General features: G+C 40.5%; 52 protein-coding genes and 1 pseudogene (1 of these 53 running past the window's edge). 51 read left to right on the top strand and 2 right to left on the bottom strand.

From position 1 onward, the window contains the following. Window positions 1-81: 81 nt before the first annotated feature. From flgJ to PTUN_RS13200, 22 genes and pseudogenes are all read left to right on the top strand, one after another. On the top strand, window positions 82-1128 hold the full coding sequence (gene flgJ, locus PTUN_RS13305; protein WP_009837442.1) for a flagellar assembly peptidoglycan hydrolase FlgJ: 1047 nt from the start codon (window positions 82-84) through the stop codon (window positions 1126-1128). Between the two features lie 6 nt (window positions 1129-1134). After that, window positions 1135-3180, top strand: a complete 2046-nt coding sequence (gene flgK, locus PTUN_RS13300) for a flagellar hook-associated protein FlgK (protein WP_009837441.1) — start codon at window positions 1135-1137, stop codon at window positions 3178-3180. A gap of 9 nt (window positions 3181-3189) precedes the next feature. Then, entirely contained in the window at window positions 3190-4749 is a 1560-nt protein-coding gene (gene flgL / locus PTUN_RS13295; protein WP_009837440.1) for a flagellar hook-associated protein FlgL, read from the top strand. 62 nt (window positions 4750-4811) lie between these two features. After that, window positions 4812-6575, top strand: a complete 1764-nt coding sequence (locus PTUN_RS22475) for a flagellin (protein ID WP_009837439.1) — start codon at window positions 4812-4814, stop codon at window positions 6573-6575. 331 nt (window positions 6576-6906) lie between these two features. Next, window positions 6907-8022, top strand: a pseudogene (locus PTUN_RS22600) (flagellin N-terminal helical domain-containing protein); the annotation flags it as partial. A gap of 42 nt (window positions 8023-8064) precedes the next feature. Next, window positions 8065-8667, top strand: coding sequence for a flagellin (locus PTUN_RS22595; RefSeq protein WP_370301742.1), 603 nt, complete (start codon window positions 8065-8067; stop codon window positions 8665-8667). An 82-nt stretch (window positions 8668-8749) separates the two neighbouring features. Beyond that, window positions 8750-9151: a flagellar protein FlaG gene (locus PTUN_RS13275; protein ID WP_040643656.1), complete on the top strand. Its 402-nt coding sequence runs from the start codon at window positions 8750-8752 to the stop codon at window positions 9149-9151. Window positions 9152-9166: 15 nt separating this feature from the next. Continuing rightward, complete coding sequence (gene fliD / locus PTUN_RS13270) at window positions 9167-10852, top strand: flagellar filament capping protein FliD (RefSeq protein WP_009837435.1); 1686 nt, start codon at window positions 9167-9169, stop codon at window positions 10850-10852. Window positions 10853-10925: 73 nt separating this feature from the next. Then, entirely contained in the window at window positions 10926-12959 is a 2034-nt protein-coding gene (locus tag PTUN_RS13265) for a motility associated factor glycosyltransferase family protein (RefSeq protein WP_009837434.1), read from the top strand. A gap of 102 nt (window positions 12960-13061) precedes the next feature. Next, window positions 13062-14411 (top strand): NAD(P)-binding protein, encoded by a 1350-nt coding sequence (locus tag PTUN_RS13260; protein WP_009837433.1) that lies wholly within the window; start codon window positions 13062-13064, stop codon window positions 14409-14411. Window positions 14412-14423: 12 nt separating this feature from the next. Beyond that, entirely contained in the window at window positions 14424-15401 is a 978-nt protein-coding gene (locus tag PTUN_RS13255; RefSeq protein WP_040643655.1) for an NAD-dependent 4,6-dehydratase LegB, read from the top strand. Then, window positions 15398-16561 (top strand): LegC family aminotransferase, encoded by a 1164-nt coding sequence (locus tag PTUN_RS13250; RefSeq protein WP_009837431.1) that lies wholly within the window; start codon window positions 15398-15400, stop codon window positions 16559-16561. The genes PTUN_RS13255 and PTUN_RS13250 overlap by 4 nt, the downstream gene beginning before the upstream one ends. Further along, window positions 16555-17715 carry a UDP-N-acetylglucosamine 2-epimerase gene (neuC, locus tag PTUN_RS13245; protein WP_009837430.1) on the top strand — a complete coding sequence of 387 codons (1161 nt, stop codon included), beginning with the start codon at window positions 16555-16557 and terminating at the stop codon, window positions 17713-17715. The genes PTUN_RS13250 and neuC overlap by 7 nt, the downstream gene beginning before the upstream one ends. After that, window positions 17712-18737 (top strand): N-acetylneuraminate synthase, encoded by a 1026-nt coding sequence (gene neuB / locus PTUN_RS13240; protein ID WP_009837429.1) that lies wholly within the window; start codon window positions 17712-17714, stop codon window positions 18735-18737. Before neuC ends, neuB begins: the two co-directional genes overlap by 4 nt. After that, the gene (locus tag PTUN_RS13235; RefSeq protein WP_009837428.1) at window positions 18738-19697 is read left to right on the top strand and encodes a hypothetical protein; all 960 of its coding nucleotides are present in this window, start codon (window positions 18738-18740) and stop codon (window positions 19695-19697) included. Then, window positions 19687-20673, top strand: coding sequence for a GNAT family N-acetyltransferase (locus PTUN_RS13230; RefSeq protein ID WP_009837427.1), 987 nt, complete (start codon window positions 19687-19689; stop codon window positions 20671-20673). Before PTUN_RS13235 ends, PTUN_RS13230 begins: the two co-directional genes overlap by 11 nt. A gap of 17 nt (window positions 20674-20690) precedes the next feature. Further along, a complete protein-coding gene (locus PTUN_RS13225; protein WP_009837426.1) occupies window positions 20691-21353 on the top strand; it encodes a class I SAM-dependent methyltransferase in 663 nt (220 codons plus the stop codon). Window positions 21354-21362: 9 nt separating this feature from the next. Next, window positions 21363-22409, top strand: coding sequence for a nucleotidyltransferase family protein (locus PTUN_RS13220; protein ID WP_040643653.1), 1047 nt, complete (start codon window positions 21363-21365; stop codon window positions 22407-22409). Between the two features lie 8 nt (window positions 22410-22417). After that, window positions 22418-23425: a Gfo/Idh/MocA family protein gene (locus tag PTUN_RS13215; RefSeq protein ID WP_009837424.1), complete on the top strand. Its 1008-nt coding sequence runs from the start codon at window positions 22418-22420 to the stop codon at window positions 23423-23425. After that, window positions 23422-24138: an acylneuraminate cytidylyltransferase family protein gene (locus PTUN_RS13210; protein ID WP_009837423.1), complete on the top strand. Its 717-nt coding sequence runs from the start codon at window positions 23422-23424 to the stop codon at window positions 24136-24138. Before PTUN_RS13215 ends, PTUN_RS13210 begins: the two co-directional genes overlap by 4 nt. Continuing rightward, window positions 24125-24937 carry an SDR family oxidoreductase gene (locus PTUN_RS13205; RefSeq protein ID WP_009837422.1) on the top strand — a complete coding sequence of 271 codons (813 nt, stop codon included), beginning with the start codon at window positions 24125-24127 and terminating at the stop codon, window positions 24935-24937. The genes PTUN_RS13210 and PTUN_RS13205 overlap by 14 nt, the downstream gene beginning before the upstream one ends. A gap of 17 nt (window positions 24938-24954) precedes the next feature. After that, window positions 24955-25902 (top strand): sulfotransferase family 2 domain-containing protein, encoded by a 948-nt coding sequence (locus PTUN_RS13200; RefSeq protein WP_009837421.1) that lies wholly within the window; start codon window positions 24955-24957, stop codon window positions 25900-25902. Window positions 25903-26036: 134 nt separating this feature from the next. Here PTUN_RS13200 and PTUN_RS13195 read toward each other — a convergent pair whose 3' ends face one another. Continuing rightward, window positions 26037-26345: a hypothetical protein gene (locus PTUN_RS13195; RefSeq protein ID WP_009837420.1), complete on the bottom strand. Its 309-nt coding sequence runs from the start codon at window positions 26343-26345 to the stop codon at window positions 26037-26039. Continuing rightward, window positions 26345-26764 (bottom strand): flagellar export chaperone FliS, encoded by a 420-nt coding sequence (gene fliS / locus PTUN_RS13190; RefSeq protein WP_009837419.1) that lies wholly within the window; start codon window positions 26762-26764, stop codon window positions 26345-26347. Before fliS ends, PTUN_RS13195 begins: the two co-directional genes overlap by 1 nt. Before the next feature lie 208 nt (window positions 26765-26972). Between fliS and PTUN_RS22235 the strand changes: the two genes are divergently transcribed. The 29 genes from PTUN_RS22235 to PTUN_RS13040 form a co-directional block, all read left to right on the top strand. Next, window positions 26973-28790, top strand: coding sequence for a flagellinolysin (locus PTUN_RS22235; protein ID WP_009837418.1), 1818 nt, complete (start codon window positions 26973-26975; stop codon window positions 28788-28790). Between the two features lie 60 nt (window positions 28791-28850). After that, window positions 28851-29606, top strand: a complete 756-nt coding sequence (locus PTUN_RS13175) for a flagellin (RefSeq protein ID WP_009837417.1) — start codon at window positions 28851-28853, stop codon at window positions 29604-29606. 197 nt (window positions 29607-29803) lie between these two features. Beyond that, window positions 29804-31261 (top strand): sigma-54 dependent transcriptional regulator, encoded by a 1458-nt coding sequence (locus PTUN_RS13170; protein WP_009837416.1) that lies wholly within the window; start codon window positions 29804-29806, stop codon window positions 31259-31261. A gap of 179 nt (window positions 31262-31440) precedes the next feature. Further along, window positions 31441-32550, top strand: coding sequence for a sensor histidine kinase (locus PTUN_RS13165; protein WP_009837415.1), 1110 nt, complete (start codon window positions 31441-31443; stop codon window positions 32548-32550). After that, complete coding sequence (locus PTUN_RS13160) at window positions 32547-33899, top strand: sigma-54-dependent transcriptional regulator (RefSeq protein ID WP_009837414.1); 1353 nt, start codon at window positions 32547-32549, stop codon at window positions 33897-33899. The genes PTUN_RS13165 and PTUN_RS13160 overlap by 4 nt, the downstream gene beginning before the upstream one ends. 188 nt (window positions 33900-34087) lie before the next feature. Further along, window positions 34088-34411: a flagellar hook-basal body complex protein FliE gene (gene fliE / locus PTUN_RS13155; RefSeq protein ID WP_009837413.1), complete on the top strand. Its 324-nt coding sequence runs from the start codon at window positions 34088-34090 to the stop codon at window positions 34409-34411. Window positions 34412-34429: 18 nt separating this feature from the next. Further along, entirely contained in the window at window positions 34430-36154 is a 1725-nt protein-coding gene (gene fliF / locus PTUN_RS13150) for a flagellar basal-body MS-ring/collar protein FliF (protein ID WP_009837412.1), read from the top strand. Beyond that, window positions 36147-37178 carry a flagellar motor switch protein FliG gene (fliG, locus tag PTUN_RS13145; RefSeq protein ID WP_009837411.1) on the top strand — a complete coding sequence of 344 codons (1032 nt, stop codon included), beginning with the start codon at window positions 36147-36149 and terminating at the stop codon, window positions 37176-37178. The genes fliF and fliG overlap by 8 nt, the downstream gene beginning before the upstream one ends. 37 nt (window positions 37179-37215) lie before the next feature. Then, complete coding sequence (fliH, locus tag PTUN_RS13140) at window positions 37216-38052, top strand: flagellar assembly protein FliH (protein ID WP_009837410.1); 837 nt, start codon at window positions 37216-37218, stop codon at window positions 38050-38052. A gap of 2 nt (window positions 38053-38054) precedes the next feature. Beyond that, on the top strand, window positions 38055-39383 hold the full coding sequence (gene fliI / locus PTUN_RS13135) for a flagellar protein export ATPase FliI (protein WP_009837409.1): 1329 nt from the start codon (window positions 38055-38057) through the stop codon (window positions 39381-39383). A 12-nt stretch (window positions 39384-39395) separates the two neighbouring features. Continuing rightward, window positions 39396-39848 carry a flagellar export protein FliJ gene (gene fliJ / locus PTUN_RS13130; protein WP_009837408.1) on the top strand — a complete coding sequence of 151 codons (453 nt, stop codon included), beginning with the start codon at window positions 39396-39398 and terminating at the stop codon, window positions 39846-39848. A gap of 84 nt (window positions 39849-39932) precedes the next feature. Next, complete coding sequence (locus PTUN_RS13125) at window positions 39933-42341, top strand: flagellar hook-length control protein FliK (protein WP_009837407.1); 2409 nt, start codon at window positions 39933-39935, stop codon at window positions 42339-42341. Between the two features lie 65 nt (window positions 42342-42406). Beyond that, window positions 42407-42946: a flagellar basal body-associated protein FliL gene (fliL, locus tag PTUN_RS13120; RefSeq protein ID WP_009837406.1), complete on the top strand. Its 540-nt coding sequence runs from the start codon at window positions 42407-42409 to the stop codon at window positions 42944-42946. A 12-nt stretch (window positions 42947-42958) separates the two neighbouring features. Continuing rightward, window positions 42959-44053: a flagellar motor switch protein FliM gene (gene fliM, locus PTUN_RS13115; protein ID WP_009837405.1), complete on the top strand. Its 1095-nt coding sequence runs from the start codon at window positions 42959-42961 to the stop codon at window positions 44051-44053. 39 nt (window positions 44054-44092) lie between these two features. Continuing rightward, the gene (fliN, locus tag PTUN_RS13110) at window positions 44093-44488 is read left to right on the top strand and encodes a flagellar motor switch protein FliN (protein WP_009837404.1); all 396 of its coding nucleotides are present in this window, start codon (window positions 44093-44095) and stop codon (window positions 44486-44488) included. Continuing rightward, a complete protein-coding gene (gene fliO, locus PTUN_RS13105; RefSeq protein WP_009837403.1) occupies window positions 44485-44865 on the top strand; it encodes a flagellar biosynthetic protein FliO in 381 nt (126 codons plus the stop codon). The genes fliN and fliO overlap by 4 nt, the downstream gene beginning before the upstream one ends. Window position 44866: 1 nt before the next feature. Next, entirely contained in the window at window positions 44867-45610 is a 744-nt protein-coding gene (fliP, locus tag PTUN_RS13100; protein WP_009837402.1) for a flagellar type III secretion system pore protein FliP, read from the top strand. A 2-nt stretch (window positions 45611-45612) separates the two neighbouring features. Next, window positions 45613-45882: a flagellar biosynthesis protein FliQ gene (gene fliQ, locus PTUN_RS13095; protein WP_009837401.1), complete on the top strand. Its 270-nt coding sequence runs from the start codon at window positions 45613-45615 to the stop codon at window positions 45880-45882. Between the two features lie 3 nt (window positions 45883-45885). Further along, window positions 45886-46665: a flagellar biosynthetic protein FliR gene (gene fliR, locus PTUN_RS13090; RefSeq protein WP_009837400.1), complete on the top strand. Its 780-nt coding sequence runs from the start codon at window positions 45886-45888 to the stop codon at window positions 46663-46665. 16 nt (window positions 46666-46681) lie between these two features. Next, window positions 46682-47812, top strand: a complete 1131-nt coding sequence (flhB, locus tag PTUN_RS13085; protein WP_009837399.1) for a flagellar biosynthesis protein FlhB — start codon at window positions 46682-46684, stop codon at window positions 47810-47812. Window positions 47813-47903: 91 nt separating this feature from the next. Continuing rightward, on the top strand, window positions 47904-50015 hold the full coding sequence (gene flhA / locus PTUN_RS13080; protein WP_009837398.1) for a flagellar biosynthesis protein FlhA: 2112 nt from the start codon (window positions 47904-47906) through the stop codon (window positions 50013-50015). Window positions 50016-50034: 19 nt separating this feature from the next. Beyond that, window positions 50035-51450, top strand: coding sequence for a flagellar biosynthesis protein FlhF (gene flhF, locus PTUN_RS13075; protein ID WP_009837397.1), 1416 nt, complete (start codon window positions 50035-50037; stop codon window positions 51448-51450). Beyond that, window positions 51443-52300 (top strand): MinD/ParA family ATP-binding protein, encoded by an 858-nt coding sequence (locus PTUN_RS13070; protein ID WP_009837396.1) that lies wholly within the window; start codon window positions 51443-51445, stop codon window positions 52298-52300. The genes flhF and PTUN_RS13070 overlap by 8 nt, the downstream gene beginning before the upstream one ends. Window positions 52301-52346: 46 nt before the next feature. Beyond that, window positions 52347-53030: an RNA polymerase sigma factor FliA gene (locus tag PTUN_RS13065; protein ID WP_009837395.1), complete on the top strand. Its 684-nt coding sequence runs from the start codon at window positions 52347-52349 to the stop codon at window positions 53028-53030. A 45-nt stretch (window positions 53031-53075) separates the two neighbouring features. Continuing rightward, window positions 53076-53459, top strand: a complete 384-nt coding sequence (cheY, locus tag PTUN_RS13060) for a chemotaxis response regulator CheY (protein WP_040643650.1) — start codon at window positions 53076-53078, stop codon at window positions 53457-53459. 17 nt (window positions 53460-53476) lie between these two features. Next, window positions 53477-54247: a protein phosphatase CheZ gene (locus PTUN_RS13055; RefSeq protein ID WP_009837393.1), complete on the top strand. Its 771-nt coding sequence runs from the start codon at window positions 53477-53479 to the stop codon at window positions 54245-54247. A gap of 16 nt (window positions 54248-54263) precedes the next feature. Beyond that, complete coding sequence (locus PTUN_RS13050) at window positions 54264-56444, top strand: chemotaxis protein CheA (RefSeq protein ID WP_009837392.1); 2181 nt, start codon at window positions 54264-54266, stop codon at window positions 56442-56444. Window positions 56445-56464: 20 nt separating this feature from the next. Continuing rightward, a complete protein-coding gene (locus PTUN_RS13045; protein ID WP_009837391.1) occupies window positions 56465-57595 on the top strand; it encodes a protein-glutamate methylesterase/protein-glutamine glutaminase in 1131 nt (376 codons plus the stop codon). Beyond that, a protein-coding gene (locus PTUN_RS13040; RefSeq protein ID WP_009837390.1) for a flagellar motor protein crosses the window boundary here: on the top strand, window positions 57588-57671 show its 5' end (the start). 684 nt of this gene lie beyond the right edge of the window; only the first 84 of its 768 coding nucleotides appear in the window; its start codon is at window positions 57588-57590; its stop codon lies beyond the right edge, outside the window. Before PTUN_RS13045 ends, PTUN_RS13040 begins: the two co-directional genes overlap by 8 nt.

The raw sequence follows: 57671 nt of genomic DNA, 5'->3' as shown, positions 1-57671 counted from the left end.
AAATCAGTCTATAACCTCGCTTTTAACTTGGCATTTCAATTGCATTGACCTTGTTATGTTCCCTTGTGTCAACAAACCGTTATGAATGAAATAAATCACGCTTCGCCCAGTAGTTATTTTGACCTCAATAGTCTTAATGATCTGCGACATGACGCTAAAAGTGGTCAAGGAAATGAAAAAGAAGCACTGCGAAAAGCGGCGCAACATTTTGAATCTATTTTCATGAATATGCTGCTCAAAAGTATGCGTAAAGCCAATGAGGCGTTTGAATCAGACAGCCCTTTTAATAGTGAATCGACCAAATTCTACCAAGACATGCACGATCAACAGCTAACGATGGAGCTTTCTTCTAATGGCTCGTTAGGGTTAGCGGATTTAATTGTTGAGCAATTAAGCCCAGATTATAAGAATTATCGCCCAGCATCTACTTTGCGCGCTGATGCCACATTGAATAATCCTGTTGCGTCGTTAGCTGAAGGTGAATCAATCAAACGTACCACGAATACGGCACTACCGACTTGGATTAATCAGCAATTTTTAGCAGCGCAAAAAGCGCAAGCAAAACTTGATGAGCAAACGAGTGAAGTCAGCGCTGCGAGTAATTCAGCTCGTCCCGAGTTTGACTCCCAAGAATCGTTTATCGAATCGCTGTGGCATAAGGCTAAATCGGCTGCTGAAAAACTCAATCTTAATCCTGCGGTAATGATTGCACAGGCAGCGCTCGAAACTGGCTGGGGTAAACATATTATCAATACGCCAAATGGTGAATCGAGTAACAACCTTTTTAACATCAAAGCCGGTGGCAACTGGCAAGGTGACTCTGTAAAAAAAGTAACGTTGGAGTATGAGGACGGCATTGCGGTGAAGAAAAATGCCGCATTTCGCGCTTATCAAAATATCGAAGAAAGCTTTGATGACTTTGTTAATTTTTTATCGTCAGGAGGCCGTTATCAAGAGGCATTAAAAGAATCTAATAACATGGAGCGCTTTTTGCATAAGTTACAAGAAGCAGGTTACGCCACAGACCCAAATTACGCGAAGAAAATCATCGGGATCCTAAATAGTGATGGTTTACAGCAGGGGGTGAAGCGAATGTTAAGTAACGAAGTAGCAAAGTTTACGGAGTAAATTTAGATGAGTTTTGGGATTCTTGGAACGGGTGTTTCTGGCTTAGCGGCCGCACAAAAAGGGCTCGATACCACGGGCCATAATATTGCCAACGTGAATACCACTGGTTATAACCGCCAAACGGTAGAACAAATATCGACCGTTGGTATTCCATTTGGTGGCGTATTTCTTGGTAATGGTACTCAAGTTTCTTCCATTTCTCGGGCTTTTAATGAGTTTTCGTATACTGAAGTAATTTATAACAAAAGCCAATTTAACTATAACAATACCCAAACAACGAATGCCAGCCGACTCGATAATTTTTTAGCCAATACTGACACAGGGATCACTAAAAGCATTGAAGAGTCATTTAATGCCATCAACGGTATTACAGAAGACCCAACTATTATTTCTGCGCGAAATGTGTTTTTAAGTTCAGCTGAGTCTACGGCTAAACGGTTTAACAACATGTTTAGTGAAGTAGAGCAGCAGCATTTAGGTAATATTAATCAAGAAATTAAAACCACTGTTGCCGCAATTAACGAAATCACAGCTCGAATTGGCCAGTTAAATGGGGAAATAGCGGTTGCTAATTCGGTCGCTGAAAATGGTTTTCCTGCCAATGATTTACTCGATAAACGCGATTTATTGGTTAGTCAGCTCAGTGAGAAAGTACAGGTAAACATTATCGATTTACCTGATGGCACCATTAATTTAACTGTTGGCACCGGTTTAACGCTAGTGGCGGGCACATTTGCGGTGCCGCTATCGGTTGAACGTAATGAATTTGATAGCAACAAACTTGAAGTAGGCATAGCTCCAACGCCTGGCGCACCGAATAAAGCCATTGTTACCAACCAACTTGATGGTGGTTCACTTGGCGGCTTATTTAAAATTCGTGAAGAGTTATTACTACCTGCTATTCGTGACATGGGCAAAATTGCCATAGCTTACGCTGATGCATTTAATCGTCAGCAATCACTTGGTCGTGATTTAAATGGCGATGAGGGAACTAATTTATTTAAAGATATTAATGACCCTCAAGTTGCGCTTACTCGAACGCTTAATTCAAAACAAAATCCAACAGCCAGTGATTTTTCAGTCAATATCACCAATGCCTCTTTGCTTACTGGCGAGGAATATTTGATGGAGGTTGATCAAACCGGTAATTTGGTTGTTTCTGACAAAGACAAAAATGTATTAGCAACTTATACCCCAGCTGATATTGCCGCGATGTCTCCACCGACCAATGATAGGTTAGAAATTCCAGATACTGGTTTAAATATTAACATAGCTAAAAATAATTTAGCTGTGGGAGATCGTTTTTTAATTCGTGCAACATATTCGGGTTCACGTGAAATAGAACGTACCTTAGAAGACCCTAATTTAGTCGCTGCAGCGGGCAATGCTCTTGATGTCAGTGCGCCAACTAATCCAAATAATGTTGAATTATCCTTGTATGAAATTACAGATACAAGCAATGCCAACTTTCCAAACCAAGCTAATTTTCCACCTCCTCTGGACCCTCAAATTAGAGTTGTGGTTGATGCTACAGGCACACAATACAGCATTCAAGATTCTGCTGGCAATCCATTAGCTGCACCAGCTGGTGGCCCGTTTAATATTCCTTCAGATCAAGTCATTGATTTGCCAGGTATGCGCCTAGAACTCAAAGGGCAGCTGGCAGGTAATGAAGTTTTTAATATCACTAATCAAGGTGGCACTGCGCCATTTGACGAGAAAAAATTTGGCCCAGGTGATAACTCTAATGCATTGATAATGCTCGAGTATCAGAATAAAAAAACCTTAGATGGTGGCACCAATACTTTCTCTGAGTCTTATGCCGAATTGGTTACTTTTGTTGGGGTTAAAACCCAGAGTGGGAAAATAAATGCCGACTCATTTGCTGTATTACTCGCGGGTGCTGAGCAGCGTATGGCGGCGATTTCAGGCGTTAATCTTGATGAAGAGGCGGCAAATTTGATCCGATACCAACAAGCTTATTCTGCCGCAGCGCGGATCATCTCGATTGCCAATGAAACATTTGACAGCTTGCTGCAAGCCGTACGATAGGAGTCAGATATGAGAATTGGTACCGCAAACTTTTATCAGCGTTCTTTAGCGAGTTTACAATCGCGTCAAGTAAGCTTAGATCGCGCTCAAGAAGAACTTTCGTCAGGTAAAAAAGTAATTCGTCCATCTGACGATCCGGTTGCGTCAAATAGCATTATTAAGCTTAAAAAAGAGCTTGATGTTTCAAGCCGTTACCTAGATGCACAATCGACCGCCAATCGTTACAACCGTGAAGCTGAAACTTCTTTAACATCAATGAATAACATTTTATTGCGTCTACAAGAAAGCTTAAGTGGCGCAATTAATGGTGCGCTCGATAACGATGGATTAATTGCTTATCGTGAACAAATTGCATCACGTTATGAAGAATATGAAGGGATTGTAAATCAGAAAAATGCTAACGGTGATTATATGTTTTCTGGTTTTCAAACTCGTACTAAACCTTATCAATCTGATTCTTTTGGATATTTTGATTATCAAGGTGATAGCGGTCAGCGCCAAGTATTGATTGCGCCAAGTTTTGATGTTGCGGTTACTGAGCCTGGTAATTCATTTGCTTCGAATGTTGCGTCAAAATTTAGTCATTATCGACCAGCTAGCGCAGCAGCAAGTGGTGCACAAGTTTCTCTTGGTTTTGTAACTGATGGCGCAGAATATCGCGCGCCAACAGCACCGGCTAATACATATCAAATTCAGTTTTCAGGTGCGGTGCCGCCGCAAGCAGATACATGGCAAGTTGTTGATGTATCGCTGCCTGCGCCAAATGTTGTAAATGGTCCATATGGTTACAGCCCTGGGGATGAAATTGAGTTTCAGGGTATTTCGGTCAAAACCGATGTCAACAATCCACCTCAAGCAGGTGATGTTTTTGATATGCAGCCAGATAAAAAAGCGGATGAAACCAGTGTACTTTGGATGTTTCAGCAAGCCATTGATGCAATGTCTATTACTGGTACAGGTTATACGGCAAAACCCCTTGCCGCCTCTACGGTAAGTATTGCCGGAGGAAATATTAAGTTTCCGGATGAACATAAGTTTGCTGATTTTGAAGTGGTCTTTCCATCGGCTGGACAAGTGGAAGTGCGAGAAGTTGACCGCAGTACCACTCCGCCAACGGTGCTTGCCACGCCAGTTTCTGCACAAGCTTATAACCCTGCTGGGACGCTGCTTGAATTTAATGGGATTGAAATCACAGTGGCTGGTGCTGCTGGTAATCAAACCACAATTCCGCCTGCGCCAGCACCAAACTTTCCTGAAACAATTCGCCTAGATCGCCCTGAGAATAACCGCCGTGCGGACGTACTCGGCGCCTTACTCGAAGAAGTCACCAACGCTCAAACCAACATTGATAATACGCGCTCACAAATTGGCGCGCGGATGAATTCGATTAGTAATGAAGGTGATGCTCAGTTGCTATTTAAAGAAGCAACAAAAATAACGCTGGCTGATTTAGAAGAAATAGATGTGTACGAAGCTGTTACAAACCTTGAGAACTCTCGGGTGGGATTGCAAGCAGCACAGCAAGCATTTGCAAGAGTGCAAAATTTATCACTGTTTGATTATATCTAGTTGGCACGGTTAATGCTTTCAGTATAGATGAAAACAAATTCCATCATTGAGGAGATACTAAGATGGGTATGTATATAAACACAAACGTTGCCTCTATTAACGGCCAACGTAATCTAAATAAATCGACTGAGGGTCTCACTACCTCAATGCAGCGCTTATCATCAGGTCTGAGAATTAACTCAGCCAAAGATGATGCGGCTGGTATGCAAATCTCCAATAAACTGACATCGCAAATTAACGGTCTTAACGTTGCTACTCGTAACGCTAATGATGGTATTTCGATGGCACAAGTTGCTGAAGGTGCATTACAAGAAAGTACTAATATCCTACAACGTATGCGTGACCTTGCCATTCAAGCGGCAAATGGTACGTATTCAGACGGTGACCGTGCTTCGTTACAAGAAGAGGTTGTACAGTTACAACGCGAATTAGACCGTATTGCTTCAACGACAACGTTTGGTGGTCGTAAGTTGATGGATGGTTCGTTTGGTACTGAGCAGTTCCAAGTAGGTTCTAAATCATTCGAAACAATTAGCGTAAGTGTTGGCTCTTTCTTCGGTGAAGATATGGGCGCTGAGACTTATGAGCTTAAAAATCAAACCGCTGCTAATGAAGCTGCTGGTTTGCAAAATAATGTAGTAACCTCGACAGCAATGACGGGATTAATAGCAGCAAATTCAAGTACCACATTAGTTGGTATGGGTAATTTTATTACTACAGGTAGTTTAGGTGCATCACAATCGACTTATTCTGCTAATCGAAATAAATTATCGACTATCGCTACTACGACGACAGTATCGTTAGGTGTCAAAGGTTCTTTAGGTAGCGCCAGTGCAACGATCACAGGTTTAGGTGGTTCAGCATATGATGCCGAAAGAGCGATAGATCAAATTACGTCTAAAACTGGTGCAGAGGCTGATGCTCGTACCGTGGTTACACTCGATTTCTATGGCAGTGTTGGCACGGTTGCCGGGGGGCAAGATACTGCCTTATTAACCGGTGATGCGACCTTTACGCTTGAGCTTCGTGGTGAAAATACTGATGCCACTAAAGAAGGTGCTCGAATTAAATTCACTATCAGCAATACAGAAGAGTTAAGCGGTGTAGTGAATGCCTTTAATGAAGCTTCGGGTGAAACAGGTATTTCAGCGAGTCTAACTGGTGATGGTCGTATTAAGTTAGTCAGTGAACGTGGTGACAACATTGTATTTGAGAATATGCAGGTTGATTACAATGGCGTAGGCTCTCGGATGACAATTCAAGCGGCTAGTTATGATTTTGATGGTAACGCAGCTGATACAACAACCGCAATTGCAACTGGTCGTATCTTTGGTACGGCAACCAATGGTGCTGGCGGTGTAGGTAATGGTGATGCTAATGCTTCAACCACCACCTTTGTTGGGACTGTGCGCATGACGGGCAGTGATGACTTTAAGCTGCAAGATACCACAGGTGCCGGCAGTATGCTCCATGGTAATACCATTGGTGAATCCGCTATTTCGGGTAAAGAAACAGTTGATGAAATTAATATTGGTACAGCACTAGGCGCACAAAAAGCAATTGATGTTATTGATGGTGCGTTATCGTATATCGATAGTCAACGAGCCAATATGGGTGCAGTGCAAAATCGTTTATCGAGTACGATTTCGAATTTAGAAAACGTAGTTGAAAATGCCTCAGCGTCAAGAAGCCGTATTCGTGATACAGATTTTGCATTAGAAACAGCGCAAATGACCAAGAATCAAATCTTACAGCAAGCAGGTACTTCGATTTTAGCGCAAGCAAACCAATTACCGCAAAGCGCTCTATCACTGCTTGGTGGTTAATTCTTTACTCTATTTTGCAATTATCTCCTCATGCCCCTTGCTTCCAAGGGGCAATTTGGAGGATGTTTAAGCCGCATATGAATGTTTACCCTCCCGCGTTTGTCATAAGATTTTTGCTTCTTTAGTTTATATACCAAAACTTTTTTATTTGTTAGTATCTTCATTAAATACGCTAAATAGCTGCTATTATTGTAGTTTCTCCATACCCCCTTCAAAAACTGTTGTACATTTTTTAAATAATTTGCAATTTTTATTAAAGTTAGGTCAAACGCTGCCGTTATCATAAATAACTTGATATGAAACTAGTAACATTCCTCTAAGGAGAGTTCAAATGGCTCTAACAGTACAAACAAATCCTACGTCGTTGAACGCTCAACGCAACTTAAGTAAAGCAAGTTCCGGCATGGAAACTTCGATGCAACGTTTGTCCTCTGGTTTAAGAATAAACAGTGCAAAAGATGATGCTGCTGGTATGCAGATTTCAAACAAATTAACGTCTCAAATTAATGGTCTAAATGTAGCGACCCGAAATGCGAACGATGGTATTTCGATGGCGCAAACAGCAGAGGGCGCTCTGCAAGAAAGCTCAAACATTCTTCAACGTATGCGAGATCTTTCTGTTCAAGCATCAAATGGTACGTATTCAGATGCTGACCGTGGCGCATTACAAGAAGAGGTTACTCAGTTAAAACGTGAGCTTGACCGTATCGCCAGCTCAACATCATTTGGTGATCGTAAATTATTAGATGGTTCATTCGGTACTGAGCAATTCCAAGTAGGTGCTAAATCATTTGAAACTATCAACGTAAGCGTTGGCTCGTTCTTCGGTGAAGACATGGGTGCAGAAACGTATGAGTTGAAAAACTATACTGATGCAAACGCAGCAGTGATTGCAGGCTCTGTAAACGTAGGTGTAACTTCATCTGGTTTAACCGGTGGTGTGTTAACTGCAGCGACAGGTTTAGTTGGTTTTGGTAACTTTATCTCTTCAGGTACAGCGGGTGCCGCGCAATCAACCTACTCTGCAAACCGTGGCAGTATTTCAACAATTGCAAGTAGCGCGACTATCAGCATAGGTGTTAAAGGTTCACTAGGTAGTGCATCAGCGACTATCAAAGGAACAAATGGTTCAGCATACGATGCAGAGCGTGCTCTTGATCAAATCTCAGCCAAAACAGGTGTTGAAGCAGATGCAAGAACAGTTGTAACACTTGATTTTTACGGTTCAGTCGGCACTGCGGCTACTGCTGTTGATACAGCTGTAATGACAGGCGATGCGATTTTCACCTTAGAGTTACGTGGTGAAAACACGGATTACTCTAAAGAAGGTACCCGTATTAAGTTCTCTGTATCAAATACTGAAAATCTATCTTCAGTGGTTAATGCATTTAACGAAGCGGCAGGCGAAACTGGTGTCTCTGCAAGCTTAACGGGTGATGGCCGTGTACAACTTGTGAGTGAGCGTGGTGATAATATTACGTTTGAAAACATGCAAGTTGAATACAACGGTGTTGGTTCTCGAGTAACGATCCAAGCTGCAACATACGGATTTGATGGTAATACTTCAGATACCACAACAGCGATTGCTGCAGGGCGTTTATACGGTGTTGCATCAGGTGCGGCAGGGATTGGCGCTTCAGATGGTACAGCTGCTTATGCAAGCTTTGTTGGAACTGTACGTTTAGTAGGCAAAGATGACTTTAAACTAACAGATACAGCAGGTACAGCGGGTGTATTACATGGTAATACAGCAGCAGATTCATCAATCTCTGGCACTGAAACAGTAAATGATATTAATATCGGTACTGCACTAGGCGCACAAAAAGCAATTGAAGTTATCGACGGTGCACTTTCGTACATCGATACTCAAAGAGCCAACATGGGTGCGGTGCAAAACCGTTTATCTACTACGGTAAGCAACTTATCAAACGTTGTTGAGAATGCGTCAGCATCAAGAAGCCGTATTAGAGATACAGACTTTGCAACAGAGACTGCTGAATTGACTAAAAACCAAATCTTGCAACAAGCTGGTACATCAATCCTAGCTCAGGCAAATCAGTTACCTCAAACAGCTCTTAGCTTACTAGGTTAATTGGATTTTACGACTCAAAAAGGAATCTAGTCACTAGATTCCTTTTGTTCATTTTTAAATCATAATGATTGAGGTAGATCTTATGAATATCGAAATTGGTAAAGATGTTAATCAATTAACGTCAATGATTAAAAGCAATCGTAAAGAAGCAGATCCTGCCACAGCACAACAAGCGACGATAGATGCTGCTAAACTAAATCAAGCCCCAACAGAAGTTTCAGAGGTCAAAGCAGAGGAAAAGCCTGAAGCACTTGAAATTTCTACAGAACATTTACAAGGTGTGGCGCAACAATTGCAAGACTTTGTCAGCTCGCTTGATAAATCTTTGCAATTTAGTATTCATAAAGACTCAGGGCGAGATGTAATTAAGGTTATTGATGGGGTCACAGGTGAAACGATCCGCCAAATTCCATCAGAAGAAATTCTAAATGTTGTTTCTAATTTGTCCCAGGCAACTGGTGTTTTTATGGAAACAAAAGTCTAATGTTGGAGAAAGGCAATGGCTACATTATCATCCCCAGGTATAGGTACCGGTTTTAAAGTTACCGAAACAGTACAAAGTTTAGTTGCTGCAGAACGGGAACCTTTTGATAAAAAAAAATTAGCCGCTGAAAATAAACTTACTGAACAAATATCTGGTCTAGGTAAGTTAAAATCAGCCCTTTCTGATTTAGACGACACTATTTTTGATTTAAAACTCCCTACCACTTTTTCTAAACGCCAAGTTGATTATTCTTCAGATTTTTTCACCGCCGAAGCCGGCTCTGCAGCATCAGTTTCTAGTTACGATGTACAAGTTAATAAAGTGGCTGCTGGGCAAAAGGTAACTACAGGGCCAATAGATGCAAGCGCAGCAATCGGTAGTGGTACTCTTGAGATTCGCTCACTAGGATTGAATAAAGGGTTTTCTATCGCAGTTGAAGCGGGTCAAACAATTAATGATATTGCGGCTCAAATAAATGGTTCTTCAGCAAATTTTGGCGTGACCGCATCGGTTGTTAAAGGCGATAGTGGATCCTATTTAACCCTTAGCTCAAATCAAACCGGTGATAACAGTGTATTATCGCTTAATGTTACCGACAGTGATGGCTTTTTACACGATGACTCAGGCTTGTCGCAACTGGCTTTTTCGTATGGCGAAACCCGCTCAAATCAAACATTTAATGCAGGCGAATCGTTTGCCGTTGGCTCTTTTGATATCAGTAATGGTACAGACACCGCAACTATTTCGGTATTGGCCGGTGAAACGATTGAGCAAGTGGTTGATAAAATCAATGCCGCAGGTATCAATGTAACTGCATCATTAGAAGATGATAATGCGGGTGGGTTCAAGTTGGTATATCAATCAAGTAATGATTATGGCAATCATCAAGTTGCGATTACTTCCGCTGACGCATCCATGTCAAAATTATTGAAGAGTCATGAATACGCTAATTTCACAGAAAACACAGCAGCATCAAAGGCTCAAATTACCCTCAATGGTTCGATTGTCGTAACCAGTGAAACAAATACTTTTGAGAATGCAGTGGCTGGTTTGTCACTTGAAGTAAAAAAAGCCCATGACGCAACTGCCAGCGACAACATTAAGATTAATCTTGATAAAGGTTCGACCGAAGAAGCGGTGAAGAAATTTGTAGAATCTTATAATGAAATGTTTGCTGTAGTTGCCGAGCTAACGCAAGTGAATGAGGATGGTACCGCAGGTCAACTAGTAGGAGATTCCACAATTCGTACTATGATGAATCAATTACGCGGTGCGCTTGGTGGTATCGTCACCATCGATAAATTCAGTACTCAATCTTTAGCTTCTATAGGTATAAAAACGGAGCGTGACGGTACACTGTCTTTAAATGAAGCGACGTTAACAAAGCAATTAAACAGTAATTTTGAACAATTTGGTGCGTTATTTGCAGGCGATGAAGGCATTGGTAAAGCTTTATCGAATGTAGTATCAGAATACAAAGGTATTGGTGGAATTGTAGAGTCAAAAATTAAATCGGCTACATCTTCGATTGATAGAATAAACGAAGAGCGTACTGATTTTGATGAGCGGATGGGCCGTTATGAAGCGCGCTTGTTTTCGCAATTTACTACAATGGATCTGTTGGTATCACAATTACAAGCAACCGGCGATTATTTGACAGCGCAATTGGATGCCTTGAGTGGGATCAATAAAAAGAAATAGTCTGCATTAATTTACTTCTGCTTCTCTGGTACTTTTGATACTGTCAAAATAGTTATTATAAATCGAGAGTCTTATGAGTACTGAACAAAATTCACGTCAAAATATTGATGAGCTTCGACTGGAGCTCAACAAACGATTTGATAAGAATATGGTTTTCTTCCAAAAAAATATGCCCCATATTTTTAAGCAATTTATTAACTATGTTCCTAAAGACTATGGTTTAGATTTTGATACAAATGGTCATTTAAATATTGCCTGTAATGGGCAGTTTATCTTTGCCGATGACCCACAAAAAATATGCGAAGCGCAATCCGAACTTTTTTTCAAACGCCCTGTTCAGAGCATGTATTTATTAGTGCCAAGTGAAGATGAGCTCAATCATTTTAATTATATTCATCTCGATTATTTAAAAAAAGTATCCGATAGCGCACTTAAATATCGTCACTTATCAAACTTTCAAAATCGCTTCAGACAATTACCTCATGAGCCAATTGGTAAGCATCCATTCTTTATCTTAATTGGTACTGGCCTTGGTTATCATTTTAAGCGCATCTTAGAAGAAGATATTGATCACTTATACCTTTATGAGCCAAGCCCTGACTTGTTTTATGCATCGTTGTTTACTATCGATTGGGTTGAGGTATTTGATCATTTTAAATATGACGGTAAAACCATTACTCTAACTATAGGTTCAAAAATCACAGAGTTTATTGATGGGTTAGCGGTATTGGCACAGAAATTTGGTCAGTATAATTTAAGTTGTCTCACTATTTATAAACATTACAATAGTGAAACTGCTGATAAAGCACTCAAAGAGTATATTGATAATGTAAGTACCATGTATAGTGGTTTTGGTTTTTTTGAAGATGAAATTTTGTCTTTAAATCATATGCATTCTCATATTAACAATAAACAAAAATTCTTATTAGCAGATAGGTATTTTGATGAAGAGCACAAATATCCGGTATTTATTTGTGGTTCAGGTCCATCTCTGGACGAAGCAATTGACACCATAAAAAAATACCAAGATAAAGCGATTATTGTGTCATGTGGTACTTCGATGCTGGCGCTTAATCGAAATGGGATTCAATCAGATTTTCATATCGAGGTTGAGCGTACCAAAGGCATTTATGATGTATTAGACGCCAACCCTTTTATTGAATTAAAACGTAAGCCCGTTTTAATTGGCATGAATACTTTGTATAAAAAAGTGCCGCAGCAATTTGAAGATTCAATTTTATATTTAAAACCTAATGATGGTTCTACCGACTTTATTCGTGGTTATTATCCAAATAATTTAGCTGTTATTTATAGTACCAACCCAACGGTAACCAATGGTGCTATGGGGATTTTTAACCAGTTACAAAGCGGCGATATTTATATGTTCGGCTGCGATTATGGTTATAAAGATAAAGAAAACCATCACTCAAAAAGCTCAGGTTATTATGCCGAATACAGTGATGAAATAAAAAATCTGGTAGAAAAAACAGACAAGCTAAAAGTAAAAGGTAATTTTTGTGATGAAGTATTCACTACCACGATATTTAGCTGGGCAAGGCGCTCTATTGAATACAGTATTCGTAGTAACATTTTAGCTTCAGAAAACAAAAAGGTCTTTAATTGCTCAGATGGTGCCATGGTTGATGGCACAATACCGCTGCGGATGGAAGAGATTAAATTAGAGACTGTGGTTGATAAAGAATTAATTCGACAGTTGTTATTAACAAGCACTACAGATGAGTTTTTTGAGCCCAAAGAATGGGTTAAAAAACTAACTCAAGCAAGTGAGCATTTATTTAGTACGATAGATAGAATCGTTGATGAAAAGTATCGCCTAACTGATTTATCTTCAAAAGATGTTTCATTATTATTTAATCGAATGTTTAAAATTATTCGTGAATGTGATGGCACACAAGAAATATTCACTGCCAGAATGTTAGAAGGTTCGTTTACTTATATCGCATCCACTATTTTGGGGCATATGTACGCTATCGGTAATGAAAAGTCGAGACAACAATACTTAAAAGAGGTATTGCCATTAATGTATCAATATTTTATCGATTTAAAATCTGAATTAAAAAATAAAGTACTTAATTTTGAATTGTAATGCCCGAAAGTTATTTTGACTCATATCAATATATTTAGGTGCTATATAGATAAGATTAACTCTTATAAATAAAATGTAAGAGTTAATCAAGGTAGGCTTATCATGAAAAGTTCAACGTATCAGTATATTATAATTGGTTCGGGTATTGCAGGCCTGCTTGCGGCTTTAATATTAAAGCAAAAAGGAAAGCAGGTTTTGTTGGTAGAGTCTGCCACTCAACCTGGTGGATTAATGCGAGCTTATCATGCAAGTAATGGTGAAGTGTTTGACCATGGTACGCACCTATTAAGCCGTCTTAATGTTGCAGAACTTGATGAACTTCTTTTCTCTGATTTAACTAAAACAGATTGGCATTATTTAGATTGCTTAAAGTCGGGTAATTATATATTTGATACGTTAAATGATTACAGCCCAATCGTTGATAGTCGAGGTTTACCGCCCGAGCGATATCACCAAGCTATGGTTGAACTGATTGATAACTCAGCTGGCGAACAGAATGAACATCCACACTTGGCTCAGCAATTAGAATCAGAATTTGGTCATAGTTTAACTCAAGATGTGTTTAAACCGGCGCTCGAAAAACTGTTTAAAACACCTTTAAACCAACTTGCCCCAAATACTAATTGTTTATTTGGCATGACAAGGATTATCGGTTTTAACCCAATTATTACTAAAGAGTTAAAGACCCTACCAGCACTTGATGCGGTACTTGCATACCATAGTTATCGAGAAGGTAATCCAACTGCGCAGTATTATTATCCAAAACTTGGCAGTGTGGGGCAGTGGGTCGATTTGTTATTTGAAAAATACCTCGCAATGGGTGGCGAAGCTTTTTTTTCTGCTGAACTATCAAATATTACGCTACAAAATAAAGAAGTAACGCATGTAACTATCAATAATGAAACTATCACGCTTGAGCAGTTAATTTGGACTGTGCCATTATTTAGCTTTTTTAAACAAGCTGATCTTAAGCTTGAAAAGCCTGCGCAGCCGCTTCGTTTTTTAAATACCTATCTTTTGCATTATATTGTTGATAGTGCTCCTATTACTGACTTGTATTATTACAATAATTATAATCCGTCGCATCAGCATTTTAGAGCAACTTTATACAGTAATATTCAAGGTCAGGGTTGTACTAAAGGCCATCGAGTGACGGTGGAAGTTTTTGTTACTGAAAAGCTAGATGACCAAGCAGTACATCAGCTAGAACAGTGTGTTTTTGACGAACTCATTGAATGCAACGTTGTAGCTAAGCACTGTCAGTTTGAAGTTGAAAGTCATTTTTTAGCAAATAGCTTTCCTATCCCAACCAATGAATTTACAGCCATGCAAAAAAGCCAAAAAAATGAGATATTAGAAAAAGTAAATAATATTCAGCTGTTTGGAAAAGCCCGTGGCGATATCTTTTTTATGAATGATGTTATTTTAGATGTGTATCATTCGCTCAAATAATTGGGGACTAAATTGAATAAAAGCGTCTTAGTGACAGGAGCCGATGGATTTATTGGCTCTCATTTATGTGAACTGCTTGTTCAGCAAGGCTATAAAGTCAGAGCTCTTGTGCAATACAACTCGTTTAATCATTGGGGGTGGCTCGATAACTCGCCGCTCACTAAAGAAATGGAAGTGGTGACAGGGGATATTCGCGACCCGCATTTTTGTAAGCTTATCACTAAAGATATCGAGATTGTTTTCCACTTAGCGGCACTTATTGCGATTCCGTATTCATATACTGCGCCCGATAGTTATGTTGCTACTAACGTGACGGGTACACTCAATATTTGCCAAGCAGCAAAAGAGAATAAGGTTGCTCGGGTGATTCATACCTCAACCAGCGAAGTGTATGGCACCGCGCAATATGTGCCCATTGATGAAAAACACCCACTCCAGCCACAATCGCCTTACAGTGCATCAAAAATTGGTGCCGATATGATGGCAATGAGTTTTTATAATGCCTTTGAGTTGCCAGTTACCATAGCTCGCCCTTTTAATACCTATGGGCCGCGTCAATCTGCTCGCGCGGTGATCCCAACTATTATCACGCAAATCGCGAATGGCCAAAAACAAATCAAGCTTGGTGATGTCTCCCCGACACGCGATTTTAATTATGTAACCGATACCTGCCGAGGTTTTTTAGCCCTAGCCCAAAGCGATGCAACCATAGGTGATACCTTTAATATCGGGTCTAATTTTGAGATTTCGATTCACGATACGCTTAATTTAATTAAAAAAATTATGACCAGTGATGTTGAGTTTATTATTGATGAACAAAGGCTCAGACCTAAAGACTCTGAAGTACATCGTTTATGGTGCGATAACAGTAAAATAACCGCACTGACTGGGTTTGCTCCAGAGATTTCGATAGAACAAGGTTTAAGCCATACTGTTGATTGGTTTTTAGATAATTTGCAAAAATACAAAGCGGATATTTACAACGTATGAGTGCACAATTGTCATCAATTATCGATTTCATCCGCGGTCTTTATCCAAATAAAGACTTTATAGCCTTGCATGAGCCTAGCTTTTCACAGCTTGAAAAAGACTTAGTACTTCGCACTATTGAATCGACTTTTGTTTCAAGTGTGGGCGAGTATGTTGATGAATTTGAACATAAATTATCAGAGCGATTAGCCGCGCCAGTTATCGTTGTCAATTCTGGCACGTCAGCACTTCATATGGCTTTGGTATTAAGTGGTGTAGGCCGCGATGATAAAGTGATCACCCAAGCGTTGACGTTTGTTGCGACCTGTAATGCCATTGCTTATTGTGGCGCAGAACCAGTATTACTCGATGTTGACTTGGGCACTTTAGGATTAAGTGCCGATGTCATGGCTGATTATCTTGCCAATCATACTTATCAAGATGAAAGTGGTGTTTGTCGCGATAACACAGACCATAAAGCTATTCGCGCTTGTGTGCCAATGCATACCTTTGGTTTGAGCTGCGATATTGTAAAAATTGCAGCGCTGTGCGAGCAATATCATATTGAATTAATTGAAGATGCAGCTGAAGCGCTTGGCTCAAGCTCTGGGCAAAAACCACTGGGTACGTTTGGTCGTTTTGGTGTTTTGAGTTTTAATGGCAATAAAACCATTACCACAGGAGCGGGCGGGGCAATTATTTGCCGCACGGCTGAAGACGCAAAAAGAGCAAAGTTTTTAACCACTACCGCCAAGCAAGCCGATGCGTTTGAGTATTACCATCCAGAATTAGGTTACAACTACCGCATGCCTAATTTAAATGCTGCATTGGGGGTCGCGCAATTGGCTAAACTCGATGATATTTTGGCTTCTAAACAGGCAATAGCGCAGCAATATCAGCATTTTTTTAAGGACTCTGAGTTTAAATTTATCAGTGCACCTGCCAATACTGTGGCCAATAATTGGCTCAATGCGGTGCTTGCACCGTCAAAAGAGGCCAAACAAGGATTACTCGAATTTGCAAAACAACATAACGTGATGATGCGCCCGGCGTGGCAACCTATGTATCGTTTGCCAATGTACCAAGATGTCTACCAATCAAAAATGGCAAATACCGAATACCTCATTGATCATTTAGTTAATTTGCCAAGTAGCGCTCAGTTGGGTGTACCAACATGCTAAAAGTAGCATTAGTAACTACTACTCGGGCTGAGTTTGGCCTGTTTTATTGGCTAATAAAAGCGCTTGAGCGAAGCCCATGGGTTGATTTTCGTTTATTAGTTACAGGCATGCATTTAGCCGAAAAGTTTGGCAATACCTATCAAGAAATTGAAGCGCAAGGTATTACTATTGCCGAAAAAATTGATATTGGCCTGACAGGTGAAAGCGCCCTTGATAATGCGCTAAGTTGTGGCCGTGCAACGCAGCTTTTTGCTAAGTCCTTTAGTGATAATCGCCCTGATGTGGTGATCATGATGGGAGATAGATTTGAGCTATTAGGTATTGCTAATGCGGCGTGTATTTTGAATATCCCCATTGCGCATTTTTCTGGTGGCGAAATTACCGAAGGCATTATTGACGATCAAGTGCGTCACAGCGTAACAAAATTGAGCTATTGGCATTTTGTTTCAAACGAGGCGCATTTACAGCGAGTGCTGCAACTTGGCGAAGAACCTGAGCGTGTATTTAATGTTGGTGAACCTGGGCTCGATCATTTTTATCATACCGAGTTATTAAGCCTTGCTGATTTATCGCAAAGTATTGATTTTGCATTAACATCGCCTTTTATATTGTGCACGTATCACCCTGTGACACACGCAAAAAATGATGCTCTAAACGAAATCAAGCAGATAACAGCAGCCATTGAGGCACTGACAGAATATCAATTTATTATCACGTACCCGAATGCTGATGAAGGTAATGATGTGATTGTAACTGAGCTAAAGCGATTGCAAGCTTCAGCTCCCGCTCGGATTAAATTGGTCGAATCCCTTGGTTTTAAACGTTATTTAAGTGCATTAAAAAATTGTGCTTTAGTACTTGGTAATTCATCAAGCGGCTTAGTAGAAGCGCCAATGTTTAATAAAGCCAATGTTAATATTGGTGAGCGTCAAAAGGGGCGTTTAAGAGCAACAAGCTGCATTGATGTTGCAGTAAATAGTGATGAGATTATTAGTGCAGTACAAAAGGCGGTCTCGCCAGAACATCATACTTTGTGCTTGCGTACCTGTAATCCTTATGGCGATGGCAAAACGGTTGACCGTGTCATGCAGATTTTAAAAACGCTTCCCAAACCGGCTCACTTATCTAAAAAATTTATGGATATTTGTTTATGAATCAATCTCAACACACCATTATTATTGCTGAAGCGGGTGTAAATCATAACGGCGACATGCAGTTGGCCAAACAATTGATTGATCAAGCTGCGCTGGCAAACGTGGATTATGTGAAGTTTCAGATTTTTAAATCTGAAAACGTGATTTGTGCCCAAGCAGAAAAAGCGCAATATCAAAAATCAACCACAGGCGAGAGCGAAAGCCAGCTTGAAATGGTTAAAAAGCTCGAGTTGTCATTTAGCCAACATAAAGAACTTCAGGCTTATTGCCAGCAGCAACAGGTAGAATATTTAAGCACGCCATTTGATTTAGATAGTTTTGCCTATTTAATGGAAATGGGCCTAAACACTATCAAACTGCCATCGGGTGAGATCACTAATTATTTGTTATTACATGCCGTGGCTGCACATCAAATCAATGTGATTTTATCCACCGGAATGTCAACAATTGATGAAATTCAAGCGGCTATCGCAGTACTTAACAGTCAAGGTAAAGTCAAAGATATTACTATTTTACATTGTAATACTCAGTATCCCACCCCAATGCAAGATGTAAACTTATATGCCATGAAGTCTATTGCAGACGCAACGGGTTGCCCTGTGGGTTACTCTGATCATACTTTAGGTATTGAAGTGCCCGTTGCTGCGGTTGCATTAGGTGCGGTGATGATTGAAAAGCATTTTACACTCGACCGACAAATGCCAGGCCCTGATCATTTAGCTTCTGTTGAGCCAGCTGAGCTTAAATTAATGGTTCAACAAATTCGTAATATTGAACAAGCATTAGGGAGCTCAGTTAAAGCAGTGTCTGCCAGCGAAGCGGCAAACATTAATATTGCGCGTAAATTTTTAGTGGCAAATCAAGTGATAGAAAAAGGCAGTTTATTTCATTTAGGGCTCTTTGATGCCAAACGGACCGGAAGCGGCGGCGTATCACCAATGTTACTGCCGCAATTAATTGGGAAAGTAGCGCAGCAACAGTATGGCATCGACCAACCCATCAGCGCCCAAGAGCTTGGCTAAATGAACCCCTTTGGTGGCGAGTTAGCAGCCCAGTATCCAACGATCCGTTTACTTGATAGTGGGCGCTCGTCATTGCGACTTATTTTAAAAAACAGCAAACCAGGGCAGACAATTTTACTGCCCGAATATCTGTGCCCTATCATTAGTGAAATTTGCCAGCAATACCAACTTATTATTCGCTATTATCCAATAGGGGATGATTTTAGTATTGATTTTAGTGCGCTTGATTTTACTGAGTGTGACTGGTTTTACTGGATCCACTATTTTGGCTTTTTTCCGACCGACCTACCAATTTCGCAACTGTCACAAGTTGCAGTGATCCATGACTGTGTTTTTAGCCCTTTTGTACCACCTCAGCTGCAGCAAAGTACAATTTGGTATGCATTTACTAGCGTGAGAAAAATTATGCCCGTGGCTGAAGGCAGCTTGTTATTATCAAACCAAATGCTCAGTACTATACCGGCTGCGGTGAATCAATTTGCTGCTATCAAGTGGCAAGGATTAGAGCAAAAAGCGGCTTATCGTAATATGTCCACTTTAAATGAAGAGATTGAGCTTGGTTACGTAAACAAATTGGCGCAAGGTGAGCAAGCCTTAACAGCCCAGCAAGCAATTTGCAATATGACTGACTATGGGCTTGAGCGTTATCATGCTGCGATGGCGCTGCAATTTTCGACACTGTCGGCTCGCTTAGCACATTTTCAGTTAGTGAATAACGTATTTAATCAATACCAGAGTCAGCCCGATTTTGCCTGCTTTTACCCACTTAAAATTAAAAATAATCCAGCTGAATTACTTAAAAAACTGCGCGCCGATAATTTCTTTTTGCCGTATTTTTGGCCAAACAGAGAGAAAAACTCTATTTATTACAACAAGTTTATTTTTATACCGCTGGCAATAAGCTATTCTGAAGAAGACTTAATGCGCTTGTGTGAAAAAATAACCTTGTATGATAATTGAATACCAACACGCCCTAACGTGGTTTGAAACCTTACCTGCCGCGCAACAATACCCCACGCAGCATCCTGTTTATATTGCAAATGAAGTCGCTCAACTGTCAAAACGTAAGTCGTGCTTTTTATTAGTACAATCAGAGAGTGATTTTCTTTATTTAGCGGGGCATGTACCTAGTAGCGCAGAGCAAATCCAAGATTTTGAGTCGGTACGAGGTTATGGTGGCGTGATCACCAATACGCAAGGCCCGCGTTTTGCCGAGTTATTTGAGCAGCTCACTGCTTTTTTAAAAGCGCTTGGTTTTATGGTTGGGTTTATTCGTTGTACACCGTTGTTAGCAAATCAAATTTACTTTCGTGACGCGGCTTTTTTTGATCGCAAAACAGTGGCTATTGCGCTTACACAACATCGTGGGCTGAGCGATTTTAGTGTGCGAGCCCGAACCGCAGTGCGAAAAGCGATAAAAAATCAGGTTGTCGCTACACTTACTAATGAAAGTGATGACTGGCAGGCCTTTTATCATCTTTACAACGCCAGAATGCAAGCTCTTGGCGCAACAGATGAATATTGTTATTCGGCTGAATATTTTGCAGCGTTAGCCAAGTGGCCTTTAGCGCATTTATGTGTATGTAAAGTGGGTGATGAGATTGTATCTGGCGCTATTTTTATCGCTGTGGGTGACTATGTTGAATACCATTTATCGGCTTCGAATGCTCTTGGTATGAAATATGCTTCAACACAGTTATGTTTAGCCACAATGTCAGAATATTGGAGCGCACAGGGGCATCACTTTTTACATCTTGGCGGCGGAATTACCCTTGCACCAGATGATAGATTGCTGTTTTTCAAAGCAGGATTTAGTGAGCTTAGTTTCGATTTTTGTTTTGTGAAATGGTTAATAAACGAAACTCAGTACCTTGATTTAAAAGCTGATTTTGAAAATCGAGGTTTACCCACCAATCGGGTTATTTTTTATAGGTAGTTTTTTTATAGGTGATCATGATGGCTTGGGATGAAACGTGGGAAAAAATTTTTAGTTCACGAGAGTGGGGTAAATACCCAGGCGAAGACATTATTCGCTTTATCGCTCGTAATTTTTATGCGGTTGAAGACCGTGCAACTATTAAAGTCTTAGAAGTTGGCTGTGGCCCAGGTGCCAATATTTGGTACTTAGCCCGTGAAGGTTTTTCGGTGTATGCCGTTGAAGGTTCAGCCTCTGCTATCGAAAAAGCTCATAACCGCTTGGCCGCAGAAGTCCCTCATTGGCAAGGTGAATTAAAAGTCGGGGATTTTTTACATTTACCTTTTGACGATGAAAGTTTTGATGCCGTAATTGATATCGAAGCTATTAGTTGTAATGAATTTGAAGATTCAAAAAAAGCGTATGCTGAAATCGCTCGGGTATTAAAACCAAATGGCTTGCTGTATTCGCGTGCGTTTGCCAAAGGCACTTTAGGCGATGAGACAGGTAAAGAAATTAGTTACAACTGCTATTTACCGGCAGTTGGACCAATGTCTGGCACTGGTTGCACTCGTTTTACCGCCGAGCACGATTTGCCGATTTTATTTGCTGCTTTTTCAAGTTTTAAATATGGCTATCAGCAAAATGGTGACCGCGATGGTATTTTCACCAAAGAGTGGACCGTGACCGCAACTAAATAGGTGATGAATATGATTACGTCTCTTGAACAGGCTATTTTGCCATTAAACAGCACAATGCAAGATGCAATTAACGCATTAAACATTTCAACGTTAAAAATAGTTTTAATTATCAATGAGCAACATCAACTGGTAGGCGTCATTACCGATGGTGATATTCGTCGCGCAATATTAGCTTATCATGGTCTTAACTCGGCAGTGGATTTGATTATGTCACATAAACCCGTCACCGCATTTCAAGGCGATAGTGCAAGTAAAATCAAACATTTGTTGGAAGTGAATAAATTGTTGCACATCCCAATTTTAACTCAAGATCAACGTATTTTAGGCATTGAAACCCGTGACCATTTATTTGGTGTAGGCAAACTGACTAATCCGGTGTTTATTATGGCAGGTGGGTTTGGCACGCGTTTAAGACCTCTGACTTCAAGTTGCCCTAAGCCATTGTTAAAAGTGGGCCGCAAGCCAATTTTAGAAAATATCATTGAAAGCTTTTCTAGCTTTGGGTTTGAGCAGTTTTATATATCAGTGCATTACAAAGCCGATATGATTAAAGATTATTTTGGTGATGGCAGTACCTTAGGGGTCGATATTGAATATATTGAAGAAAAAACCCCTCTAGGCACAGGCGGTGCGCTCAGTTTATTACCCGATGTGTTTGAACCCGTTATTTTAATGAATGGTGATTTACTGACAAAAGTCGACTTTTCAGAATTGCTTGCCTATCACCAAGAAGAAAAAGCCGCTGTAACCATGTGTGTGCGTGAATATGAGTTTCAAGTTCCATATGGCGTTATTCAATCTGAAAATAATCGTGTTACCAATATTGTTGAAAAACCGGTAGAAAAATACTTCGTGAATGCGGGCATTTACGTCATTTCACCTGAGGTGATCCATAAGCTCAAAGTGAATGAATACCTAGACATGCCAGATTTAATTAATGCTTGTTTGGCCAATGAAGAGCGTATTTCTATGTTTCCAATTCATGAGTATTGGCTCGATATTGGGCGAATGTCGGATTTCGAGCGAGCGCAAAGCGATGCGATTAACTTTTTTTAGTATTGCTTATGTATAACGTACTAATAATTGGTTATGGCAATATTGCCAAGCGACATATCAATAATTTAATTGCCTTAAATGCGATTAAATTCCTAACAGTGCTTCGCCATTCAGATACTGCAATAGATGATTACCCGATTGCATCGGAGCAGATTTCGGCTCTTCCAACGAGCGACTCTTTAAAAGGTCGCTTTGATTTTTGTATTATTTGCTCGCCCACCAATAGCCATATTGAGTATGCCTTGCAGTTACTTGCAGCAAAAATTCCTTGTTTGATTGAAAAGCCTTTGGCAATGAATGCCGCTGAAGGAAAAAAGCTGGTAAGTGATGCAAGGTTGCAGGGCACTAGCGTGCAAGTGGGTTATAACTTAGCTTTCACTAAAGGTTTTGCACAAGTGTTGGCTGTTTTACAACACAAAGAGCTTGGTCGGATCTGGCGAATTGATGCCGCTGTCGGCCAATACTTGCCAAATTGGCGGCCACACAAAAATTATCAAACCGCGGTTTCGGCAAATGCAGCGTTAGGCGGTGGCGTATTGCTTGAATTAAGCCATGAACTTGATTATTTACTTGCGCTGTTTACGCCCGAAAAAATTGCGGTACAGGCTACGTTGTTAAACCATTCTATTTTAACTATGGACTGTGAAAACCAAGCGGTTATCTCTGGTAGCTTTAATTTAGCCGATGGTTTGCAAGCAGCAATTATAGTTAAGCTTGATATGTTACAACAGCAGCCGAGTCGTTATTTGCATGTTTATGGTGAGTTGGGCGTGTTGCGCTGGGACTTAATTTTGCAGCAACTGGTGCTGTGTAGACATGATGGTACAGAGCAAGTTATTGATATTAAAGAAGACACAAATCAACAATATATAAGTCAATTGCAGCATTTTTTAATGATAAAGAATCAAGCAAATCTTGATTCACTGAATACTGCTTATAAAACAATGCGCTGGATTGATGCTATTCGGCAAAGTGCTGCAAAAGGCCAAACTGTGCATTTGGAGTTAATTTCTTGAGCCCTAAAAAAATTATTGCTTTTACGTTTGCAAGAGCTGGTTCTAAAGGCATTATAAATAAAAATATCAAGCCTTTATGCGGCCGACCGCTGATTGAGTACGCGATAGAATCTGGCCGCACACATCCATTAATTAATGATGTTTATGTTTCAACCGATGGTAACGAAATTGCCGCTATCGCCGCTCAGGCGGGGGCTAAAGTTATTAATCGGCCAGAGCATTTAGCGGCAGATACTGCAAGTGAATGGCATGCGTGGCAACATGCGGTTGAGCAGTTGGTGCAAAACAATGAAATGGGCCTTGATGATATTTTTATTAGCTTACCGGCGACCGCTCCCCTTCGAGATGCCCAAGATGTCACCAATGCACTCACGCAATTTAGCGTAAGCGATGCCGATTTAGCTCTTGGTATTACAACAGCAGATCGTAGTCCTTATTTTAATATGGTCGTGCAAAATGATGCTGGTTTGATTGAGCTGGTGATTAATGAGCATAACTATGTTCGACGCCAAGATGTGCCTGTGGTGTGGGATGTAACCACCGTTTTTTACGTCTCGACGGCGCGTTTTATTTTAGAAAATACAGGTGTATTGTCTGGAAAAACGCTAGGTATTGTGGTGCCAAAAGAGCGAGCGATTGATATTGATACACAATATGATTTTGATATTGCTGAGTTTTTAATGAATAAAAAGGTAAAAAATGAGAACCCTTAATCAGCTACAAGATTTAACCGGTTGTTGGGCTTTAATAACTGGTGGTGCGGGTCACATTGGTAAAATGGCTTGCCAAACGCTGTTAGAGCAAGGTGCGAGTGTGATTTTGCTCGATCGTCATCATGATGCATTAGTCGCAGCCAAAGAGAGTTTTAGTTTGTCGAACCATCAAAAGGTTGAAGTTATTGATTGTGATTTAGCTCAGGAGTCAGCTATTCGTGCGGCGATAAAAAGTGTTGCAGAGATAACATCAGGGCAATTACATATCGTAATTAATAATGCGGCTTTTGTTGGCACAGACAAACTAACAGGTTGGTGTGTCCCTTTTGAGCAGCAATCGTTTGAAACTTTTAATGCTTGTTTAGATGTGAATTTATCAGCGCCATTTTTAATTTCACAGTTGTGTTTACCGCTACTCAAAGCTCATGATCATGCGGTTAAGTCGGTTATTAATATTTCCTCAATTTATGGTGTGGTTGGCCCTCAAATGGTGATGTACGAAGGTACGGATATGGGGAACCCAGCCGCTTATGCTGCAAGTAAAGCTGGTCTAATGCAGCTTACAAAATGGATGGCGTGTACCGTAGCCCCATCAGTGCGAGTCAATAATATTGTGCTTGGCGGTGTATTTCGAGGTCAAGATCCTGCATTTTTAGAAAAATATCATCAGCGTGTACCACTTGGGCGGATGGCCATTGAAGAAGATGTTAAAGGCGCTATAGCTTATTTAAGTAGTCAGTTATCAAATTACATGACTGGACAATCGTTGATTTTAGATGGTGGCTGGACCGTCCATTAATGCACAAGGTATAAATTATGAATCACACATTAAATGAATTAGTTGCTTTGGTTGATGCTAGTTTTTATCGCAGTTATGCTGATTTAAATGAGCTAGATGATAAGGCTACTTTTTTTTATCACATTCCTAAAACAGGTGGTTTGAGCTTATATTATGCCCTGTATTTATCGTCTATAGGGCAAAATAAGCTTCCTTTAAATTTGAACCATACTGAAGTAGTAAAGTATGATGAAGCCGAATTTTTTGAGCAAATAAAAGCGTTGCCCTGTAATAAAAAAACGTTTTATGCCAGCCACTTTAGTTTTCCTGAACATGAAAAATTTGATCCGGCAATGAATTTGATGACCATAGTGCGAGAGCCCTTTAAGCGTATTGTTTCTAGCTTTACATATTATTGTATGCGCCATCAAAAAGTTCCTAACATTATTGATTTTGTTGCTTTTTATAAAGATGAAGCTAATCAGAATGTGATGTCAAAACAATTATTTGCAAAGGTTCCTGAGCATTGTAATAGTAGCGAATTTGGCCAAACAGTATTTGACCATTTACAGCAGCATTTTACTTATTTTGCTAGCACAGAACATATCACGCTGTTCATTGAATATTATTTATCAAAACTTAAGCTTTCGAATGTTTTAATGCCGCGAATGAATGAAACATCTGCCGAATATTTGTTTGACGCCTCAGCGGTTTTGGATGAGGTTCTTGCGCTTAATCAAGCTGATTTAACCCTCTATAGCTTGATTTGTCAGTCACCTAAATTACCTGATTTCTCAGCTATATCAGCAAACTCCATCTCAAACTTAACTACAGTGATTGCATCCGAAGATACTGATCAAGGTTCTAAAGCAAAAGGGATGACAGGCCAAACACAAGAAGTGCATATGTTATTAAATAACCTAAAGCAGCATTTTAAGGATGAGCCGATTAAAGTTAAAACCAATGAAATTATAGGTGCTTACTAACTTGAGTCGTGGATTGACTTGTAAGAGACTCGCTAATCCACCTTTTGCTCTTAAAAACGACCAATAAGAGAAAAAAGTTCAACGTTTTTAATTCAAGAGTTGTTTGTTTTACCCAAAATTTAGACTGCAGAAGATTATCGATTTAACTGATATTTTTTAACGCCCTTCAATGAATTTTTATGTTTTACCACAGCTTGCTTTAATTCACCTAAAGCAAGCTGTGCGTTTTTATTAATGCCTAAGGCTGTGTTTTCTAATTTTTTAAGTTGAGGTAAAAAGCCAACTAATTCGTCAGTTGGTTGTGAAAACAGCATTTGCAGCTGCATTAGGCGCTGTTTATCTAGTTGTTTGATAAGCTCATGTTCGCTGCTTTTAATTGCGCTTTGAATATCAAGCTGAGTTTGTTGTAACTCACCGAGCAATTGAATGATTATTGAAGACATTATGCGCCTACAGCAGATTTTTGCTCTAAATACTGATTACGAACATCAAGTGGAATACTATTCCAGCCTTCTTTGATAGTTTTAACGATTTCTAAGATCTCATCGATCATTTCTTTTGAATTATTAACGTTTGCTTGCACTAAATGAGTTTGTGAAAATTCGTATAGGCTATAAAGGTTATTAGAAATGTCACCGCCTTTTTCCATATCCAAACTGTCTTGTAATGCGCCAAACAATGAAATGCTCTCGCCAATCATGATGCCCTTATGTTCGTAATCGTTACGATCAATATAGGCTTTTGCTGCAGTTAACTTTCCAATAATACTGGTAAATACAATATTAATAAGCTCATACGGGTTTGCGTTTGCTGCCCCATTAATTTTCATATCTTTATATTTTTGGATTGATAATCTTGACATGTTGCACCTGTATTTTCATGGAATAAACATAGATATAATGCATAAATTTAAGCACGATGCGTGCCAAAAAGTAGGATTTAAATCCATCTATACCAACTTATCGACCATAGGTAAAAAAAATTTAGCATAAAAAATTTAAAAAAATACTTTAGTTTTTTCCAAATCGGCCGTTAGTGAAATATTAGATTGTTTTTTGTCCAGACGATATATGAAAATTGCAACCAATACGACAGCTTTATATGGCCAACGTAGTTTGAGCAAGGCAACGGCTGGTTTAAATTCGGCGATGGAGAAATTATCCTCTGGACTGCGTATTAATTCTGCAAAAGATGATGCTGCTGGGTTACAAATCTCAAATCGACTCACCTCACAAATAAATGGTATGTCAGTCGCAACCCGTAACGCGAATGATGGTATTTCCATGCTCCAAGTTGCCGAAGGTGCGCAACAAGAAATTACCAATACCTTACAGCGCATGCGGGACTTAGCCGTACAAGCTGCCAATGCGACTTACTCAGAAACTGACCGAAAAGCGATAAATGAAGAGTTTATTGAGTTAAAACGCGAAATTAACCGCATCAGTGATGCAACTAGTTTTGGTTCAAAAAAGTTATTTCAAAAAGCCAGCGGCTCGTTAGTTGATACTGTTGAGCGTGATATGGTCAAAGCGCTGCAGCGCACTTGGCTATCAGAATCTGAAGATATCATTCAAGATCAGCTTGGTTTAATGGGTCGAGGCACATTAAAAATCGATTTGGAATATGTGGATGGTGATGGAGGGACCGCTGCATATGTAAAACCAGCTTATTCAGGTGGTCAAGCAGTACAAATGGTAATGGTCATCGATAAAGGGGATTTTGCTACTTCAGCAGATATTCATGATGATTCAAGTTTGGCGTTAAATGAAACCTTATTACATGAAATGGTGCATGCCACCATGGCCTCTAATTTTCAATTAACTAATTTGCCAATTTGGTTTTTAGAAGGTACTGCTGAGGCTATTCGTGGCGCTGATAGTCGCGTAGCACAAGACAGTGCAGGGCTTGGCCTGAAAAATATCATTGATGATGGTGCTGCTGGTGGCAACAATAGCCTCAAAGATCTTCAAGGAGTGATGCCATTTAGTCCGGGTACCGCAGCCGAGGTTGCTGCTGTTTATTCTGGTGGGTATTTGGCTATGCGCTACATGTATCAAGAGATTGGTCAAAATGGCCTGCAGTCTTTAATGAGTGAACTGACTACAGGGCAAAGTTTTGATGCATCTTTAAATACAGCAAGTGGCGCTATTTGGAGCAACGAAGCCGATTTTTTTACCGATATGATGACAACCGGTGAAGACCCTCTTGATGCAACTAAAACTCGGTTACAAATTTTTGTTGAAAACAAAATGGACTTAACCAATCTCGACAATGGGGCGTTAGGTGGAAAAGATGCCTCCGATGGCGAAGTGCGCGAAAACACCATGCAAGGCACAGGCAGTGGGCGTTTAGATGGCTCTAAAGGGTTCCAAGAGTTTTTAGTGCTTGATGACAATGATAATTCAAGGTCTGATTTTGATACCGGGGCTACATATGATAAACCTGGAGGGGGCCAAATTAGACTGCAAGATTATGAAACTCAAGTTCATGGTGCCGGCGGTGAATACATTAATTTACAGGTAGGCGCTCGCTCACAGCAAGTAATAGGGTTTACCCTTGGCAGTTTTAGCACAGAAAATTTGGGCCTAGAATATACTGAATTGGTCGACCAACCGCAGTTTGCCATCTTTGCGATTGATGATGCACTGACGATTGTTGATAAACAACGGGCCTTAATGGGCGCTAGTATGAACCGACTAGATAAAACCATTAATAATTTAAATAACATTATTGAAAATGCTTCAGCGAGCCGATCGCGAATAAGGGATACGGACTTTGCTATTCAAACCGCAGAGCTCACTAAAATGCAGATTACTCAACAAGCGGCCACCACATTATTAGCGCAAGCGAATCAACTGCCGCAAATTGCGCTTGCGTTATTACAGTAATTTAATTGCTCGTTAAATGTGCAAGTTCAACTATCCTTATAAGAGTTTGGAGGATACGTTATGACAACCATTACCAATCAGATCAATACTCACCTTACAACTCAACTTGATAAAGTAACAAGCAGTCAGCAAAAAATAAGTTCTGGTTTTAAAATCAACGCAGCCAAGGATGATGCGGCAGGTTTACAGCTCTCGAATCGTTTACTGACCCAACTCAATAACTTAGATAATCAGGCGCGGAATACCAATGATGTAATTTCGTATTATCAAGTTGCTCAAAGTGGCTTTTCTGGGCTTACAGAAGTTGCAGGCCGAATCAATGAGCTCAGTATTGCTGCTGGTAATGGCAGTTTAGATGCGGCAGGGCGAGCTGCAATTGCTCAAGAAATTTCAGGGTTAGGGGAGCAAATATCCCTTATTTCAGCGCAAACAACGTTTGGCGGGCAGCCGATATTTTCTTCTGATAGTCAATTGGTCGGTAACTTAGGGTTTGATCCTAGCGCGCAGAATTTTACAAATAGTGATTTAAGCTCAGCCAGTGGCGCACAAAGTGTAATAATGCAAAGTGAGCAATACTTAACAAACCTTAATAGCGCCTCAGCAGCGGTTGGTGCGTTACAGCAACAACAGTTGTCTGATTTATCGGTGCAATCATCACAAAAAATAGCCAACTCGACATCACTTTCAGCTATTAAAGATACTGACTTTGCAGCACAAATTAGTGAATATTTAAAAAATAAAATGCAAGTTGAAGCGGCTATGAGTTTAAAAGCGCAGGCTAATTTAACATCAGATGTTGTTAAGCACTTATTATAAGTTTTAAGCATTTTGCACTAATGCTATTTTCGTATTGATTTGTACTTAATTTATTATAAGAGAAACAAAGCCTTGCAATAATCGGGACTGAATGTCAAAAAATCGTATTGAACGTCAAAAATTTGCCGCTTGTGCTTGCATCTACGAGTATTCACTTTACAATCTAAAGCAATAATAAAAAAAGTAGTGCAGTCAGCATGACCGAAAATAACACGATTTTGATTTTAGATGAAAACCAGCAGCGGGCTTATGGGCTTTCTGCATCTTTAAGTTTTATCAATGAAACTAATTGTTTGGTCAATGACGAAAATTATCTTAACTTTGTTAAAGTTCCTGAATCGGTCACTGCGTTTATTTTAGGTGCATCGTCATTTATTGATCATGAAGCGTTAATTCGTGCTCATCCCGCGGTCCCATTTTTGCTGATTGGCGATACACTCAAGCCTTTGTTATCCCTAGCAAATGTTGTTGGTTTAATTAACGAGCCGTTTAATTATGCTCTGACGACCCAACTGATCCATGATTGCCAAGAGTACCAACGCCTAATACCTGGTAAGCGTCGCCATGATGACGAAAAACAGCGCTTTGATGGTTTAGTTGGCGAAACACCTGTAGTACAAGAAGTTCGCTTTTTAATTAGCCAAGTGGCAAAAACCGAAGCAAATGTACTCATCTTAGGTGAGTCAGGTACAGGTAAAGAAGTGGTTGCTCGTAATGTACATTTGTTATCACCTAGAAGTAATGGCCCTTTTGTGCCAGTAAACTGTGGCGCAATTCCTGGTGAGTTACTCGAAAGTGAGTTATTTGGCCATGAAAAAGGTGCGTTTACAGGGGCAATTTCAACCCGAAAAGGGCGCTTTGAGTTAGCTCAAGGTGGGACTTTATTTTTAGATGAAATCGGCGATATGCCTTTGCAAATGCAAGTAAAACTTCTTCGCGTTTTGCAAGAGCGTTCCTATGAACGTGTTGGTGGTGCCAAAGCAATTAAAGCGGATGTGCGCATTATTGCTGCTACTCATCGTAATCTTGAGCAAATGATTGAAGAAGCGCGCTTTCGTGAAGATCTCTATTATCGTTTAAATGTATTTCCAATTGATAATCCCTCGCTACGAGATCGTAAAGCAGACATTCCTTTATTATTAAAAGAAGTGATGAAGCGTAATGTAAATCAAGGTGGCGCAAGCACTAAGTTTACTGAGCGGGCGCTTGCTTCGTTACAAGAGCATGATTGGCCGGGTAATGTGCGTGAACTTGCTAATTTGGTTGAACGTATGGCGATTATGTTTCCAGAAAAAGTAGTGGATGCCGCTGATTTACCTAAAAAATATCAACATGTTGATTTAGATGCTTATATTCCTGAATATCCTGAAGAGATTTTAGAGCGACAAGCACTTAATGACATTTTTAGCGCAGGGTTTGATGATTTTTCAGAAGAAGAGCCAAGTAATCAGTTTAATCAAGCTGAACATACCTTTGGTTTATTACCCGATGAAGGTATTGATCTGAAAGATTTTTTAGCTGAACTTGAAATTAGCTTAATTAGCCAAGCGCTTGATAGATATGATTATGTTGTAGCAAGAGCGGCTGAAGTCCTAGGTGTGAGGCGCACCACCTTAGTTGAAAAAATGAAAAAATATAATCTTAATCGTGATTAATTCAGATTATTATGGCAAGCGCAGTTTAATAGCTGCGTATTGCTAAACCCTTCAAAGTCATTAATTTGACGCCATAAAAAATGCAATTAAACACATAACTAACTGAATATAAACATTAAAATTTTTGGCTCGATCTTTGCTTTTACTAACTAGTCTTAGTCAGTTGAGTTAGAGATATTATGGCCTTAGCACATGTTTATCGAAATGATTTTAATCCCAACCAATACAATCCGTGTTTGTTGCAAGAAGCCTACATTGGTGAGCTCAGTGAACTGCGCCAGCAAGCAAGTTGGTTAAGTCATCTAGTTGATACTTTGCCTGCAGGCGTCATAGTACTTGATGGCCGAGGTATGATTGCTAAAGCGAATCAAATAGCCATTAGTATGCTCGGTGAGCCTCTTGAAGGTGAAAAATGGCTTACTGTGATCCAGCGCTCTTTTAATCCAAGACAAGATGATGGCCATGAGGTGTCATTACGTGATGGTCGACGCGTTAAACTTGAGATTTCAGCACTGTCACCAGAGCCTGGCCAACTGATTTTAATGACAGATTTGACAGAAACAAGGCGCCTACAAGAACGGCTTGCTCATATGCAGCGCTTAAGTGCGTTAGGTAAGATGGTGGCGACATTGGCACATCAAGTGCGCACTCCGCTATCTGCGGCCATGCTCTATGCAGCTAACTTAGGCAATAAAGCACTTACAGGTGATGCTAAAACCAGTTTTCATAGCAAATTAATGTCGCGACTAAAAGATTTAGAAACCCAAGTGAATGACATGCTGCTATTTGCCAAAAGTGGCGAACAGCAAGTGGTCGAAAAACTGTCTTTGCAGCAATTATTAAGCGAAGTAAAACTTGGATCGGAAGCGATGATGAATCTCAATCACGCACAATTAATTATTGAGTTACCAGAGCCAGACATTGAAATTACCGGTAACAAAACGGCCCTTGCTGGCGCCATTGGTAATTTAATTCATAACAGTGTGCACATTATTGGCAAAGGCGCACAAGTTGTTTTATCGGCAGCGCGGGATCCTAGCATCGAAAATGGTGTTGTGATTTCTGTCAGTGATAATGGTCCAGGTGTGCCATTAGCCTTACAACAGAAAATTTTTGAACCTTTTTTTACTACTCGAAGCCAAGGCACCGGTCTTGGTCTTGCGGTGGTTAATTCTATAGCAACAAGTCATCAAGGGCGGGTGAGTTTGGTAAATAATCCAAATAAAGGTGCCACGTTTAATATCCATATACCCGTATTCCCAACAGCCGATTTATCGGAGGAATCATGAACGAAAATACGATTTTAGTCGTCGAAGATGATGCTGGTTTACAAGAGGCATTAATCGATACGCTTGAACTGGCAGGCATTCATTGTATTGCTGCCGATTGTGCTGAAAATGCTTTAATGGCCCTTAAAAAACATAAAGTCTCGTTAGTCGTGAGCGATGTACAGATGGGTGGCATGTCGGGCATTGATTTACTTAAAAGCATCAAGCTTAATTATCCAGACCTGCCAGTATTGATGATGACGGCCTATGCCACAATTAACGATGCGGTTGAAGCCATGCGCTTAGGTGCGATTAACTATATGGCTAAACCTTTTGCGCCAGAAGTATTGCTCAATATGGTAAGTCGGTATCTTCCTGAAAAAGAAAAAGAAACCGACGGGCCTGTGGTCGCTGACCCAAGCAGTATCGCGTTATTAGAATTGGCGCAAAAAGTTGCTCGCTCAGATGCCAGTGTGATGGTAATGGGGCCAAGCGGTTCAGGCAAAGAGGTGCTCGCTCGCTTTATTCACGATCATTCAGCTCGGGCTGACGAGGCTTTTGTTGCGATAAACTGCGCGGCAATTCCGGAAAATATGCTCGAATCAACCTTATTTGGTTATGAAAAAGGGGCATTTACTGGCGCTATTCAAGCGTGCCCAGGTAAATTTGAACAAGCGCAAAAAGGCACCATTTTACTTGATGAAATCACCGAGATGGATTTAAGTCTGCAAGCTAAATTACTTCGCGTGCTACAAGAGCGCGAAGTGGAGCGTTTGGGCAGTCGTAAAATTATTGAACTGGATGTTAGAGTACTTGCAACCAGTAATCGCGATTTAAAACAGGCGGTTGCCGATGGAGTATTTCGCGAAGATTTATATTATCGCTTAAATGTATTTCCACTCGAGTGGCTGCCTCTGAAAGATCGTCCAGAAGATATTTTGCCATTAGCAAAACATTTAATTGAACGTCATTGTCAAAAATCAAAAACGCTGGCACCGACCTTAACGCAAGCCGCAGAAGATAAGTTATATCTGCATGAGTGGCCAGGTAATGTGCGTGAGCTTGATAATGTGATCCAACGCGCTTTAATTTTGCAGCATAATGGCATTATTGATGAAGATGCAATTTATCTCGAATGTTTAAGGCCAAAATTAGTCAGTGCCACTGCCACGCCATTGACTGTAGAGAGTAATAACAATGGCAGTTTTAAAGACGAGCTGAAAGATCAAGAAAATAAAATTATTTTAGAAACTCTTGAAGCGTGTCAGGGCAGCCGTAAAGACGTTGCCGACAAACTGGGCATCAGTCCAAGAACACTGCGTTATAAATTAGCTAAAATGCGTGATGCCGGTATTGCAGTGCCAGGCTAAGCGTCATAAAAAAGACACAATGCGAAATTACAAAGAAGCCAGCTTAGCTGGCTTCTTTGTTGTCAATAATCTGTCAGCTGTAATTAAATGCCAAAATCTGAATGTAAGCTTTTGTATTTAAATGGTTAATTAAGTTGGTATGATGTTTGCTTTTGAAGAGTATAGTTGGATATTCTCAAGAGATTAAAATGAACATATCAGGCAATTCACTGTTACAAGAAATGCAATCAATCGCGATGGAAGCGGGTCAAAATGTTTCTAATCGTTTACCTACCGCACCTTCTTCAAGTGCCGATTTTAGTAGCTTACTGCGCAATGCAATTGATACGGTGAGCGAGCTTCAACAAGATGCAAAAACTAAAGTGACCGCAGTTGAAATGGGCGACCGCCGAGTCTCGCTAGCTGAAGCTATGATTGCATCTGAAAAATCATCTGTTGCATTTGAGGCTACGGTACAAGTACGTAATAAACTTGTTGAAGCCTATAAAGATATCATGAATATGCCTGTCTAGGTGTGATGGAGTAAAACTGTGACGCAAGATAATCAATCAACTGATCTCGCACTAGCCAACTCGGGTGGAATGATCTCAAGTGATGGCCCAAGCGATTCAGAACAGGAACAAAAATCAGGCTTTCTTGGTGCGCTAGGTGGGGTTGATGTTTTACGTCAAGTGACGCTCATTATTGCTTTGACCATTTGTGTGGCCATTGCTGTATTCATCATTATTTGGGCACGTCAGCCAGATATGCGCCCGCTTGGTACTATGCCAACTGATGAGCTAATTCAAACTCTCGATTTTTTAGATGCACAAAAAGTGGATTATAAACTCGAAGGTAATACCATTTATGTACCAGAAACAGGCTATCAAAATATTAAGTTGATGATGGCACGTGAAGGATTAGATCAAGCTCCTAATTCTGGTACTGATATCTTAATGCAAGATATGGGATTTGGTGTTAGTCAACGCCTTGAACGTGAACGTTTAAAACATAGCCGTGAACAACAGTTAGCTCGTACTATTGAAGAGCTACAAAATGTTGTTCGTGCAAAAGTATTATTAGCCCTTCCAAAAGAAAACGTATTTGCTCGCCAAGAAAAATCACCATCAGCGACTGTGGTTTTAACCCTTAAACGTGGCCGAATTTTAAATGGTGAAGAAGTTGATTCTATTGTTGATATTATCGCCTCAGCAGTACAAGGACTAGAACCAGCTCGTGTAACTGTGACAGATCAAAATGGTCGCTTACTCAATTCAGGCTCACAAGATTCACTCGCTGCCCGCTCACGTAAAGAATATGAAGTGGAGCGTAAACGCGAACAAGAATATATCGAAAAAATCGATTCAATCATGATCCCCGTTGTTGGGCTTGGTAACTATACTGCCCAAGTTGATTTAGTGATGGATTTTAGCTCGGTCGAAGAAACTCAAAAGCGTTATAACCCAGATTTACCTGCGGTACGCAGTGAAATGACCCGCGAAGAAAACAACATTGGTGGGTTAGCTGTGGGTATTCCAGGTGCATTGTCTAATCAACCACCGGTTAATTCAGCTATTCCAGAAAAAGCAGGCCAAGGCAGTGCATCAAACAGTGCGCCAAGTCGTAATCAAAAAGAAGCGACCCGAAATTATGAGCTCGATACAACTATTTCACACAAGCGTCAACAAACTGGCGTGATCAGACGTATTAGTGTCTCAGTGGCAATTAACTATAACAGCACCGCCGGTGCCGATGGTGCTCAGGCCACTCGCGAGCCGCGTAGTCAGCAAGAATTATCAAATATTCGTCGTTTACTACAAGGTGGTATTGGTTTTGATATGCAACGTGGCGATGCCCTTGAAGTGGTCACCGTTCCCTTTGTTCAACCTTATATTGAAGATGTCGCTGAACTACCAATGTGGGAGCAACCCTGGTTCTTTAAAATTGCTCGTTTAGTGATGGGCGCATTAGTCATTATCGTCTTGATTATCGCTGTTGTAAGACCGATGCTTAAGAAACTTATCTACCCAGATGATACGCTTGAAAGTTATGATGATGATGCAATGAGCTCAGGGGTTGATATTGGTGATAGTACACTGGATATGCTCAATCAAACATTTGATGAATCAGCCGTTGGTTTCTCAGCAGATGGTACTTTACAGTTACCAGACTTACATGGTGATGAAGATTTACTTAAAGCGGTTCGTGCACTGGTAGCAAATGAACCTGAACTATCCTCTCAAGTAGTTAAAGCATGGTTGACTGAAGATGACTGATAAAGAAGCTAAAAAAGGGTTTGATGTTGATAAACTCGATGGCGTAGAAAAAGCCTCCATCTTGTTATTGAGTCTCTCTGAAGAAGATGCTGCGCAAATTCTGAAACATTTAGAACCTAAACAAGTACAAAAAGTGGGTATGGCGATGGCGAGTTTGTCTGATTTAAGTCAAGACAAAATTAGCGCGGTACACCGTTTGTTTATAGAACAAATTCAAAGCTTTAGTACAATTGGTTTTCAATCAGAAGAGTTTATTCGTAAAGCACTTACTGCCGCATTAGGTGAAGAAAAAGCGGCTAACTTGATTGACCAAATTATTATGGGATCGGGTGCTAAAGGTCTTGATTCCTTAAAATGGATGGATTCAAAACAAGTAGCAAACATTATTCGTAATGAGCATCCGCAAATTCAAACCATAGTATTGGCATATTTAGATCCGGAGCAATCAGCGGAAATTATTTCCCAATTCCCTGAAAAAGTGCGTTTAGATTTAACAATGCGAATCGCTAATTTAGAAGAAGTACAACCTGCTGCGCTGCAAGAATTGAATGAGATCATGGAAAAACAATTCGCAGGTCAAGCGGGTGCACAAGCGGCGAAAATGGGCGGCTTAAAAGCTGCTGCAGACATCATGAACTACTTAGAAACTAATATTGAAGGCCAGTTAATGGATTCAATTCGAGAACATGATGAAGAAATGTCGCAGCAAATCCAAGACTTAATGTTTGTATTTGAAAACTTAATGGACGTCGACGACCGCGGAATTCAAGCTATTTTACGTGATGTTCAACAAGATGTATTAATGAAAGCGATTAAAGGCGCTGACGATAATCTGAAAGAAAAAATTCTTAAAAATATGTCAAAACGAGCAGCCGAAATGCTGGCTGATGATCTGGAGGCCATGGGCCCAGTGCGGATCAGCGAAGTAGAAGCGGCACAAAAAGAAATTTTATCAGTCGCAAGACGATTAGCCGATTCAGGTGAAATCATGCTTGGTGGCGGTGGTGGTGAGGAATTCTTATAATGACATCGGTTAATGTTAGTTGTTTTGAGTACGGACTATGAGTACGCGCTTTTTAAAAGGTCATGCAATTCAATCAGAAGAAGCGGTTCGAGAGCTGCTGAAAAACTGGCCGGTACCTGAGGTGCAAGATGAACGTCATAATTTAAAAGGGCGTTCTACAGCATTTGGCACACCGATGGAGTTACAGTATCAAAACAAACCTAAAGTCGTCACTCAACCTGAGCCTGAAATTGAGCAAGAGGTTGCGCCGTTAACCTTACAAGAAATAGAACAAATTCGCCAAGATGCATTTGATGAAGGCATGACACAAGGTCACGCCGAAGGGTATGCTATTGGTCTAAATGAAGGTAAATCCGATGGTTTAAAACTGGGGTTTGATGAAGGTTCTGAGCAAGGGAAAGAGCAAGGACTTGAGCTGGCTAAACCCTTGGTGGATGAAAAGTTACAGGCATTACAAGCACTAATCGATTCATTGCATAAACCGCTACGCGATTATGATGAAACGGTTGAACAGCAGTTAGTTCATCTAGCTGTTGCGCTTGCTGAGGCCATTGTATTTACAGAGGTTAAAACAAATCCTCAAGCGATTTTAGCGACGCTTAAGCAGTGTATTGATGCATTACCTCACAATACCCCAGAGATTGAATTACAGCTTAATCCAGAAGATTTGGAGCTAGTAGAGCAAAGTTACGGTGCCGAAGAAATAGCAAAACGTGGCTGGTATTTAAAAACTGAGCCAAGTATTGCCAAGGGCGGTTGCATCGTTAAAACACCTAATTCTTCAATAGATTACACAGTTAAATATCGCATCAGTGAAACCTTGGATAGTTTTTTGCATAATTCAGGAATCGACCGTCAAAAACACGACGAATAAGCATGCAAAACTCGGCTTTACCAGACAAGATTTCTCAATATCAAAAACATATCCGTAAAGTGCCACCTGCTGTTGCAGGTAGCCTCACTCGGGTTGTGGGGCTTACTTTAGAAGCCAGAGGTGTTAAAGCCCCTGTTGGCAGCCAATGTCAAATCGAAACATTAAACGGCTTTATTGATGCCGAAGTGGTCGGTTTTAATGGTGATGTTCTCTATCTGATGCCCAACGATGCACTCTCGGGTGTATTGCCTGGTGCTCGGGTTATTCCACAAGTTAAAGAAGCCGGATTACCTGTCGGCATGAGCCTGCTTGGCCGAGTCGTTGATGGCCTTGGTCGTCCAATCGATGGATTAGGGCCAATAAAAGCCGAAAAGAAACTTAAATTTGCGCAAAATGCCATTAATCCACTTGCTAGGCGAGCTATTACTCAGCCAATGGATGTGGGCGTGCGCGCCATTAATGCCGTTATCACCGTAGGTCAAGGTCAGCGAATGGGCCTTTTTGCGGGCAGCGGTGTCGGTAAGTCGGTCTTACTTGGCATGATGACCCGAGGAACGTCTGCCGATGTGATTGTGGTTGGCCTAGTTGGCGAGCGTGGTCGAGAAGTAAAAGAGTTTATTGAAGAAATTTTGGGTGATGAAGGGCGCAAACGCTCAGTTGTAGTTGCCGCTCCTGCTGATGCATCGCCCTTAATGCGTTTAAAAGGCTGTGAAACAGCTGTTACAATTGCAGAATACTTTCGTGATCAAGGGTTAAATGTTTTATTGCTCCTTGATTCGGTCACCCGTTATGCCATGGCGCAGCGCGAAATTGCCCTTGCGGTTGGTGAGCCCCCTGCAACCAAAGGCTATCCACCATCTGTTTTTGCTAAATTACCTGCCTTGGTTGAACGTGCCGGCAATGGCGGCAAAGGGCAAGGTTCAATTACTGCCTTTTTTACGGTGTTGTCAGAAGGTGATGATATGCAAGACCCCATTGCTGATGCAGCCCGAGCGATTCTAGATGGCCATATAGTCCTTTCGCGTGAACTCGCTGATAGTGGTCATTACCCCGCAATTGACATCGAAAAATCAATTTCACGGGTCATGCCACAAGTTGTTTCTGAAGCGCATATGCAACAAGCCCGAGTATTAAAGCAGGTTTATTCTTTATACCAACAAAACAAAGACTTAATTACTTTGGGTGCTTATCAAAAAGGCGCAGATCCTATTTTAGATAAGTCGATTTCGATGATGCCGATGGTGAATGGCTTTCTACAGCAAACTATGAAAGAAGTCATTCCGTATGACGAATCCTTAAGTGGATTAGCACGTTTACTAGGGCAAGCTTGAGGAATGTAAATCATGGCAAGCAAACAGTTAGGTTTAGTACTAAAAATCAATAAAGATCAAGAAGAAGCGCGCCGTGCTGAATATCTTAAAGCACAGCAATATTTGCTCGAAAGCCAAACTAAATTGACTGGATTATCGGATTTTCGTCTTGATTATATGAAACAGCTACACGAGCGAGGAAAGCAAGGGCTTGGTAGTGATAAATTTAATCAATTTCAATTGTTTATTGCTAAAATTGAGTCGGCAATGGTGCAGCAGAATCAAGTAATTAATACCGCAAAACAAGTGGTTGAGCAGCGAAAATCATTGTGGCTAGCGCAGCAAACAAAAACATCTGCAATTGCTAAATTAATTGAAAAACAAGATGTGAAAATTCAGCAAAAATTACAAAAAGATGAACAGAAAATGTTAGACGAATACAGCACTAATGCGTTTATGCGTCTTAAAAAAGCAACATTGGTCTAAAAATTGCTAATAATTTCTTTAGCGCCTGCTGAATAAAAACAGCATTAAGTTCGGTGTGTTGACTGGGAATTTTTGGGGTGAAATATGGCGAGTGTTGAAAACAGCTTAAATTTAGCGATCAGTTTTGATAAAAAACAGTCTTCAGAACAACTTGAGGGCAGTGAAAGTGAATTTTCATCACTGTTTTCAGAAACGCTTGATAATACAGCTCAAGTTTCTCAAGTAAAAAAGCATGAGCCAGCAGTGTTGGTTTTGGCTAAAAATAAAGAGGCGTCAAACTCAAATAAACAGAGTTCCGAATTGGCAACAGAATTAACAGCCAATGATGACGCAATTAACGCATCAACACCGCTTTTAGCTGAAGAGCAAACGAAAGAAAAAACAATTGAACTAGCTGCAGAAAAAGCAGTTGAAGCGTCAGATAATCCTGCTGTAAATGCGTTGTTTAGCCAATTGCAACATGCAGCGACAGCTGTAATTGATGTCAAAATATTTAAAGAAAACTTTGGTATGGACCCCAATCAAGGCGGTCAAATTTCAACGCTTGAGCCTGAAAATAGCGAAGGATTAAGTACATCAGTCGATAAATTAGCTGCGTTAAATCGCAGTTTTACTCTCACACCATTGAGCCAAGTAGCATCAGGGCACAATGCGGCAACCTCAGCTGATGAAGCTCTATTGACTGTGTCTTCTTCCTCAAGTTTATTAGCTGCTTGGCTTGGGCAATCTGTTGAAAAAACAGAGACAGCCGTTTCTGCTCAAGCTTTAGCAACCGATGAAATTAAATCTGAGATGTTAGTAAGTGATTTTGGGGATGATGCAAAATCCATTGAGTCTGAGCTCGATTTATCAAACAATGCAAAAATAGCTAAGAATATTGATTTAGACACCCTGTTAAAAACCCCCGCGTCGGCAATCCTTACGCCGGAATCTGGAAAGGTTGCCTCTGTAAATATTGAGCAAAAGACTAACAATGAACTTACTGTTGCTGCTAAACAAACGATGCAATCAGTCGAGCAGCGAATTCTTCAGTTAATGGAGCAGGTACATGATGATGGGATTACTGTTGCAACAGGTGAAAAATTAGCTGTAGGGCTTAATGCCATTAAAGGTGATGTCGAGCTTACTTTTAAGCCTGTAACATCGTCTAATGAATCAGTTGGACAAACAAAAGATACGGCAAAATTGTTAAGCGCATTAAGTGAATTGTTACCTCAAGTTGCCGCAGAGCTTAAATCAAGTAATACAGAGTTAGCTACGCCACTTGCAGAAATAGAAGCATTTGAGATTGAAGTTGCCAAGCTTCGAGTGCCGGCCTCGCAGTTAAGTGAGATTTCAGCAGTAATGAATAAACTTGGCGCTCAAGTGGATAAATTGGCTGGTGAACTTGGGCTTGATAAAAAAGTATTGCAAGATTTACTCGCTAAAATTACAGACATAGTTACCACAACAAGTAAAAATGTAACCGCAGAGCCCTTGGCCCTAAATGCGCCTGTATTAGCAAATGAATTGAATATTCGAGAGCTAAAAAAATCAGCTAATCCAGTATTACCTTTAGTCTCTAATTCATTAGATCAAGCAGGACAAACACGACAAAAAATCGACACGGCGTTAGGTAATCAGCCGGATCAGTTACGTTTAGAACCGACTGAATCGGCTTCTATTTCGACTTTAGCTAACGCAAAAAGCGTAGATGATTCAGCTAGGTTATCGCAAGCTTACACTTCTTCCTTAGCAAAAGGTGAGGTAGCTCTAGAGATGACGCCTAACACTGAGCAAGAAAATCAAAAGCTTGCTAAGAATTTAGCTATTAATGCTGAAGGCGAAGTAACGGCAAAAAGCAAAGAAGATATAAACGATGTCGATAAATTACAGCATGCAGCGCAAAAGTTAGTGCTTGGTTTGGTTGAGCGTTTAACACCTGAACAAAATAGTGTGTATCAACCTGCGTTAGCAACTCATGTAAATATTGAAAATGAAGCTAACATCAACAGTATTGGTAATATTAATCAATTAGTAACACAGCGCACGCAGGTTAATGCGCCAGCTCCAACAGAAGCTGTACCTTCACAAGTACTTAATATGTTTCGCAGTGAAGCAGCTAAAGAGCTTCATGATCGGGTGAGTGTTATGCTGAGCCTGAATAAACATGAAGCAGATATTCGATTAGATCCACCTGAGCTTGGCAGTATGCAAATTAGAGTGCGCAGTGATGCCGAGCAAGCTCAAATTAATTTTGTAGTACAGAATCAACAAGCCAAAGAAGCGCTGGAACAATCATTGCCTCGTTTAAAAGAAATGCTTGCTGAGCAAGGGATTAATTTAGGTGAAAGTAGTATTGAGCAACAAAACCAGCAAGGTAGTGAACAACAGCAAGGACAGCAGTCGCAAAGTCGGGATGAAAAGGCTTTTGGTGATGAAATAGTTCAAAGTTCAATCACAACCGCTCGAATTGCAAGCACTCGACCCGGTGGCGTTGATTTTTACGCATAACAATAATTGCTATTAGGCTGAATTCAAAGCAATAATATAGAAAGTCTAATTAACGAGATATCACCATGGCAGACGAAAAAGATCTACAAATAGAAGAAGGCGGCGGCAAAAGCAAAAAAATGCTGTTTATTATCATCGCAGTAGTCGTTTTAATTGCAGGTGGTGGCGGTGCTTTTTTTATGATGTCAGGTGATGATACACCCGCTCAAGAAGAAACCCTCGCTGAAAATGCCAGTGCCGATGGAGCTAAATCTGAAGCCGCAGATAAATCATCTGCAGAAATGGGCTCAGCCCTGTATGTTGGTATGCCAAGACCATTTGTTTTTAATGTTCCTGGTGCCAGTCGTGATCGTTTAGTGCAAATTAAAGTACAGCTATTAGTACGCGGTGATGTTAATGAAGAGGCTGCCAAAAAACACATTCCGTTGATTGAAGGCACTTTATTAAGTGTATTTTCAACCTCAAACGCTGATGAGTTAAGCACCAGTGCTGGCAAAGAAACATTACGTACCAAAGCGTTAAAAAATGTTCAAGATACTTTAACCGAAATAGAAGGAAACAAAGTAGTTGAACGGATATTATTTACTGGCTTTGTTATGCAGTAGTGAGGAGATAGGGTGAGCGATTTATTATCCCAAGACGAAATTGATGCCTTATTGCATGGTGTTGATGATGTTGATGAAGATGAAATAGATGATGGTGACGGGAGCGGTGGTTCCTCTGCCTCCCAATATGATTTCTCTTCTCAAGATCGTATCGTTCGTGGGCGCATGCCTACCTTGGAAATCGTGAATGAGCGATTTGCTCGCCATATGCGGATAAGCCTGTTTAATATGATGCGTCGCACAGCGGAAGTCTCAATTAACGGGGTGCAAATGATTAAATTTGGTGAGTATATCCATACTTTATTTGTGCCAACTAGTTTAAACATGGTGCGTTTTCGTCCGTTAAAAGGAACGGGGTTAATTACCATGGAAGCACGTTTAGTGTTTATTTTGGTAGATAACTTTTTTGGTGGTGATGGCCGTTACCATGCCAAAATTGAAGGTCGCGAGTTTACCCCAACCGAACGTCGTATTGTTCAAATGCTGCTAAAAATCATTTTTGAGGATTATAAAGAAGCTTGGGCACCTGTTATGGATGTCTCTTTTGAATACTTAGATTCAGAAGTTAACCCTGCGATGGCTAACATTGTAAGCCCAACAGAAGTGGTGGTTATTAGCTCTTTTCACATTGAGCTTGACGGTGGTGGCGGAGATTTCCATATTGCTTTACCTTATTCGATGCTGGAGCCTATTCGAGAATTACTCGATGCGGGTGTGCAATCGGATACCGAAGATACCGATTTAAGGTGGAGCAAAGCATTACGCGATGAAATTATGGATGTTGAAGTGGGTTTGTCTACTCGGATGCTTGAAGTTAAGCTTTCTCTTGAGCAAATAATGAATTTACAAGCTGGCGATGTAATTCCTGTTGAGATGCCAGAGCACATTACCGTATTTATCGAAGATTTACCGACTTTTAGAGCGAAAATGGGTCGCTCGCGTGACAATGTTGCGCTTCAGATCAGCGAAAAAATTAAACGGCCAGATTCAGTTAAATCAGAAATGCATGTCTTTACTAAAGGTGGCAAAAAACTTGATTCCGATGCCGAACTTGAGCAGTTAGAAGAAGATTTACATCTATCTTCAGGTATTAATTTAGATTGGTAGACAAGCCTATCTAGCAGTGAATTATTAAGGTGAAATAGTATGAGTGATGACCAAGATACCATGGACGAATGGGCAGCAGCCCTTGCTGAGGCCGATGAAGTTGAAAATCAAGATGTTGAGGTTGCTGAGCTTGAAGAGCTATCAAATCAGCCTGCTGAAATAACGCAAGAAGAAAAAAGAAAGCTCGATACCATTTTAGATATTCCCGTTACTATTTCGATGGAAGTAGGGCGTTCAAAAATAAGTATTCGTAATTTACTACAATTAAATCAAGGTTCTGTGGTTGAGCTTGATCGTGTTGCCGGTGAGCCGCTAGATGTACTGGTCAATGGTACTTTGATTGCTCATGGTGAAGTTGTAGTGGTGAATGATAAATTTGGTATTCGTTTAACGGATGTAATAAGCCAAATTGAACGGATCAAAAAACTACGATGAAATTAAAAGCTGCGCTTTTTATCTCGTTATTCAGTGCACCGGCGTTGGCTGAAACCACGCCAGTGCAAAGCTTAATGTCCGTTGCGCTGTCTTTGGGCTTAGTTATTGTTATTATTGTAATTTTGGCTATGTTAGTAAAACGCCTTAATCCTCATGTTGCAAGCCAAGATGAATTTAAAGTCGTCAGGACTATTGCATTAGGTACTCGAGAGCGCTTGTTAGTAATTGAAATTGATAATAAACAGCATCTACTTGGGGTCACACCTCATAATATTAATTACCTTTATGAGCTTCAAGAACCGTTAACAGCCAAAGAAATGCCAGTGTTGGCCAAATCATTTAGTCAGTTATTAAATCCAAATAATAAGAAAACATAATATGATCAAGTGGATTATCTTAATTGCTCTGTTTACTCTTTCACCGAGTTTGAGCGCTGAACAAGGGTTACAAGCGTTAACGGTCACCACTAATGCTGATGGCACACAAGATTACTCGGTGTCCTTACAAGTATTAGCAATAATGACGGCCCTAAGCTTTATTCCTGCCGCAGTGATTATGATGACCTCTTTTACTCGTATTATTGTGGTATTGGCCATCTTGCGCCAAGCGATTGGTTTACAATCAACGCCTTCAAATCAAGTATTGGTTGGGATGTCTGTTTTTATGAGTATTTTTATTATGGCGCCTATTTACCAACAAATTCATGAGGCTGCGATTGATCCCTACTTAAAAGAAGAGCTCACATCAATACAAGCACTTGAAAAAGCAAAAGATCCGTTAAAAACCTTTATGCTTAGACAAACACGTATTTCTGATTTAGAAACCTTTGCCCAAATTGCTGGTTTAGAGAAGTTAGATAAGCCTGAGGATGCACCTTTTATTGTGGTTATTCCTGCATTTATAACGAGTGAACTTCAAACTGCTTTTATTATTGGCTTTATGTTTTTTATTCCATTTCTAATTGTAGATTTAGTGGTTGCCAGCGTATTGATGGCGATGGGTATGATGATGCTCTCGCCAATGATAGTTTCGTTGCCATTTAAAATTATGCTGTTTGTACTCGTTGATGGTTGGAGCCTAGTTATGGGCACCTTAGCGAAGAGTTTTGGCTTAGGGGGCTAGCTATGCAACCTGAAGTATTTGTTGGTATATTGAGTAATGCACTGTTTTTGGTGATAAAACTCGTCGCCGCGATTATTGTGCCGAGTTTAATTGTTGGTTTAATTGTTTCTGTTTTTCAAGCCGCGACCTCCATTAATGAGCAAACATTAAGTTTTTTACCACGTTTGATTGTGACTTTATTTGCATTGATTATTGGCGCACATTGGTTGACCCAAGAGCTAATGGATTTTTTCACCGGTTTGGTGATGAGTATTCCAGAGGTGGTGGGTTAAAAGATGGAGTTTCCCCTTGCCATAATTATGCAGTGGATGGCAGATTTTTTACTGCCACTGACTCGTATTTCTGCCATGTTAATGGTGATGGTAGGGATTGGGGTGCGGACAGTTCCCACTCGCATTAAAGCGGCTTTGGCTGTTATGGTAACTTTAGTCGTCATCCCCGTTTTACCTCCTGCTGAATTTACTAATCTATTCTCGTTTGAGATGGTGCTGGTGGTATTACAGCAAACCTTAATCGGTGTTGCGATGGGATTTGCATCGGTATTAATGCTCAATACGTTTGTGATGGCTGGTCAATTACTGGCAATGCAAAGTGGTTTAGGTTTTGCAACTATGATTGATCCAACAAATGGGCAAAATGTGCCAGCGGTTGGCCAGTTTTATCTTATTTTAGCAACCTTACTGTTTTGGACTTACGATGGGCATTTGATCATGGTCAAAATGCTAGTATTAAGTTTTACCACCATTCCAATTGATGGCAATTGGTGGCATGTCGCTAATTTTCGCGAAGTTGCCGTTTGGGGGGGCTGGTTATTTGCCACCGCACTGGTTTTATCTTTGGCACCGTTAACCGCCATGCTCATTACTAGTATCTCATTTGGTGTAATGACACGAGCCGCTCCTCAGTTAAATATTTTCTCTATCGGTTTTCCATTTACCTTGATGATGGGCTTAATCATTATTTGGGCCACTATGGGTAATTTTGTGGTGCAGTTTGATTTTCAATGGCACAAAATGTTGGAATTGATGTGCAAACTCACAGCGTGCTCTCCTTAGGAATGTGGTGACTTAAATGGCTGAAGGCTCAGATCAAGAAAAAACCGAAGAACCTACGTCCAAAAAACTTGAGGATGCGCGTAAAAAAGGGCAAATCGCGCGCTCAAAAGAAACCGGCACTGTAGTGGTGCTGATCATGTCTGCTATTTCACTGATTATTTACGGCCCTGAAATTGGTATGGGTCTGAAACGGGTAATGGCCCGTTTACTTGACTTAAATCGTACCGAAGCTTTTGATACTACAAAAATGTTTGCTGTGTGGGGCGATATAGCTAAAGAACTTTGGTTTGGCATGACGATGTTTGTCTTAGTTATTTTGGTTGCCGCATTTATCGGAAATACTTTTTTAGGTGGGTTTAATTTTAGTTGGTCTGCAGCGGCTCCTCAGGCTAATAAATTATCGCCCGCGAAAGGATTAGTAAGAATGTTCGGCCCGCAAGCGGCCATTGAGCTGTTTAAAGGGCTACTTAAGTTTTTATTGGTTGCAGTTACTGCGGTGCTACTAATTAAATTTTATTTTTATGAAATATTACACCTGAGTTTAGAAACTGCGCCCAGTAATATTCAGCACGCACTAACTATGTTGGCTTGGATGTTTTTAGGGTTGTCGTGTACCTTGATTTTAGTCGCCGTTGTTGATGCACCCTTTCAGCTTTGGAATCACAATAAGCAGCTTAAAATGACTTTGCAAGAGGTCAAAGACGAATACAAAAACTCTGAAGGTGATCCGCAAATTAAGGCTCGTATTCGTCGAACTCAGCGTGAAATGTCACAGCGAAGGATGATGCAAGATGTCCCTGATGCAGATGTGATTGTTACCAACCCGACCCATTATTCTGTTGCACTTAAATATGATACTGATCGTGCGGGGGCACCTATTGTGCTTGCCAAAGGTATAGATGAAATAGCACTGCAAATCAGAAAGATAGCTAAAGAGCATGATGTGCCAATTTTAGAATCTCCAATGCTGACGCGGTCTTTATTTCATACCACAGATATTGGCCAGCAGATCCCTGATCAATTATTTATCGCGGTAGCACAAGTGCTTGCTTATGTTTATCAGCTCAAGCAATTTAGTAAAGGCCGAGGAAAACGGCCTAAAAAACCATCAGCTCAACCGCCAATTCCAGATGAACTAAAATATTAACCTATTGTTTTGTAATTGTTATTTTTATTTTTAGACTTGGAATGATTATTGCTTTTCACCACTAGTGTCAAATTTTTGAAATTAGTGGTGTATGAATTTCCAAGCCGTATTAGCCCAAATTAATAAAGATAAAATGGATTACCTTCGTGGGGTTGGCACGCCAATTTTAGTGCTCGCTGCTTTGGCGATGGTTGTTTTGCCTATTCCTCCAATTCTGCTTGATACCTTATTTTCATTTAATATCGCACTCGCTCTTGTCGTTTTATTAGTAACTGTTTACACCATGAAACCGCTCGATTTTGGTGCCTTTCCAGCTATTTTGCTGATTGCAACTATTTTGCGTTTAGCCTTAAACGTGGCCAGTACTCGTGTGGTATTACTTGAAGGTCATAACGGAGGCGATGCTGCTGGGCAAGTAATTGAAGCATTTGGCTCGGTGGTGATGGGTGGTAATTATGTTGTTGGTTTTGTTGTCTTTTTAATCCTAATTATTATTAACTTTGTGGTAATTACTAAAGGTGCAGGACGTATTTCTGAAGTAACCGCACGTTTCACCTTAGATGCAATGCCGGGTAAACAAATGGCGATTGATGCTGATTTAAATGCGGGGTTCATTACTGCAGAGCAAGCTCGTGAGCGACGCAACGAAGTAACCCGTGAAGCAGATTTTTATGGTTCTATGGATGGTGCGAGTAAATTTGTAAAAGGTGATGCCATAGCAGGTATCGTCATTTTATTAATTAACATCGTAGGTGGTTTATTTATTGGCATGATCCAACACGATTTGCCATTCAAAGTCGCTATGGAGGTGTACACCCTTTTGACCATCGGTGATGGCCTAGTTGCGCAAATTCCTTCTTTATTACTTTCGATTGGCACAGCGATTATTGTTACTCGTCAAAATGAGTCACAAAACATGGGTGACCAAGTAAAACGCCAATTAGGGAATGAAAAACCATTATTTATCACATCAGGTATTTTAATCATGATGGGCCTAGTGCCTGGTATGCCTCATTTGGCTTTTTTATCACTAGGAGTATTGATTGGTTATGGGGCTTATTTAGCTCAGCAAAAGGCGATTAAAGAGAAAGAGGCCATCGCTAAAGGTGAATTAGTTCCAACAGCTCAAGGTGAGCGCAGCACTTCACCTCAAGAACAAAAAGAATTGAGCTGGGATGATGTTTCTCAAGTCGATGTGATTGGCTTAGAGGTTGGTTATCGTTTAATTCCACTGGTTGATCAAGCCCAAGGTGGTGAGTTATTAAGCCGGATTAAAGGGGTTCGAAAAAAGCTTTCTCAAGAACTCGGATTTTTAGTCCCTCCGGTGCATATCCGCGATAATTTAGAACTCGACCCTAATGTTTATCGCATTACTTTGATGGGAGTTGCTGTGGGTGAGGGGGAGCTTAAACACGGCAATGAGCTTGCAATTAATCCAGGCCAAGTATTTGGACCTATCTCTGGTATTGCGACGAAAGACCCTGCCTTTGGCTTAGAAGCCGTGTGGATCTCTCCAAATCAAAAAGATGAAGCACAATCATTAGGTTACACAGTTGTTGATGCGGCTACAGTGGTTGCAACTCATATTAGTCAGTTATTACACAATAATGCGTCATTATTATTAGGTCATGAAGAAGTACAGAACCTCCTCGATATGTTGACGAAGAGCCATCCGCGTCTTGTTGAGGGATTAGTACCGGATGTATTGCACTTAACTACCATAGTAAAAGTATTGCAAAATTTACTTAATGAGGGGGTGCCAATTCGCGATATGCGCTCAATTGTACAAACCCTTGTTGAGTACGGTCCAAGAAGCCAAGATCCTGATGTATTAACGGCTGCAGTGCGAATTTCACTAAGACGACTCATAGTTCAAGACATTGTTGGAGCAACCGTTGAAATCCCTGTCATTACATTGGCGCCTGAGTTGGAACAGATGTTGCATCGTTCACTTCAAAATGCAGGTGACGAAGGTGCCGGTATTGAGCCTGGACTGGCTGAGCGCTTACAGAATTCATTAACTGTAGCGCATCAGAATCAAGAAATGGCAGGCGAACCTTCAATATTGTTGACGTCAGGAATGCTTAGAACAGTCTTGTCACGTTTTGTTAAGCATACATTACCAGGATTAAGGGTGATGTCTTATCAAGAAGTGCCAGATGAAAAGCAAATCAAGATTGTCAGCTCTGTAGGTCAACAATAGACAGGATTAAGGGGTTTTTATGAAAATTAAACGGTTTTTTGCCAAAGATATGCGCACAGCTCTTAATGAAGTAAAAGAAGAGCTTGGCGCAGATGCGGTGATCATGTCTAACAAAAAAATGGCCAATGGCGTTGAGATTGTTGCTGCTGTTGATTACGACAGAACACCAGTAAAAAGCAGTGTAAATAATGCTGCCAGATCACCACTTTCAGAGCGTGAAGCAACACAAGCACAGGGCATGCAAAGTCAGTTTGTACGCCCGCGTCCTATGCAGGCTCAAGCTGAGCCTGAAGCTAAAATGGCTGATAGTTTAGAAGCCTTGCTTAACCGTCAAGCAACTAAACCTCAATCTTCCACGTTATCAAGCATGTTAGAAAAACAACAAAAAGTATCAACATCGCATTGGTATAAAGGCCCAGAGGAAGACGAGTTAGTATCTGAACCAAAAAAAGCAGCAGAAAAAAGCAGTGAATTAAGAACGAAAACTGATCCTAGAAATGATGCTCAAATCAAAGCAATGCGAGATGAAATGTTCGCTATTCGTCAATTACTCGAGCATCAAGTATCAGGCTTAATGTCACAGGATTTAGCGCGTAAAGATCCAACGAAGGCCTATATGGTCGACCGTTTAAAAGGTATGGGCATTAGCAGCGAAGTAGCAGAGCAAATGGCTTGCTTTATCCCTGATGATGTTTCTGAGAAAAAAGCATGGCAAGCTTTGCTTGAAATGGTACAAAGCCAACTTTATACCAGTAACAACGAAATTTTGCGTAACGGCGGTGTATTTGCGTTAGTTGGACCAACAGGTGTCGGTAAAACAACCACAGTTGCAAAACTTGCGGCTCTTGGTGCTCAAAAATTTGGCGCTGACAAAATAGCATTAATAACAACAGATACTTACCGTATTGGGGCTTATGAGCAGCTTGCAACTTATGGCCGTATTATTGGTTGTCCAGTTAAGCAAGTAAAAGACGCAAACGAATTAGCAGAAATGCTTTATCATTTAAGAAATAAGCGTCTAGTATTAATTGACACAGCAGGTATGAGTCAACGAGACTTACGTTTAACTGAGCAGTTGAATACCTTAATGAAAAATGCCAGAGTGGATATTCGCAGCTATTTAGTACTCAGTGCCACAGCACAGCATGAAGTGTTACAAGAAACAGTAAAACACTTCAAAAAGGTACATCTAAGTGGTTGTATATTCACAAAACTTGATGAATGTCTAAGTTTAGGAGAGATTATTAGTATAGCGATTCAAAATCGCCTCCCAATAGGGTATCTTACTAATGGTCAACGAGTTCCTGAGGATATTCGTGTGGCAAATGCAGAAAAATTAGTAAAAAAGGCTGAACAACTGTTCGCAAAACGTGCAAACACGCAATTTAAAAGACATCCAAACTTGGAGTCTCATGCAGTAGGGATGTATGATTAATACAGTTTTAGATCAAGCAAGTGGCCTGCGGAGAATGAATCAAACAAATCAAGCTGTGAAAGTAATCGCAGTGACAGGCGGAAAAGGCGGCGTAGGTAAAACTAACGTCTCGCTCAATATGGCAATCGCTATGGGACAGCAAGGCCAAAGAGTACTTGTCCTTGATGCTGACTTAGGGCTTGCTAATTGTGACGTTATGCTCGGACTTCGAGTGGAGCGTAACTTGTCTCACGTATTATCTGGTGAATGTGAGCTTGAAGATATTTTAGTTGAAGGACCTCATGGTATTCGGATTGTACCAGCCTCGTCAGGTTCACAGAATATGGTGGAGTTATCTCCTGCTGAGCATGCTGGCCTTATTCGTGCTTTTGGTGAACTCAATGCTGATTACGATGTATTAATTGTTGATACTGCAGCGGGTATTTCGGATATGGTATTGAGTTTTTCCCGAGCAGCGCAAGATGTACTTGTGGTTGTTTGTGACGAGCCAACCTCTATTACCGATGCCTACGCATTAATAAAGATTTTAAGTCGTGAGCATGGTGTCTATAAATTCAAAATTGTAGCCAATATGGTGCGCAGTTTACGCGAAGGGCAGGAGCTTTTTGCAAAACTATCAAAAGTAACCGATCGCTTTTTAGATGTGGCTTTGGAATTAGTGGCAACTGTGCCATTTGATGAAAATATGCGTAAATCCATTCGTAAGCAAAAAACGATAGTTGATTTATTTCCAAAATCACCGGCAGCCATCGCATTTAAAACACTTGCAGCCAAAGCTGCAAAATGGCCTATTCCAAATCAACCTTCAGGGCATTTGGAGTTTTTCATCGAAAAATTAGTAAATCGCTGAGGCCTAGTGAGTGAGTAAAGTTTCCGGCTACAGTAATGCTGAACAGATGACCAACCTGATTGAAAGACATGTTTCTCTGGTCAAAAGAATAGCTTATCACCTGCTTGCTCGTTTACCTGCGAGTGTTCAGCTTGATGATCTAACTCAATCAGGCATGATAGGTTTGATTGAAGCAGCAAAAAACTTTGATGGTACAAAAGGTGCCAGCTTTGAAACGTATGCTGGGATCCGTATCCGTGGGGCGATGCTTGATGAGATTCGTAAAGGCGATTGGGTACCTCGTTCTGTTCATAAAAACGCCAGAATGGTTGCTCAAGCTACAGCAGAATTAGAAGCGGAGCTAGGTCGAGAAGTAAAAGACGTAGAAGTTGCTGAAAAACTTGATATTACGCTTAATGAATACCATGATATTCTTAATGATGTAAACAGTGGTAGGATTATTGGGATTGAAGATTTAGGTGTGGATGAAGATGTGTTGCATAGCGACGATCAAGTACACGCTTTTGATTCACCTTTTAATCATACACAAACAGAAAAATTCAATCTTTCGTTGGTTGAAGCAATAAAAAGTCTACCTGAGAGAGACGCACTCGTTTTATCACTTTATTACAATGATGAAATGAATTTAAAAGAAATTGGACTTATCCTTGAGGTTAGTGAATCAAGAGTAAGTCAGATACATGGTCAGGCAATGGTTAAGCTCAAAGCTAAAATCAGTGGCTGGATTTAATTAAGTATTTTGTGAATTTGGTTTTAAACCTCACTGGAGGATGTTTTGGATAAAAACATGAAAATTCTTGTGGTAGATGATTTTTCAACTATGAGAAGAATCATTAAGAATCTGCTAAGAGACCTAGGCTTTACTAATGTTCAAGAGGCAGATGACGGGAGCACCGCATTACCAATGCTGCAAAATCAAGAGTTTGATTTTGTGGTAACTGATTGGAACATGCCAGGTATGCAAGGTATTGATTTATTAAGAGCAATTCGTGCTGATGATAAATTAAAGCATTTACCGGTTTTAATGGTTACTGCAGAAGCGAAAAAAGAACAAATTATTGCAGCAGCGCAAGCGGGTGTAAACGGCTACATTGTTAAACCATTTACCGCAGCTACGTTGAAAACAAAACTGGATAAAGTGTTTGAGCGTTTAGGTTAAACAGGAAGGAGAGCTTCATGTCAGCCAACGCTGCGCTTCACATTAACCTTGATCAAGCAAGGCACCTTGTTGCATTGCTCGAACAAGGAGAACAAGAACAAGCTAATGATTTCTTAATGGAATTGACAGCAGAGGGGCAATCAGAGCTCTTTGCTGAAGTTGGTAAGTTAACTCGGCAATTGCATGATTCTTTAAAAAATTTCCAATTTGACGATAAAATTTCCGAATTAACCAAAGAATCAATTCCAGATGCTAAGCAGCGATTAAATTATGTCATGGAAATGACTGAGCAAGCTGCTAACAAGACTATGGATGCGATTGAAGCCAGTTTACCACTTGCTGACAAATTAAGTGATGATATCACAAAGCTTAAGCCCTCTTGGGATCGTTTGATGTCACGCGACCTACAATTAGGCGAGTTTAAATTACTGTGTAAAGAATTGGATGATTTTATCCAAAGCACTCAATCTAATACCGATCAATTGCATGGTTTAATGACGCAAGTGCTTATGGCCCAAGATTACCAAGACTTAACAGGGCAGGTTATTCGCCGAGTGATTGAGCTCGTTAGAGAGGTTGAAGATAGTTTAATCTCTATGTTGACAGTGTTTGGTTCACCAGTTGAAGGTCAAAAAGCTGTAGAAGAGAAAAAAATAGAGGCAACTAAAGTTCATAACAAAGAACTCGATCAAGTTGCGGAAGGGCCAATTATTGATGCTGCTGAGCGAGATGATGTGGTTTCGGGTCAAGATGAAGTTGATGACTTATTGTCAAGCTTAGGCTTCTAAATGGGAGAACAGCTGCATGAGCTTTGAAGTTGATGAAGATATTCTGCAGGATTTTTTAGTTGAGGCTGGAGAGATTTTAGAGCTCCTGTCTGAACAATTGGTTGAATTAGAAAATAATCCCGAAAATACTGATTTATTGAATGCTATTTTCCGAGGCTTTCATACTGTAAAAGGCGGTGCAGGCTTTCTCTCAATGACGGAGCTTGTTGATGCTTGTCATGGGGCTGAAAATATATTTGATGTATTGCGTCAAGGTAAAAGAAGCGTTACGCCCGAACTTATGGATGTAATTCTTCAAGCGCTTGATACGATAAATGAAATGTTTGCAAAAATTCAGAATCGTGAACAACCTGATCCAGCATCACCAGAGTTACTCGAAACCTTACATAAATTAAGTAAACCAGCATCAGATAATGACTTTGTTGTTGCTCCAAGTGCTCCTGTTATAGAGGAGCCTGTTGCAAGCGAGCCTGCCCAGGATGAGTTTGATGACATCTTTTTTGGTGCGGATCCAGTTGATGAGCCTGAAGTAGCCAGTGATTCATCTGGTGGTATTGATGATATTACTGAAGATGAATTTGAAAGTTTGCTTGATGAACTTCATGGTTCAGGTAAAGGACCTGCTGTTGTTGAGAAGCAAAGTGCTTCTAATAACGATGATATTACCGATGATGAGTTTGAAAGTTTATTAGATGAATTACATGGCTCTGGCTCATTTGGTGCTGTTTCAGCTGACGCACCTAAAGCAACTCCTGCACCAGTAAGTCATTCAAAGGCAAGCTCTCAATCGGATGAAGAGATCACCGAGGATGAATTTGAATCATTATTAGATGAATTACATGGTGCTGGCGCTGCCCCAAAAGCAGTTGCAAGTACTCCTGCAGCAAACCCAAAAGTTGAGACTAAACCTCAACCGGCGGCAAAACCTGCTCCGGTCCCCGCAAGTAAAGCGCCTGAACCAGTCGCCAAGGCTCCGGTTGCTGCTGCAAAAGCACCAGCCCCAAAACCTGCGGCACCGCAAGCTGAAACCACTGTTCGTGTTGATACTAAACGTTTAGATCAAATCATGAATATGGTGGGAGAGTTAGTTTTAGTACGTAATCGCTTAGTAAGTCTTGGAGCTACAGTTAGTAGCGAAAGTATGAGTAAAGCGATTTCTAATTTAGATGTTGTTACTGCTGATTTGCAAGGCGCAGTAATGAAAACGCGTATGCAGCCAATTAAGAAAGTTTTTGGTCGTTTTCCGCGTGTTGTTCGAGATTTAGCTCGCAGCCTTCGTAAAGACATTAATTTGTTATTAGTTGGCGAAGAAACAGATTTAGATAAAAATTTAGTTGAAGCACTTGCTGACCCACTCGTGCATTTAGTTCGAAACTCAGTTGATCATGGAATTGAAATGCCAGATGTGCGAGAAGCTTCAGGCAAATCTCGCACCGGTACTGTTACCTTATCTGCCTCTCAAGAAGGCGATCACATCCTACTGAAAATTGTAGATGATGGCGCTGGGATGGATCCAGAAAAGCTTAAAAGTATTGCGGTTGGTAAAGGTGTAATTGATGCAGATGTTGCTGCTCGTTTATCAGATACTGAAGCATATAATCTTATTTTTGCTCCAGGTTTTTCTACTAAAGAAGAGATTTCTGATATTTCAGGCCGTGGTGTAGGCATGGATGTGGTGAAAACCAAGATTACCCAGTTGAATGGTTCAATTAAAATTGAATCACAAAAAGGGGTTGGAACCACTCTTGAAATCAAAGTACCGCTTACCTTAGCAATTTTACCAACACTTATGGTCATGGTTGGACAACAAACATTTGCACTTCCATTAGCTGGAGTTAGTGAGATTTTCCACCTAGATCTTACCAAAACCAATTTAGTTGATGGACAGTTGACTATCATAGTGCGTAAGAAAGCAATTCCATTATTTTATTTAGAACGATGGCTAATTCGCAATTATGTCCATGATGAGCGTAAACGTTCGCAGGGTCATGTCGTTATTGTCCAATTAGGGACACAACAAGTTGGTTTTGTTGTTGATTCGTTAATTGGTCAAGAAGAAGTAGTGATTAAACCATTGGATGCGTTATTGCAAGGTACACCTGGAATGGCAGGTGCAACAATTACTTCTGACGGTGGTATTGCATTAATTTTAGATGTTCCTAGCATGCTAAAACATTATGCTGGTAAAACTAAATAATCATAAAAAGAGACCGTAATATGGCGATAAAAGTATTGGTTGTTGATGATTCGAGCTTTTTTCGCCGTCGAGTCAGTGAAATTATTAATGAAGATCCTGATCTCGAAGTGATTGGTACGGCCAATAATGGTAAAGAAGCTGTTGAACAAACAGCTTTGTTAAAACCTGATGTGATAACCATGGATATTGAGATGCCAGTACTTGATGGTATCAGCGCCGTGAAACTTATCATGCAGGCAACGCCAACACCCATCTTGATGTTTTCTTCGTTAACTCATGCTGGAGCTTCTGCAACGTTAGATGCGTTAGATGCTGGAGCATTGGATTTCTTACCGAAAAAATTTGAAGATATTGCTAGAGATAAAGAAGAGGCAACTCGGCTTTTACAGCAAAAAGTAAAAGAGATTGGTCGTAGACGAATTTCTCGTTATGTGAGGCCTGCTCCTGCTTCTACCTTGATGAGCTCTACATCAGCAAGAGCATCTAATTTACGACAACCTGATCGTTCATTTGCACCTTCACGAGCATCTGAAAATAAAAGTACTGATACTGATATCAGAGCGTCAGGTAAAAAATATCAATTAGTAGCTATTGGTACTTCAACTGGTGGACCGGTAGCATTACAGAATATTTTGACTCAGTTACCACAAAACTTTCCTCATCCCATTTTGTTAATTCAGCATATGCCGGCCGCATTTACACCAGCTTTTGCATCAAGGCTTAACTCATTGTGTAAAATTGAAGTAAAAGAAGCGCAAAATGGAGACTTACTGAGACCCGGTGTTGCTTATCTTGCTCCAGGTGGAAAACAAATGTTAGTTGAAGGTCGAGGCTCAGGCCAAAAGCTACGTATTTATGAAGATGATAATGCTCGGGTAACATACAAACCAAGTGTAGACATCACCTTTGCGAGTGCTGCAAAAAGTTTTGGTAATAGCGTGTTGGCTATTGTTTTGACTGGCATGGGGGCTGATGGCCGTGAAGGGGCTCGGATGCTCAAGCAAGCTGGCTCGAAGATTTGGGCTCAGGATGAAAAATCGTGTGTGGTTTATGGCATGCCTCAGGCCGTAGCAAACGCAGGATTATCTGAAGCAAGTATTGCACTTGCAGATGTAGCATCACGAATAAATCGAGAAGTGGGTTGTGGATAGACTCTCCTTTTTTGGGATTTTAATTGCGCTGCTTGCCATAGGGATTGGCTATAAGATTGAAGGCGGTTTAGTTGCT

Source organism: Pseudoalteromonas tunicata (assembly GCF_002310815.1).
Lineage (GTDB): Bacteria > Pseudomonadota > Gammaproteobacteria > Enterobacterales > Alteromonadaceae > Pseudoalteromonas > Pseudoalteromonas tunicata.
Note: the sequence above shows the minus strand (reverse complement) of the source record. Positions and strands in the feature narration are given on the sequence as shown.

Excerpts from the sequence above, each read along its gene's own strand:
- flgJ (WP_009837442.1), top strand. The coding sequence starts at position 82 with ATGAATGAAATAAATCACGCTTCGCCCAGTAGTTATTTTGACCTCAAT.
- flgK (WP_009837441.1), top strand. The coding sequence starts at position 1,135 with ATGAGTTTTGGGATTCTTGGAACGGGTGTTTCTGGCTTAGCGGCCGCA.
- flgL (WP_009837440.1), top strand. The coding sequence starts at position 3,190 with ATGAGAATTGGTACCGCAAACTTTTATCAGCGTTCTTTAGCGAGTTTA.
- PTUN_RS22475 (WP_009837439.1), top strand. The coding sequence starts at position 4,812 with ATGGGTATGTATATAAACACAAACGTTGCCTCTATTAACGGCCAACGT.
- PTUN_RS22595 (WP_370301742.1), top strand. The coding sequence starts at position 8,065 with ATGCAAGTTGAATACAACGGTGTTGGTTCTCGAGTAACGATCCAAGCT.
- PTUN_RS13275 (WP_040643656.1), top strand. The coding sequence starts at position 8,750 with ATGAATATCGAAATTGGTAAAGATGTTAATCAATTAACGTCAATGATT.
- fliD (WP_009837435.1), top strand. The coding sequence starts at position 9,167 with ATGGCTACATTATCATCCCCAGGTATAGGTACCGGTTTTAAAGTTACC.
- PTUN_RS13265 (WP_009837434.1), top strand. The coding sequence starts at position 10,926 with ATGAGTACTGAACAAAATTCACGTCAAAATATTGATGAGCTTCGACTG.
- PTUN_RS13260 (WP_009837433.1), top strand. The coding sequence starts at position 13,062 with ATGAAAAGTTCAACGTATCAGTATATTATAATTGGTTCGGGTATTGCA.
- PTUN_RS13250 (WP_009837431.1), top strand. The coding sequence starts at position 15,398 with ATGAGTGCACAATTGTCATCAATTATCGATTTCATCCGCGGTCTTTAT.
- neuC (WP_009837430.1), top strand. The coding sequence starts at position 16,555 with ATGCTAAAAGTAGCATTAGTAACTACTACTCGGGCTGAGTTTGGCCTG.
- neuB (WP_009837429.1), top strand. The coding sequence starts at position 17,712 with ATGAATCAATCTCAACACACCATTATTATTGCTGAAGCGGGTGTAAAT.
- PTUN_RS13235 (WP_009837428.1), top strand. The coding sequence starts at position 18,738 with ATGAACCCCTTTGGTGGCGAGTTAGCAGCCCAGTATCCAACGATCCGT.
- PTUN_RS13230 (WP_009837427.1), top strand. The coding sequence starts at position 19,687 with ATGATAATTGAATACCAACACGCCCTAACGTGGTTTGAAACCTTACCT.
- PTUN_RS13225 (WP_009837426.1), top strand. The coding sequence starts at position 20,691 with ATGATGGCTTGGGATGAAACGTGGGAAAAAATTTTTAGTTCACGAGAG.
- PTUN_RS13220 (WP_040643653.1), top strand. The coding sequence starts at position 21,363 with ATGATTACGTCTCTTGAACAGGCTATTTTGCCATTAAACAGCACAATG.
- PTUN_RS13215 (WP_009837424.1), top strand. The coding sequence starts at position 22,418 with ATGTATAACGTACTAATAATTGGTTATGGCAATATTGCCAAGCGACAT.
- PTUN_RS13205 (WP_009837422.1), top strand. The coding sequence starts at position 24,125 with ATGAGAACCCTTAATCAGCTACAAGATTTAACCGGTTGTTGGGCTTTA.
- PTUN_RS13200 (WP_009837421.1), top strand. The coding sequence starts at position 24,955 with ATGAATCACACATTAAATGAATTAGTTGCTTTGGTTGATGCTAGTTTT.
- PTUN_RS13195 (WP_009837420.1), bottom strand. The coding sequence starts at position 26,345 with ATGTCTTCAATAATCATTCAATTGCTCGGTGAGTTACAACAAACTCAG.
- fliS (WP_009837419.1), bottom strand. The coding sequence starts at position 26,764 with ATGTCAAGATTATCAATCCAAAAATATAAAGATATGAAAATTAATGGG.
- PTUN_RS22235 (WP_009837418.1), top strand. The coding sequence starts at position 26,973 with ATGAAAATTGCAACCAATACGACAGCTTTATATGGCCAACGTAGTTTG.
- PTUN_RS13175 (WP_009837417.1), top strand. The coding sequence starts at position 28,851 with ATGACAACCATTACCAATCAGATCAATACTCACCTTACAACTCAACTT.
- PTUN_RS13170 (WP_009837416.1), top strand. The coding sequence starts at position 29,804 with ATGACCGAAAATAACACGATTTTGATTTTAGATGAAAACCAGCAGCGG.
- PTUN_RS13165 (WP_009837415.1), top strand. The coding sequence starts at position 31,441 with ATGGCCTTAGCACATGTTTATCGAAATGATTTTAATCCCAACCAATAC.
- PTUN_RS13160 (WP_009837414.1), top strand. The coding sequence starts at position 32,547 with ATGAACGAAAATACGATTTTAGTCGTCGAAGATGATGCTGGTTTACAA.
- fliE (WP_009837413.1), top strand. The coding sequence starts at position 34,088 with ATGAACATATCAGGCAATTCACTGTTACAAGAAATGCAATCAATCGCG.
- fliG (WP_009837411.1), top strand. The coding sequence starts at position 36,147 with ATGACTGATAAAGAAGCTAAAAAAGGGTTTGATGTTGATAAACTCGAT.
- fliH (WP_009837410.1), top strand. The coding sequence starts at position 37,216 with ATGAGTACGCGCTTTTTAAAAGGTCATGCAATTCAATCAGAAGAAGCG.
- fliI (WP_009837409.1), top strand. The coding sequence starts at position 38,055 with ATGCAAAACTCGGCTTTACCAGACAAGATTTCTCAATATCAAAAACAT.
- fliJ (WP_009837408.1), top strand. The coding sequence starts at position 39,396 with ATGGCAAGCAAACAGTTAGGTTTAGTACTAAAAATCAATAAAGATCAA.
- PTUN_RS13125 (WP_009837407.1), top strand. The coding sequence starts at position 39,933 with ATGGCGAGTGTTGAAAACAGCTTAAATTTAGCGATCAGTTTTGATAAA.
- fliL (WP_009837406.1), top strand. The coding sequence starts at position 42,407 with ATGGCAGACGAAAAAGATCTACAAATAGAAGAAGGCGGCGGCAAAAGC.
- fliN (WP_009837404.1), top strand. The coding sequence starts at position 44,093 with ATGAGTGATGACCAAGATACCATGGACGAATGGGCAGCAGCCCTTGCT.
- fliO (WP_009837403.1), top strand. The coding sequence starts at position 44,485 with ATGAAATTAAAAGCTGCGCTTTTTATCTCGTTATTCAGTGCACCGGCG.
- fliP (WP_009837402.1), top strand. The coding sequence starts at position 44,867 with ATGATCAAGTGGATTATCTTAATTGCTCTGTTTACTCTTTCACCGAGT.
- fliQ (WP_009837401.1), top strand. The coding sequence starts at position 45,613 with ATGCAACCTGAAGTATTTGTTGGTATATTGAGTAATGCACTGTTTTTG.
- fliR (WP_009837400.1), top strand. The coding sequence starts at position 45,886 with ATGGAGTTTCCCCTTGCCATAATTATGCAGTGGATGGCAGATTTTTTA.
- flhB (WP_009837399.1), top strand. The coding sequence starts at position 46,682 with ATGGCTGAAGGCTCAGATCAAGAAAAAACCGAAGAACCTACGTCCAAA.
- flhA (WP_009837398.1), top strand. The coding sequence starts at position 47,904 with ATGAATTTCCAAGCCGTATTAGCCCAAATTAATAAAGATAAAATGGAT.
- flhF (WP_009837397.1), top strand. The coding sequence starts at position 50,035 with ATGAAAATTAAACGGTTTTTTGCCAAAGATATGCGCACAGCTCTTAAT.
- PTUN_RS13070 (WP_009837396.1), top strand. The coding sequence starts at position 51,443 with ATGATTAATACAGTTTTAGATCAAGCAAGTGGCCTGCGGAGAATGAAT.
- PTUN_RS13065 (WP_009837395.1), top strand. The coding sequence starts at position 52,347 with ATGACCAACCTGATTGAAAGACATGTTTCTCTGGTCAAAAGAATAGCT.
- PTUN_RS13055 (WP_009837393.1), top strand. The coding sequence starts at position 53,477 with ATGTCAGCCAACGCTGCGCTTCACATTAACCTTGATCAAGCAAGGCAC.
- PTUN_RS13050 (WP_009837392.1), top strand. The coding sequence starts at position 54,264 with ATGAGCTTTGAAGTTGATGAAGATATTCTGCAGGATTTTTTAGTTGAG.
- PTUN_RS13045 (WP_009837391.1), top strand. The coding sequence starts at position 56,465 with ATGGCGATAAAAGTATTGGTTGTTGATGATTCGAGCTTTTTTCGCCGT.